The 41,761-nt window shown below is 60.2% G+C and carries 37 protein-coding genes and 4 pseudogenes (1 of these 41 running past the window's edge); 27 read left to right on the top strand and 14 right to left on the bottom strand.

Annotated features, from left to right (window positions below; all coding sequences use genetic code 11):
- The 3 genes and pseudogenes from C9E81_RS04660 to C9E81_RS23250 form a co-directional block, all read left to right on the top strand.
- Nucleotides 1-127: pseudogene (locus tag C9E81_RS04660) on the top strand (IS5/IS1182 family transposase); the annotation flags it as partial.
- Nucleotides 128-402: 275 nt separating this feature from the next.
- Nucleotides 403-690: pseudogene (locus tag C9E81_RS23255) on the top strand (UPF0149 family protein); the annotation flags it as partial.
- A gap of 87 nt (nt 691-777) precedes the next feature.
- A complete protein-coding gene (locus tag C9E81_RS23250; RefSeq protein ID WP_243698510.1) occupies nt 778-891 on the top strand; it encodes an SEC-C metal-binding domain-containing protein in 114 nt (37 codons plus the stop codon).
- Nucleotides 892-1,000: 109 nt separating this feature from the next.
- Here the strand turns inward: C9E81_RS23250 and C9E81_RS04650 are convergent, their stop codons facing one another.
- The 3 genes from C9E81_RS04650 to C9E81_RS04640 all read right to left on the bottom strand — a co-directional run bounded on the left by C9E81_RS04650 (nt 1,001) and on the right by C9E81_RS04640 (nt 2,750).
- Complete coding sequence (locus C9E81_RS04650; protein WP_122111088.1) at nt 1,001-1,312, bottom strand: Atu4866 domain-containing protein; 312 nt, start codon at nt 1,310-1,312, stop codon at nt 1,001-1,003.
- A gap of 85 nt (nt 1,313-1,397) precedes the next feature.
- On the bottom strand, nt 1,398-1,922 hold the full coding sequence (locus C9E81_RS04645) for a nuclear transport factor 2 family protein (RefSeq protein ID WP_122111087.1): 525 nt from the start codon (nt 1,920-1,922) through the stop codon (nt 1,398-1,400).
- Between the two features lie 105 nt (nt 1,923-2,027).
- Complete coding sequence (locus C9E81_RS04640) at nt 2,028-2,750, bottom strand: SDR family oxidoreductase (RefSeq protein ID WP_122111086.1); 723 nt, start codon at nt 2,748-2,750, stop codon at nt 2,028-2,030.
- Nucleotides 2,751-2,848: 98 nt separating this feature from the next.
- On the opposite strand from C9E81_RS04640, the gene C9E81_RS04635 reads away from it, so the two are divergent.
- A complete protein-coding gene (locus C9E81_RS04635) occupies nt 2,849-3,742 on the top strand; it encodes a LysR family transcriptional regulator (protein ID WP_122111085.1) in 894 nt (297 codons plus the stop codon).
- A gap of 230 nt (nt 3,743-3,972) precedes the next feature.
- Here C9E81_RS04635 and C9E81_RS04630 read toward each other — a convergent pair.
- Nucleotides 3,973-4,775, bottom strand: a pseudogene (locus C9E81_RS04630) (FecCD family ABC transporter permease).
- A gap of 437 nt (nt 4,776-5,212) precedes the next feature.
- Here C9E81_RS04630 and C9E81_RS04625 point away from each other — a divergent pair.
- The 6 genes from C9E81_RS04625 to C9E81_RS04600 all read left to right on the top strand — a co-directional run bounded on the left by C9E81_RS04625 (nt 5,213) and on the right by C9E81_RS04600 (nt 14,529).
- Nucleotides 5,213-5,782: a TetR/AcrR family transcriptional regulator gene (locus C9E81_RS04625; RefSeq protein WP_122111084.1), complete on the top strand. Its 570-nt coding sequence runs from the start codon at nt 5,213-5,215 to the stop codon at nt 5,780-5,782.
- A 96-nt stretch (nt 5,783-5,878) separates the two neighbouring features.
- Nucleotides 5,879-7,063 carry an efflux RND transporter periplasmic adaptor subunit gene (locus C9E81_RS04620; RefSeq protein WP_122111083.1) on the top strand — a complete coding sequence of 395 codons (1,185 nt, stop codon included), beginning with the start codon at nt 5,879-5,881 and terminating at the stop codon, nt 7,061-7,063.
- A 6-nt stretch (nt 7,064-7,069) separates the two neighbouring features.
- Nucleotides 7,070-10,186, top strand: coding sequence for an efflux RND transporter permease subunit (locus C9E81_RS04615; protein WP_122111082.1), 3,117 nt, complete (start codon nt 7,070-7,072; stop codon nt 10,184-10,186).
- A 99-nt stretch (nt 10,187-10,285) separates the two neighbouring features.
- Nucleotides 10,286-11,671 carry an efflux transporter outer membrane subunit gene (locus tag C9E81_RS04610; RefSeq protein WP_122111179.1) on the top strand — a complete coding sequence of 462 codons (1,386 nt, stop codon included), beginning with the start codon at nt 10,286-10,288 and terminating at the stop codon, nt 11,669-11,671.
- 161 nt (nt 11,672-11,832) lie between these two features.
- Nucleotides 11,833-13,119: an O-acetylhomoserine aminocarboxypropyltransferase/cysteine synthase family protein gene (locus tag C9E81_RS04605; protein WP_122111081.1), complete on the top strand. Its 1,287-nt coding sequence runs from the start codon at nt 11,833-11,835 to the stop codon at nt 13,117-13,119.
- Between the two features lie 108 nt (nt 13,120-13,227).
- Nucleotides 13,228-14,529, top strand: a complete 1,302-nt coding sequence (locus C9E81_RS04600) for an NAD(P)/FAD-dependent oxidoreductase (protein WP_122111080.1) — start codon at nt 13,228-13,230, stop codon at nt 14,527-14,529.
- A 233-nt stretch (nt 14,530-14,762) separates the two neighbouring features.
- Here C9E81_RS04600 and C9E81_RS04595 read toward each other — a convergent pair whose 3' ends face one another.
- Nucleotides 14,763-15,497 (bottom strand): alpha/beta fold hydrolase, encoded by a 735-nt coding sequence (locus C9E81_RS04595; protein ID WP_208021091.1) that lies wholly within the window; start codon nt 15,495-15,497, stop codon nt 14,763-14,765.
- Between the two features lie 632 nt (nt 15,498-16,129).
- Between C9E81_RS04595 and C9E81_RS23525 the strand changes: the two are divergent.
- A pseudogene (locus C9E81_RS23525) lies at nt 16,130-16,516 on the top strand (helix-turn-helix domain-containing protein); the annotation flags it as partial.
- A gap of 18 nt (nt 16,517-16,534) precedes the next feature.
- Complete coding sequence (locus tag C9E81_RS23640; protein ID WP_425010603.1) at nt 16,535-16,936, top strand: helix-turn-helix domain-containing protein; 402 nt, start codon at nt 16,535-16,537, stop codon at nt 16,934-16,936.
- On the opposite strand, the gene C9E81_RS04585 is transcribed toward C9E81_RS23640, so the two are convergent.
- On the bottom strand, nt 16,915-17,742 hold the full coding sequence (locus tag C9E81_RS04585; protein ID WP_243698491.1) for a pyridoxamine 5'-phosphate oxidase family protein: 828 nt from the start codon (nt 17,740-17,742) through the stop codon (nt 16,915-16,917). The genes C9E81_RS23640 and C9E81_RS04585 overlap by 22 nt on opposite strands.
- Between C9E81_RS04585 and pdxR the strand changes: the two genes are divergently transcribed.
- The gene (gene pdxR, locus C9E81_RS04580) at nt 17,653-19,101 is read left to right on the top strand and encodes a MocR-like pyridoxine biosynthesis transcription factor PdxR (protein WP_122111178.1); all 1,449 of its coding nucleotides are present in this window, start codon (nt 17,653-17,655) and stop codon (nt 19,099-19,101) included. The two genes, C9E81_RS04585 and pdxR, sit on opposite strands and share 90 nt — an antisense overlap.
- Nucleotides 19,102-19,379: 278 nt before the next feature.
- Here pdxR and C9E81_RS04575 read toward each other — a convergent pair whose 3' ends face one another.
- A complete protein-coding gene (locus C9E81_RS04575) occupies nt 19,380-20,276 on the bottom strand; it encodes a LysR family transcriptional regulator (RefSeq protein WP_122111077.1) in 897 nt (298 codons plus the stop codon).
- Nucleotides 20,277-20,522: 246 nt separating this feature from the next.
- Here C9E81_RS04575 and C9E81_RS04570 point away from each other — a divergent pair, with 246 nt between their 5' ends.
- The 3 genes from C9E81_RS04570 to C9E81_RS04560 all read left to right on the top strand — a co-directional run bounded on the left by C9E81_RS04570 (nt 20,523) and on the right by C9E81_RS04560 (nt 22,970).
- The gene (locus C9E81_RS04570; protein ID WP_122111076.1) at nt 20,523-21,116 is read left to right on the top strand and encodes an NADPH-dependent FMN reductase; all 594 of its coding nucleotides are present in this window, start codon (nt 20,523-20,525) and stop codon (nt 21,114-21,116) included.
- Between the two features lie 57 nt (nt 21,117-21,173).
- Complete coding sequence (locus C9E81_RS04565) at nt 21,174-22,370, top strand: MFS transporter (RefSeq protein ID WP_122111075.1); 1,197 nt, start codon at nt 21,174-21,176, stop codon at nt 22,368-22,370.
- A gap of 183 nt (nt 22,371-22,553) precedes the next feature.
- Nucleotides 22,554-22,970, top strand: a complete 417-nt coding sequence (locus tag C9E81_RS04560; RefSeq protein ID WP_243698490.1) for a site-specific integrase — start codon at nt 22,554-22,556, stop codon at nt 22,968-22,970.
- 57 nt (nt 22,971-23,027) lie between these two features.
- Here C9E81_RS04560 and C9E81_RS04555 read toward each other — a convergent pair whose 3' ends face one another.
- From C9E81_RS04555 to C9E81_RS04545, 3 genes are all read right to left on the bottom strand, one after another.
- The gene (locus C9E81_RS04555; RefSeq protein ID WP_122111074.1) at nt 23,028-23,486 is read right to left on the bottom strand and encodes a hypothetical protein; all 459 of its coding nucleotides are present in this window, start codon (nt 23,484-23,486) and stop codon (nt 23,028-23,030) included.
- A 3-nt stretch (nt 23,487-23,489) separates the two neighbouring features.
- Nucleotides 23,490-23,855, bottom strand: a complete 366-nt coding sequence (locus C9E81_RS04550) for a DUF6152 family protein (RefSeq protein WP_122111073.1) — start codon at nt 23,853-23,855, stop codon at nt 23,490-23,492.
- Between the two features lie 425 nt (nt 23,856-24,280).
- On the bottom strand, nt 24,281-25,261 hold the full coding sequence (locus C9E81_RS04545) for a nucleoside recognition protein (protein WP_122111072.1): 981 nt from the start codon (nt 25,259-25,261) through the stop codon (nt 24,281-24,283).
- Between the two features lie 120 nt (nt 25,262-25,381).
- Between C9E81_RS04545 and C9E81_RS04540 the strand changes: the two genes are divergently transcribed.
- A complete protein-coding gene (locus C9E81_RS04540) occupies nt 25,382-25,837 on the top strand; it encodes an Lrp/AsnC family transcriptional regulator (protein WP_122111071.1) in 456 nt (151 codons plus the stop codon).
- 44 nt (nt 25,838-25,881) lie between these two features.
- Here the strand turns inward: C9E81_RS04540 and C9E81_RS04535 are convergent, their stop codons facing one another.
- Nucleotides 25,882-26,775, bottom strand: coding sequence for a LysR family transcriptional regulator (locus C9E81_RS04535; RefSeq protein ID WP_122111070.1), 894 nt, complete (start codon nt 26,773-26,775; stop codon nt 25,882-25,884).
- A 349-nt stretch (nt 26,776-27,124) separates the two neighbouring features.
- Between C9E81_RS04535 and C9E81_RS04530 the strand changes: the two genes are divergently transcribed.
- The 10 genes from C9E81_RS04530 to C9E81_RS23635 all read left to right on the top strand — a co-directional run bounded on the left by C9E81_RS04530 (nt 27,125) and on the right by C9E81_RS23635 (nt 39,372).
- On the top strand, nt 27,125-27,544 hold the full coding sequence (locus C9E81_RS04530; RefSeq protein ID WP_122111069.1) for a GFA family protein: 420 nt from the start codon (nt 27,125-27,127) through the stop codon (nt 27,542-27,544).
- 162 nt (nt 27,545-27,706) lie between these two features.
- Complete coding sequence (locus C9E81_RS04525) at nt 27,707-28,867, top strand: proline racemase family protein (RefSeq protein WP_166461810.1); 1,161 nt, start codon at nt 27,707-27,709, stop codon at nt 28,865-28,867.
- Nucleotides 28,864-29,868, top strand: a complete 1,005-nt coding sequence (locus tag C9E81_RS04520) for a zinc-dependent alcohol dehydrogenase family protein (protein ID WP_122111067.1) — start codon at nt 28,864-28,866, stop codon at nt 29,866-29,868. The genes C9E81_RS04525 and C9E81_RS04520 overlap by 4 nt, the downstream gene beginning before the upstream one ends.
- A 63-nt stretch (nt 29,869-29,931) precedes the next feature.
- Nucleotides 29,932-30,789: a hypothetical protein gene (locus tag C9E81_RS04515; RefSeq protein ID WP_147457557.1), complete on the top strand. Its 858-nt coding sequence runs from the start codon at nt 29,932-29,934 to the stop codon at nt 30,787-30,789.
- Between the two features lie 677 nt (nt 30,790-31,466).
- Nucleotides 31,467-32,810, top strand: coding sequence for an NAD(P)-binding domain-containing protein (locus C9E81_RS04510; protein WP_208021088.1), 1,344 nt, complete (start codon nt 31,467-31,469; stop codon nt 32,808-32,810).
- Nucleotides 32,811-32,871: 61 nt separating this feature from the next.
- On the top strand, nt 32,872-35,238 hold the full coding sequence (locus tag C9E81_RS04505; RefSeq protein ID WP_122111064.1) for a trimethylamine N-oxide demethylase: 2,367 nt from the start codon (nt 32,872-32,874) through the stop codon (nt 35,236-35,238).
- Nucleotides 35,239-35,415: 177 nt separating this feature from the next.
- A complete protein-coding gene (locus C9E81_RS04500; protein WP_122111063.1) occupies nt 35,416-37,050 on the top strand; it encodes a sodium:solute symporter family transporter in 1,635 nt (544 codons plus the stop codon).
- 17 nt (nt 37,051-37,067) lie between these two features.
- Complete coding sequence (locus C9E81_RS23240; protein ID WP_243698489.1) at nt 37,068-37,199, top strand: putative transporter small subunit; 132 nt, start codon at nt 37,068-37,070, stop codon at nt 37,197-37,199.
- Between the two features lie 155 nt (nt 37,200-37,354).
- Nucleotides 37,355-38,752: an ammonium transporter family protein gene (locus C9E81_RS04495; protein ID WP_122111062.1), complete on the top strand. Its 1,398-nt coding sequence runs from the start codon at nt 37,355-37,357 to the stop codon at nt 38,750-38,752.
- A 431-nt stretch (nt 38,753-39,183) separates the two neighbouring features.
- Nucleotides 39,184-39,372 (top strand): hypothetical protein, encoded by a 189-nt coding sequence (locus C9E81_RS23635; protein ID WP_122111061.1) that lies wholly within the window; start codon nt 39,184-39,186, stop codon nt 39,370-39,372.
- Nucleotides 39,373-39,602: 230 nt separating this feature from the next.
- On the opposite strand, the gene C9E81_RS04485 is transcribed toward C9E81_RS23635, so the two are convergent.
- From C9E81_RS04485 to C9E81_RS04475, 3 genes are all read right to left on the bottom strand, one after another.
- The gene (locus C9E81_RS04485; protein WP_122111060.1) at nt 39,603-40,079 is read right to left on the bottom strand and encodes a hypothetical protein; all 477 of its coding nucleotides are present in this window, start codon (nt 40,077-40,079) and stop codon (nt 39,603-39,605) included.
- A 2-nt stretch (nt 40,080-40,081) separates the two neighbouring features.
- The gene (locus C9E81_RS04480) at nt 40,082-40,906 is read right to left on the bottom strand and encodes a DUF3100 domain-containing protein (RefSeq protein WP_122111059.1); all 825 of its coding nucleotides are present in this window, start codon (nt 40,904-40,906) and stop codon (nt 40,082-40,084) included.
- Nucleotides 40,907-40,990: 84 nt separating this feature from the next.
- Nucleotides 40,991-41,761: the final stretch of an aldehyde dehydrogenase family protein gene (locus C9E81_RS04475; RefSeq protein ID WP_208021087.1), read on the bottom strand. Its footprint extends 780 nt past the window's final position; only the last 771 of its 1,551 coding nucleotides appear in the window; its start codon lies beyond the right edge, outside the window; its stop codon occupies nt 40,991-40,993.

Raw genomic sequence — 41,761 nt, 5'->3', positions numbered from 1 at the left:
AAAACGTCTGGGCCAGAGCCTTATGGCGCGGGACTTCGACCGGCAGGTCGCGGAGATACAAATCCGCTGCGCCGTCATGAACCGTTACACAGCTCTCGGCACGCCCATGACAATGGCCGTAGGATAAGTCTGTCCAAGAAAAGGGGAACTATACCCAAAGCTCCTTTTGCGCAACAAAGCCTACTTGATCTGCTGAAAGCCTGAAGCGTTGGGGAAGACACATCATGAGCTGTTCGGACCAGAACCTCGATCTCCTTGACAAGCTCCTGTCGGCCCTGCCGCAGAAAAACTTTCCCATGACGTTGAGCGAATTCAATGGTTATGTGACCAGAATCCTAACCTGTCCCTCCCTCCGAATGGCTTCCACATGTCTGGGGCGAGACCGGTGAGGCCGATTTCCCGGATTTGACGACGGCTGAAGAAACGATTTCGGCGGTGATGGCGCATTACAATTCAGTCGCATCGGAGATAACGAAGACCCGATGGATCGAACCTGTCTATGAGGTGGAGCCGAACAGCGACGAAATGCTCTGGGAGCCATGGGGCGATGGCTTCATCCGCGCTCCACGTTTGCGTCCCGAAGCCTGGCAGACCGTGCTCGAACAGGCAGATGACAAGGCGCGGTCATCGCTGATTTTCCTGTTTGCCCTGCAGGGCATCAACGAGGGGATCAGCAAATTTACCGATGAAGAGATCGATGAGATCGACCTCCAGGCACCTGATCTGATTCCCAACTGCGTTGTCGCGATCCTGCTCGTATCGGGACCCGAGCTTGCAATGGGTGCCGGAAACGTTTCCCGTGGCCCGGTCCGGAGCAAACGCCCTGGCCGGAACGGTCCCTGTCCCTGCGGTTCAGGACGAAAATACAAGCAATGCTGCGGGGAGAACTGATAAGCGCGGGCGATTATCAAGCTGCAAGCATCACATTTTACGTCGTGGCCTTCCAGAATTTCCGGGAATGCATTGGCGCAGGTCGGGCAGCATCCACATAGCTGCGATATCACTGCCTGTAGAGGATCATACCGGCGTGATGGAGGACGTCATCGATGAAGTCGCCATCGGCGGTGAAGCCGGTGTCGTCCCAGTATTCGATATGCGTGCCGGTCACTTCGTAGCGGCCCTCGTAGGCGCGCTCATGTGTCCCGCGCGCTTCCACATAGCGGCCGTTGGGAAGGATCTCGTGGCGGATGTATCCGTCCTCGGTCACCCAGAGACCGACATAGGGATGGTTCGCCTGCATTTCCGTTTCCTCGGCTGTTACGGGTTGGGTCAGAAACGTTGCGGCAACCAGGGCTGAAAATATGCGCTGCACGGTCGAATTCCCCGTTCAATGTCTCGATGTCGTCAGTGGAGAAACGGCCGCCCGATGCGGCCGTCCCCGGTGAGGCCCCGATGCCCTACTGCTGACGCGGTTCGTTGTTGTCGACGACTTCCTGGTAGGCGACGAGATCGAGGAAGGCCTCGGCCTCGACGACCGATCCGTCCTCCATCCGGAAGATCCACACGAACTGGTTGTGGTAGGGCGCACCCGAGGTTGTGGTGGCCGAGGCGTCGAAGCGGATGATGACCCTGTCCTCGACGGCCCAGACATGGTGGACCTCCGGCGTCAGCGGGGACGCCAAGCGGCTGACGAGCGGGACCGATCCGCGCTGCACGAAGTCCTCAACGCCGTCGTAGGTACCGGCGACCGGGCCGGAACCGTGGATGGTCCAGCGGACGTCCGGAGAGAGCAGATCGAAGACATTGCCGCTTCCGGCTGCCCATTGCTCGAACGCCTCGCGAACGATGGTTCCGTTGCGGACCTCGGCTTGCGAGGCGGTGGTGCTGGCCTGCGCCGGCGCAACAGCTACGACGAATGCCAGGGCAATCAGCAGATTGCGGACGGCGGCTGGTCTGTTTCCAATCCTCGAGGCAAATATCATGAGCTTACTCCATTCTTGAAGGGTTGCGGGTATGACCGGGACACGATTGTGCCCCTCCAGCCAGAGCGGCCGCCAAAAGGCCGCTTTGCATCTGCCTGGCCGGTATCAATTTGCCGATGCGGTCGGCCGGATGGTGATCTCGGTCGTATCGACGCCGACCGGCGCGTCGATCACATGCCGCACCGCACGTGCTATGTCGGCAGGCTGAAGCGCGACCACGCGATAGGTGTCCATCACCGCCATGGTCTCCTCATGGGTGATGGTCGAGGCGAGTTCGCTTTCCACGACACCCGGATTGACACAGGTGACGCGGATCTTCGTGCTTTCCTGCCGCAGCCCCTCCGAGATCGCCCGGACCGCGAATTTCGTGGCGCAATAGACCGCCGCTGTCGGCACGACCTGTAGTGCGCCGATGGAACCGATATTGATGATCTGGCCGTTGCCCTGCGCTTCCATGATCGGCAGCACCGCGCCAATGCCCCAGAGCACGCCCTTGATGTTGACGTCCACCATACGCTCCCATTCGTCCTGCTTGCCGGCAGAAAGCGGCGAGAGCGGCATCACGCCGGCATTGTTGACCAGAACGTCGATGCGCCCCCATTTTTCCATGGCGGCCTGGGCAAAGGCGGTCATGGACGAGCGGTCGGTGACGTCCAGCGATCGTGCCTCGGCGGTGCCGCCCGCGTCCCGGATGTCCGCCGCGATGGCCTCGATACGGTTAAGCCGGCGAGCGCCCAGAAACAGTTTCGCGCCGCTATTGCCCAGTTCCCTGGCAATTCCTTCACCGATGCCGCTGGAGGCGCCGGTAATCATGATGACCTTGTCCATGGTGTTCTCCCTTTCTCGGATTCAAGGGCAAGATGGACGCTGGCGGCTGGTAGTGGTATCCGTCACCTGCTTGACTGGATGGTTAGCAATACTGGACAATGAAGATCGACCTGAACCTCCTACCGCTCTTTCTCGCGGTCGCGGAGGAGCATAATTTCCGGGCCGCCGCTGATCGGCTGGGCGTGACACGCTCGGCCATCAGCCAGGGGATTCGTCGACTTGAGGATGCCTTCGGCACGGCTCTGGTGCTGCGAACGACGCGTTCCGTACGACTGACGGAAGCGGGAGAGCGCCTGCGCGACGCCCTGTCTCATCCGCTCGCCGATATCGAAACCGCCTTTGAGAGCGTATCGGCCGAGAATATGCCACGCGGGCTCCTCAGGATCGCCGTGACCTCGATCGCGGAACAGTTCCTTTCGGGACCGCTTATCGCTTCCTTTGCCCAGGCCAATCCATATGTGACGATCGATGTCACGGTCACGGACGAGGAATTCGATATCGTCGCCGCCGGGTTTGACGCGGGCGTCAGGTTGGGCGAGGTGATCGAGCAGGACATGATCGCCATCCCTGTAACCGGTGATCAGCGCGAGATGGTCGTCGCAAGTCCGAGCTATCTTGCTACCCACGGAGCACCGACGCATCCGCGCGAGTTGGTCCGGCACCGTTGCATCGGCTGGCGCCCGGCACCTGGCGTGGCGCCTTACCGCTGGGAGTTCGAGGAGAATGGCATTCCCTTCGACGTAGCTGTTGAGCCCCAAATTACCACCAACGATCTGCGCCTGATGCTACGCACGGCACTCGCCGGGGGCGGCCTCACCTTTGCGCCGGAAGAGACGTTCCGACCGTTCGTGGAGGCAGGCGAACTGGTGCCTCTGCTCGGCGACTTCCTGCCGCCATTCCCCGGGTTTTTCCTGTACTTCCCGCAGCGCCGCAACATGGCCCCCAAGCTGCGGGCATTGATCGAGCACATAAGACGCTCGAAACCCCATTGAACGATTCATGGCGCTCAGTTGGGGTTCGAGCTCACTTCTTTGTTTGAGGCATGGTAGCGTTACGCCCCATGGGGAACCCTGCGGGCAGATACCGCTCCTGAGGCAATAAGCCGATCCCAGCCAAGCAGTTCACGCTGGTTGATGAAGTTGACATACCTGATCCCGAAGCTGACCAAACTTTCAGGTGTTGGCCTTCCCTGAAAAAAGCTTGCATTCTTCATCGGTGATCGTCAGATCCGCTTCTCGCCAGATGACGGCTTCGATTGGCCTGCCCCCTGAAAAGTGGTCCTCCCTGAAGTAGGCTTTTGAGCCAGATGGAGGATGAAAGAATGGGCGGGGCCGACCAGGAAGCGGGTGGCATGTGGCACGACCAGGCCAACAAACCCGACTGCGCTGACAAGGCTGACAATCCCCGCCGTCAGCAGCGCCGTGAGGGCGAAAAGCTCCGTGCGAATGCGCATGATGCCGATGCCGAGAGAGGCGGCCGCGTCCTCGCCGAAGGCGAAGGCGTCGAGTGCGCGCGCCCGGTAAAGGCAGATCGCCAGACCTGTCGCAAGAACCGGCATGGCAAGCGTGACATCGGGCCAGCGCATGCCGCCAAGGCTGCCCAGGAGCCAGAACATGATGCCGCGCGTTTGCTCCGCATTGGCCGAGGTCACCACGATAAAGGAGGTCGCGGCATTGAAGAGCTGTGACCCGGCGATACCCGCGAGGATGATCCGCTCGGTGCCGCCGCCAGAGCCATGCGCCAGAAACGCCACGAAGCCGAAGGCGAGGCCGGCGCCAAGAAACGCGCCTCCCGACAGGGTAACGGCTCCGGCACCGATCCCGAGTATCATCACGAGGACGGCCCGGTCGATGCGCCCGCGGAAATCCCGAGCAGATAAGGCTCCGCCAGCGGGTTGCGTAGTAATGCCTGCAAGACCGTACCGCAAACCGCCAGCGCGGCACCTGCCGAAGTGGCCATTGCCGCGCAGCTCAGACGGTAATGCCAGACGATCCCTTCACGGATCGGATCGACGGCAAGATCCATTCCGAAGATCCGGTTGCCCAGCACCTTGAGGATTTCGGTCAGCCATACTCGCGCCCAAGGATTGAGCAAGAAGGTGGTATTGACCTGCCAAGTCGTACGCAACGTCTTTGGACCGGCACGGACATTTCTAAGCATTACGGTAGGAGTGGTTTCCGCGCTCCCTGACGGCATAGCAATGTACCAAGCTTGCAGTGATAAAAGTCGGTGCAGTGGTGACTTGAGAGGTTTCCGACGGAGTGGCTGACCTACCCCAACAATGGGGTGGTTCCAATCTTTAACGCGTGACGGGTCTTAATACTACAGCAGATTTGGCCGACCAGGGCACAATCTGAGATACGGGTGGAAGTAATCAAATCGTCAGTGACCGTGTTTTACCCGAGGCACTTGACGCTGGCCGCAAATTTATTTACGAACGGTCGTACTGAAAAGGAAAAGCCATGGGCCGCAAGCGCAGCATTGATCGTGAATGCCTGATGCAGGCCGTCGAATGTGTTGCGCGCCGTCATGGCATAGGTGGGCTCAGCATCGATGCCGTTGCGAAAGAGGCCCGCATCAGCAAGTCCAGCGTCATATACGATTGCGAAAGCAAAGCCGGGCTTCTGGCCGCCTTCACGCGCTATCAGCTCGAACAGCATCGCGACAAGTTCGAAGAGGCTCTTACCCGGCATGAGGGCAAGCCCAATGCCTGCCTGCGCGCAATGATCGATGAATTCCGTACCGCGCCGACCGACGAAGATATTGCCATGGCGCTTCTGATAAGTGCGGGCATGGGTGAGAGCGCCGAATGCCACGAGATCATGCGCCAGGAACTTCGCGGCGATGCGGAGCGCGTGGCAGCCGACGCGGCGGAGCCGCGCAAGATGCTGCGGGCGCTTCTGACGCTGCACGGCATGGCTTTCATGGAATATTTCGGCTTCCATCGTTTCGACGACGCGACCCGAAATGAAATCCTCGATGACCTGATGGCCATCGCGGACAGCGACAAAGGTGCGCCAGCCGAAAAATAGCTATCTTCCTCCTCCACGTCATCTTCTTCTCCGAAGACCGATCCGAAAGTTAGACCATTGCATTATTTCCGAACGCCTGGCAGACTTGCCTGCCTGATGGCCGGCTTCGTATTGCTCGCTGGCCCCGTCCTTTCACAGCAACTGCCTCCTGCCGAAGTCAGCGTCCAGACGCTTCGGCCAGAGCCATTGCCCGTCATCAATGAATTGCCCGGCCGGGTCGCCGCGACGCGCACCGCCGAGGTGCGCCCGCGTATCGGCGGTATCGTCGTGAGCCGGGTTTTCGAACAGGGTAGCGCGGTAAAAGCGGGCGACATCCTGTACAAGATCGACCCGGCGCCCTATGCCGTTCGCGTTGCCAGCGCCGAGGCGACATTGGCCCGTGCGGAAGCCAGCCGCAAGAATGCCGAGGACCAGCTTCGCCGTACCGAGCAATTGCGCGAACGCCGTGTGACTGCCGGGGTCGAACTGGACAACGCTACGACGGTTCTGGCGCAGGCCGAGGCGGATGTGGCGATCGCCCGGGCCTCGCTGCAAGAGGCGGAGCTGAACTTCGGTTATACCGATGTTACCGCGCCGATCGACGGCGTGGTGGGGCGGGCCCTTGTGACCGAAGGCGCGCTGGTGAATGCCGAAACCGATGTCATGGCGACGATTCAACAGCTTGATCCCGTCTATGTGGATGTCACGCAATCGTCCTCGGACCTGTTCGCGCTGCGCCGCGCGCGCGATGCGGGCACGTTGATGATGGAGACCTCGGAAGAGGCACAGGTGCAGTTGATCTTCGATGACGGCACGGAATATGCCCATCCTGGCAAGCTTCTGTTTTCAGAGGCGAGTGTTGACAGTACGACGGGGCAGATCACGTTGCGGGCGGAATTTCCCAACCCGGATGGCGATCTGTTGCCGGGCCTTTATGTCCGTGCCCGTATCGAGCAGGCCGTGCGCGAGAACGCATTGGCCGTGCCGCAGATGGCCGTGCAGCGCGATCAGTCGGGACAATCCTATGTCTATGTGCTGAAGGATGCCGATACCGTCGAGCGCCGCGATATCCGGCTTGGCCAGACCGTCGGCAACCGCTGGCTGATCGAGGACGGGTTGGCCGCGGGCGACAAGGTTGTCGTGGAGGGCGCGCAGAAGCTTTATCCCGACGCCAAGGTCGTCCCCGAGCCCGTGGACCTCGCCCAATCCGCCGAGATGCATGAAACCGCATCCGGTGACCGGCCCGCGATCGAGGTCGCGGAGCGCGGCGCCGCTGCCTCTACGGCTCCGACCAGGAAATAACACCGGATGGCACAATTCTTCATCCTCCGCCCGGTCCTGGCCTGGGTGATTGCAATCTTCATCGTTATCGCGGGGCTGATCGCGCTGCCGCAACTGCCGATAGCGCAATATCCGCAGGTGGCGCCGCCGCAGATCCAGATTTCCACGGTCTATACCGGCGCGACGCCGACCGAGATGTATCAGTCCGTCGCCCAACCCATCGAAGAGGAACTCAACGGTATCCAGGGTATCCAGTATTTCGAATCGACATCGGATGTATCAGGTGCGATTTCGATCACCGCGACCTTCGCGCCGGGCACCGATGTGGGGACCGCGCAGGTCGATATCCAGAACGCGGTAAGCAGGGTCGAACCTGTCCTGCCGCAAACGGTGGTGGATCAGGGCGTCACGGTTGAAGAGGCCGGTGCCGGGTTCCTGATGATGGTGTCGCTGACCTCGACCGATGGAACGATGGATGCGGTCGCGCTTGGCGATTATATCAACCGCAATGTCGTGGGCGAGATTCGCCGGATCGATGGCGTGGGCCGTGCGCAGGTCTTCGCGTCGCAAGAGGCGATGCGGATCTGGCTCGATCCCGACAAGCTGACCGGTCTGAACATGTCGCCTGCTGATGTGCAGACGGCCATCCGGGCGCAGAACGCGCAGGTGGCCGCAGGGCAGATCGGCGCCGATCCAAATCCCGTCAACCAGGAACTGACCGCGACGGTGCTGGTCAAGGGGCAGCTGACCGAGGCCGAGGAATTCGGAAATATCGTCCTGCGCGCCAATACCGATGGCTCGACGGTGCGGCTCCGCGATGTCGCGCGGATCGAGATCGGCGCGGATACCTATAACTTCGCCTCGCGATTGAACGGCCAGCCCACGGCGGCGATCGGGATTCAGCTTTCCAGCAGCGGCAATGCATTGGCTACCTCGCACTCGGTGCAAACCGCGATGGAAGAGCTGTCGCAATTCTTTCCCGAGGGGATCGAATATTCGATCCCCTACGATACGGCCCCCTTCGTCGAGAAATCGATCGAGAAGGTCATTCACACGCTGGTCGAGGCGGTGGTTCTTGTTTTCATCGTGATGTTCCTGTTCCTGCAAAACTTCCGTTACACGGTGATCCCGACCATCGTGGTGCCGATCGCCTTGGCGGGCACGCTTGGGGTGATGTTGGCCGCAGGTTTTTCGATCAATGTGCTGACGATGTTCGCCATGGTTCTGGCGATCGGTATCCTGGTGGATGACGCCATTGTGGTGATCGAAAATGTCGAACGTATCATGGCGCGCGAGGGTCTTCCGCCAAAGGAGGCGACGCAAAAGGCGATGGGCGAGATCTCGGGCGCGATCGTCGGTATCACGCTGGTCCTGGCGGCGGTCTTTGTCCCGATGGCGTTCTTTCCGGGCTCCACGGGAATCATCTATCGCCAGTTCGCCCTGACGATGGTGGTCTCGATTCTGTTCTCGGCCTTTCTCGCATTGACGCTGACGCCCGCCTTATGCGCGACATTTCTCAAGCCGATCAAAGGACATCACGAGAAGAAGGGCTTTTTCGGCTGGTTCAATCGCAAGTTCGACGCCGCAACCCGGGGTTACGGGCGCACCGTATCGGTCCTGACGCGGCGCACCGGGCTGGTGATGCTGATCTATCTCGGTGTCGTGGCATTGACGGGGCTGGGCTTCACCTCGCTGCCCACGGCATTCCTGCCGGATGAAGACCAGGGTTTCGTCATCGCGGATATCCAGACCCCGCCAACCGCCAGTTCACAGCGTACCGATGCCGCGATCCGCACGATCGAGGAGTATTACGGCCAGAACCCGGCGGTCGAGAATGTCGTGGGCATTCGCGGCTTCTCATTCTCGGGGCAGGGGCCGAATGCGGGGCTTGCCTTCATCACCTTTACTGACTGGGCCGAGCGCGATCAGTCCGCCAGTCAGATCGCGGACGCGGCCAATATGGCGCTGTTCCAGACCAAGGACGCGCAGATCTATTCGCTTTCGCCACCGGCGATCCCGGGTTTCGGTACCTCGGGCGGCTTCACCTTCCGTCTGCAGGACCGGGGTGGGGCCGGACAGGAGGCGCTTGATGCCGCCGCCCGGCAGCTTATGGACGAGGCGCAGGCGGGTGGGGTCGTCACCGGCCTGCGGGTCGAGGGGATGCCCGCCGCGGCTCAGGTCGCGATCAATATCGACCGCGACAAGGCCCAGACTTTCGGTGTCGCCTTCAGCGATATCAACCAGACGATCTCGGCTAATCTCGGCTCCAGCTACGTGAATGATTTCCCGAACCAGGGAAAGATGCAGCGCGTGATCGTGCAGGCACAGGAGGAAAGCCGGATGCAGGCCGAGAGCATCCTTGACCTGACGGTGCGCAATTCGAATGGCGGCATGGTGCCCTTTTCGTCCTTTGCGACGCTGGACTGGGATCAGGGGGCCAGCCAGGTGGTCGGCTATAACGGATATCCCGCCGTGCGCATCGCCGGTAGCGCGGCAGAGGGTTTTTCCTCGGGGGCCGCCGTCGCCGAGATGGAGCGGCTGGCCGCTCAATTACCGCAGGGTTTCGCCTATGAATGGACGGGCCAGACACTGGAAGAGATCAATTCGGGCAATACCTCGACCTTGCTCTTCGCGATGTCGATCCTGTTCGTCTTCCTGCTGCTTTCGGGTCTTTACGAAAGCTGGGCGATCCCGCTTTCGGTGATGCTGGTGGTGCCGCTTGGGGTGATCGGCTGCATCGCGGCGGTGATGCTGCGCGACATGCCGAACGATGTCTATTTCAAGGTCGGCCTTATCGCGATCATCGGGCTTTCGGCCAAGAACGCCATCCTGATCGTGGAATTCGCCAAGGATCTGCGCGGACAGGGCATGACCCTGATCGAAGCGGCGGTCGAGGCCGCGAAGCTGCGGTTCCGTCCGATCCTGATGACCTCGATGGCGTTCACGCTTGGCGTGGTTCCCCTGGCTATCGCCACCGGCGCGTCCGCCGCCAGTCAGAACGCGATCGGCACCGGCGTCATTGGCGGCATGGTCGCGGCGACCATTTTGGGGGTGTTCTTCGTCCCCGTTTTCTTCGTCTTCGTGCTTGGATTGTTCAGCCGCACCAGAAAACGTGCCGCGGACACCGGAACCATGACGGCCTGACATGGCCTGTCGCCCGCGGGCAGGGGATGCTCCGGCCCTTGCCCGCGTCTTATCCATCCATGCCCCGGTATCGGGGTTCAGAAAGTCCAGTTGATTCAGATGTCCCAATCTTCAATCCTGTCCCGCCGTATCGTTCTGAGCGGCCTTGCCTCGTCACTTGCGCTGGCGGCATGCAGCCCCGCCGCCTATCGCGCGCCCGAAGCCGACCTGCCCGAGCGGTTCGCAGCCGACAGCCCCGCCCGCCGCGCGGGAACCAATGCCTGGTGGTCGGCATTCCGCGACAGTCAGCTTGACGGACTGGTCGCCGCCGGACTGGCGCGCAATCTTGATGTGCGGACCGCCGTTTCGGTCATCCGCGAAGCGCAGGCGAATGCGCGGCTGGTCGGTTCGAACGATCTGCCAAACGCCGATATCACCGGGGCTGCCTCGCGCGGCGACAGCGAAGGCTCCGGGACGGTGATCGAGCAAAGCTCGGCGACACTGGGGGTTTCCTGGCTCATCGATATTTTCGGGGCGAACCGGGCGGCGCGGCAGGGGGCCTCGGCCCAGCTTGACGCAGCCTATCTTTCGGCCGAGGTCGCACGGCTGACCGTGGCCAGCGCGGTCGCGCAAGCCTATGTGGATGCGCGCTATTACCAGGAAGCCGCGGCCCTGACCCGGCAAAGCCTGGAAAGCCGCAAGCGGACGCTGACCCTGACCCGCGAGCAGGATCTGCTTGGCAGCGTCTCGCGTATCGAGGTCCTGCAGGCCGAGCAGCTCGTGACACAGGCCGAGGCCGCGCTGCCCGCGCTGGAAGCGGGCTATGATCAGTCGGTCAACAGGCTGGCCACGCTGACCGCAAGCCGCAGCGCCGATGTGGCGGCGCGCCTGCGGAAGGGCGGGGGCCAGCCGCGCGCCCGCTATCGCGCCAGCGTCGGCGTTCCCGCCGATGTCGTCCGGGTCCGCCCGGATGTCCGCGTGGCCGAGCGTAACCTGGCGGCCGCCGTCGCGGCGGTGGGCGAGGCGCGGGCGGCCTTCTATCCCCGGCTCACGCTGACGGGCAATGTGACACCGGTCGACCTGGGCCGGGCGGGCAGTATGAAGACCTGGGGTTTCGGCCCGCAAATCTCCGTGCCGCTGTTCAATGCCGCCAATCAGGCCCAGCTTTCGGCTGCACAGGCCCGGGCCGAGCAGGCGCGGTTGGCATGGCAATCCGCAGTTCTGAACGCTGTGGAAGAGGTCGAGAACGCCCTTGCCGGCTATAATCGCGACGCCCGCGCGGTCGATGCGCAATCGCGCCTGGTCGAGAATGCGCGCGAAGCGGTTGATCTGGCCCAGACCTCCTATGAACTGGGCGATGCGGATTTCTTCCCGGTTCTCGATGCCGAACGCACACTTCTCGAGGCGCGTCAGAGCCTTGCCAATGCCGTTCGCGAGCAGGCGTTGAATTTCGTGGCGCTCAGCGCGGCATCCTCGGGTGGGGTGGGGCTTCCAGCGGGCGAGTGATCGGCGGGTGGCTCGATATGGAGCTACGCACTCACCGTTGTCTAGGGTTTGGATCCATATGGAGCATGTGGATTTCTTGGCCCGGAATGTGCCACCTATTCCGGATTGCTGTTCCTGCCGGGTCAGACATAGGCTGTGGTAGTATCGACCAGGAGAATACTATGGCACAGGATCAATCACTTGATACGCTGACAGTCCATGCGGGCACCGAGCCGGATCCGGTCACCGGTGCTCGACAGACGCCGATCTATCAGACCACGTCCTACCAGTTCCGCGACGTGGATCACGCCGCCCGGCTCTTCAATCTGGAAGAGGTCGGCTATATCTATTCGCGGCTGACCAACCCGACTGTAGCGGCATTGCAGAACCGGGTTGCGGCACTGGAGGGAGGCGCAGGCGCAGTCTGTTGCTCGTCGGGGCACGCGGCGCAGATCCTTGCGCTGTTTCCCCTGATGGGGCCGGGCAAGAACATCGTCGCTTCGACCCGGCTCTATGGTGGCACTGTCACGCAGTTCAGCCATGCCATCCGACGCTTTGGCTGGTCGGCAAAATTCGTCGATTTGGACGATACAGACGCCCTTCGCGCCGCCATCGACGATGACACCCGCGCCGTCTTCTGCGAATCGATCAGCAATCCGGGCGGTTATGTCACCGACATTCCAGAGGTTGCCAAGATTGCCGATGCGGCAGGCATTCCGCTGATCGTCGACAATACGCTGGCAACCCCCTACCTGTGCCGGCCGCTCGAGATGGGCGCGACCCTCGTCGTCCATTCGCTGACCAAGTTCATGACCGGAAATGGCACCGTGACCGGGGGTGCCGTGGTCGATAGCGGCAAGTTCGACTGGTCCGCAAATGGCAAGTTCCCCTCGTTGTCCGAACCCGAGCCTGCCTATCACGGCTTGAAATTTCACGAGACCTTCGGCGCCTTGGCCTTTACCTTCCATGGCATCGCCATTGGACTTCGCGATCTGGGCATGACGATGAACCCGCAGGGCGCGCATTACACGCTGATGGGGATCGAGACGCTGGCGCTGCGCATGCCCCGGCATGTCGAAAACGCCGAGAAGGTTGCGCAATGGCTGGAGGGTGACCCGCGCGTGACTTCAGTTACCTATGCCGGGCTTGCATCCTCACCGTGGAACGGAACCGCGAAGCGACTGTATCCCAAAGGCGCGGGATCGTTGTTCAATTTCTCGATCAAGGGCGGTTACGAGGCGGCGGTCAAGCTGGTCGATGCCCTTGAGCTGTTCAGCCATGTCGCCAATCTGGGCGATGCGCGGTCGCTGGTAATTCATCCGGCCTCTACCACCCACCGGCAGTTGACCGAGGATCAGCAGCGTGCCGCTGGGGCGGCGCCGGAACTCGTGCGCCTGTCCATCGGGATTGAGAATCCCGACGACCTGATCGCCGATCTGGATCGGGCCTTGGCCAAGGCGACAGGGTAGCGGGGGCCGGAATGGAGACCGACAGGTTCCCGGAGCCGCCACTGGTCTTGGATCACCCTTGAAACACCACACGGATAGAACGGTCATGATGTACAGGGGATATCCGCTATGAAGCATCGCATCGTCATTGTCGGAGCGGGGTTCGCCGGGCTGACGGTTGCGCACGGCCTGAGGGGTGTCGATTGCGACATTACAGTGATCGACCAGCGCAATCATCATCTGTTTCAGCCGCTGCTCTACCAGGTTGCGACAAGCATGCTTGCCACCTCCGACATCGCCTGGCCGATCCGGTCGTTGCTACGGGATCGAAAGGACGTGACGACCTTGCTGGGAAAGGTGGATGGTGTTGATCGTGATGCCCGCGAAGTAATTCTGCCTCACGGTATCCGGGTTCCCTATGACAGTCTGGTTATCGCAACCGGTGTGCGTCACGCATATTTCGGCAAGGATCACTGGGAGGAGAATGCACCGGGATTGAAGACATTGGAGGACGCGACAACCGTCCGGCGCAGGCTCCTTCTGGCGTTCGAGCGCGCGGAAATGAGCGAAGATGAAGCGGAACGCGACGCACAGTTGACCTTTGCGGTTATCGGAGCGGGGCCGACGGGTGTCGAGCTGGTCGGGATTATCGCCGAATTGGCCCATCGCATCCTTCCCGGTGAATTCCGCCGTAGCGACACGCGCCGTGCGAAAGTGATGTTGATTGAAGCGGGGCCACGCATTCTCCCGGCCTTCGGCGAGAAGTTGTCGGCTTACGCATCGAATGCCCTCACGCGGAGGGGCGTCGAAGTCAAGACGGGCACGCCTGTCACTGAATGCACAAGCGACGGAATCGTCCTTGGGGATGCATTCTTACCGGCGCGTACGGTGATCTGGGCAGCCGGTGTCCAGGCGTCGCCGGCCAAGGACTGGTTGCATGCGAAGGCAGATCATGCTGGCCGTGTGATCGTGAATGACGACCTGACACTGCCTGGTGACCCCTCGATTTTCGTGCTGGGTGATACTGCGCATGTCGAAAGCGACGGTCAGCTGGTTCCCGGCGTGGCTCCCGCAGCCAAACAACAAGGCCGCCATGCCGCCCGTACAATCCGTGCGCGACTGACAGGCGCGAAGCCACCCGGCCGTTTTAGGTATCGCAACATGGGTAACCTTGCCACCGTCGGACGGAATGCAGCAGTGATCGAATACGGTCGCTTTCAGATGAAAGGTTTGCTTGCGTGGTGGGTTTGGGGAATTGCTCATATCTATTTTCTGATCGGAGCGCGGTCGCGTTTGTTCGTGTCCCTGAATTGGCTCTGGAGTTTCTTGTCGCGACAAAATTCCGCACGGCTGATCACCCAAAAGGAAAACAAACCTTCATCCGGCCAATCCAAAGAAGCCGACGGCGTCGCGAGACGAGACCGAAGTTGAGCGATATTCATGCGTATGCAGAAGTTATGGGGCGGGTATAACTAGAATCATATCCGCTTGAAACAGGGCAACCCATCCTGCTGTATGCAGGTTCAAGGGTTGTGCCGGATATCCTGGTACAGAGTGTGGATCGGATTTCAAGGTGGAACCCAGCAGGACGACTGGTCAGGTGCCTGCGATCGGATACGGCCGCTTCCTGCCCCAGGACAAGGCCGAGATCGCCGCGAGAATCCTCAATCAGGTCTGGGCGGCCGCATAAGAGTGACGAGTGAACTGCCAAGCTCGATCGGGAAGATCGGATCGGCCGGGCCGTGAATGACAAGAAGCGGCATTTCCAGGTCAGCGAGCTTACCGGTCCAGTCCGCTCCAGCCCCGAGGGCAAAGTGATTGGTGGCACTGATGAAGTTTCTAGCACGCTTGACATCGTGCTCAACAAGATCGCGCGCACGCGCCTCGTCGTAGGGATGCGCGGTCCCGGCGATCATCCTGGTGTCCTTGACAATGAAATCAATCACCTGGGAGTGATCGCTCCAATCGATGATTTCCCCTTCCGCAGCATGTTCCATATAGGCGCTGCTGGCCTGGGGCAGCGCGGATGTGTCCATGCCCACGGGCGTGGTGGAGATGAGTGTCAATGTCCGGACACGCCCGAGATGTTTGATTGCGGCAATCTGGGCGATCATGCCGCCCATCGACATGCCGACCAGTTGAGCGCTGTCAATCTCATACCCGTCCAGAACACGCATGGTGTCCTCGGCCATGTCATCCATCGTATAGGGCGGGCTGCCCGGTTCGTAGAAGGTCGACAAGCCGGTGTCGCGGTTGTCATAGCGGATGACATGGAAATTCTGGGCTGCAAGCTGCCGGTAGAACGCCTCCGGCCACCACAGCATCGACGCCATGAAGCCCATGATCAGAAGAACAGGTTGATGGGATGGGTCGCCAAACGCCTCTGTGGCTATTTCCACATCGTCGCTCTTGATGACGCGTTCATTTATTTCGATGGTTCCTTCATTGGCAGAAGGCGGCGTGGGAAATGCCTAACCGGCGGAAGTCGCCATGCCCAGCATCGCGATGGATTGCAGCAGATCACAACGCGTTGGCGTCGCGACTGCGGTTTCGCTGTTTCGGTCAGTCATGACTTTTCCCTCATCCCGGTTGGCGTTGGATGGTTTCAGGGCGCCACGGATCAATCATCCACTCAGATCGATAATGGACAGAAACTGTCCAAATATGACAAACTGGTTCTATGCGCACAGATACGTCAGCCGCCCCGCCAATTGTCGATGTGAGTATTCTGGTCCAGCCCGAGACCGGACCAATGGCGCCCTACGGACTTTTCGAAGTTCTGCGGGCCGCAGGGGGAGCTGGAGCCCGGCCGGATATTGCCGCCCGGTTTGAGCCGAAAATCGTCGCTCGCGGCGCTGACCCGTTCGTATCCTCTGTCGGAATTCCCCTGACCCCCCATAGCTCGATCGCGAAAGTGGAGAAGGCCAGCCTGATCATCATTTGCGACGCGGAGCTACAGCCCGGAGAGTCCCCGGAAGGCCGGTGGGATCCCGAGACCGCTTGGCTGCGCGGCTAATTCGAGGCCGGCGCGGTTCTCTGCTCGACCTGCAGCGGCGCGCTGGTCCTGGCGGAGGCGGGTCTGCTCGATGGCCGGGAAGCGACCTCGCACTGGGCGACCGCTGCGATCTTTCGGGATCGCTATCCCGCGATCCGGTTTCGCCCCGAACGCATCCTGTGTGACGGTGACCATGACGGCAGGTTGATTACGTCCGGCGGGGCATCCTCGTGGCAGGATCTGGCGCTCTACCTTGTCGGCCGGTTCTGCGGTGCGCTTGAGGCTGCCCGCATTGCGCGACTGTTCGTCATCGGAGAGCGCGGCATGGGTCAGCTTCCGTTCTCGGCGATGGCGACACCGCGCCAGCATGAGGATCATGCGATCCACAAAGCCCAGCTGTGGATCTCTGAAAACTACGCTTAGCCGAATCCCGTGGCGCAGATGGCCAGGCAATCAGGCCTTCATGACCGCACCTTCAAGCGCCGGTTTCGCCAGGCTACAGGTTACTCGCCCATCGATTATGTCCATGCCTTACGTGTCGAAGAGGCGAAACATTTGTTGGAGACAACAAGGATATCGGTAGAGGCCATGGCAACCAAGATCGGCTATGCCGACCCGGCCCATTTCAGCCGGTTATTCTGCCGGCTGGCAGGCATCACACCCGCGAAATGGCGGCGTTGCTACGGCACAGACGCGGTTCCGCATCACCGGATCGTCACCGCGGGGCAGCTGGTTCAGGCTACGAGCCGACTCATGCCTAAGCGCTCTGGACGGCTCATACCGGCCTTTCACCGCTCGTCATCATGCTCCGATGCGGCCTGTCACTCCTGCTTTTTGCCGTAAGCGCTACCGAGTTTGAATTCCCGAACGTGTTCTGGCATGGCAACGCCGTCCAGGTTGCGCGGATCGGGAATTGGGGCGCCAATTTCGGTTTGGACGGGAATCACGCCAGCCCAGATGGGTAGGGCATAGTCCGCTTCCTCGTCATTTGGTCCGCCGCTGCGGATCTTGGCGCTACCCTCTTCGATTTTCAGGCCCAGCAGGGTGGTCGCCTTGAGATCCTGCGCCGTATCCGGGCGCAGGTCCGCATAACGACCGGGGAAAAGGCCGTTCACGAAGCGGGTAAGCTTGGCCAGTTTCTCGACCGGGTCTTCGACCTTAAAGGCCGTGCCGAACAACGTCACCGAACGCGAATTGACCGAATGATGAAAGCCCGAGCGCGCCAGCACGAATCCATCGAGGATCGAAACGCTGAGGCAGACCTCGGCGTCCCGCCCCGCACGCAGTGCCTGGCTTGCCGATGAGCCATGCCAATAGGCGTGATTGCCCTCGCGCCATTGCAGTGTCGGTGTCACATAGGGTTTGCCCTCCATCACATAGCCGACCGAACACAGCGGTTGCGCATCCAGAATGGCGTTGATGGTCTCGCGATCGAAATGCCCGCGCGGATGCGAGCGGCGCAGACGGGAACGGTTGGTGATGGGAAGGCTGTCAGTCATCGGATGGCCCTGTTCACTGGATTGATGACCGATGGCTATTGCCATATTGGATTTAAAGATATGTCCAATACCGATAAAAATCACCAGTCCAATCTTGATGCCGCGCTTCTGGCATTGACACTGGATCGGATCGCGGAGCACCCGCTGCATCTGCAGCTTTCCGAAAGTTTGCGCGCCCTGGTCCTGACCGGGCACTATGGTGGACAGCGCCTCCCGGCCAGCCGCGTGTTCGCAGGGGAACTCGGCGTTTCGCGGATGACAGTGATTTCTGCCTATGACCAGTTGATCGCCGAAGGCTACCTCATCGCGCGGCGCGGGGACGGCACCTATATCGCCAAGCATCTGCCGCATCTGGTCGCGCCTGTATCCCGGCCTGCCCCGTCCACGCAAATGACCCGCCCTTTTCTGCCGTTTCACCCCGGCATTCCCGATCAGACCGCCTTCCCGCACCGGCCTTGGGCAAGGCATCTTGAACGCGCCTGGCGGGCGCCCGAAGCGCGCCTTCTCGCGCAGGCTGACCCCTTTGGCTGGCTGGTGCTGCGCGCGGCCATTGCCGCGCATCTGGCGGCCTGGCGCGGGCTCGATTGCGTGCCCGAGCAGGTGGTGATCACCGCTGGTGCCTGGGATGGCTTTGACATTTTGAGTGGTGCGGGCCTGCTGCGCGGGCAACGGTTGGCCATGGAGGATCCGGGATGGCCAACCCTGTATCGCCTGATCGAGCATGCCGGGCTCAGGCCGGTTCCACTGCGCATCGACACCAACGGGTTCGTATCGACGCGCATCCCCGAAAGAGTAGCCAATGCAGTCGTCACCCCGTCGCGGCATTACCCGACCGGTATCGCCATGCCGCTGGCGCGGCGGCTGGAGCTGCTGCATTGGGCAAAGACGCAAGACGGCCTGATCATCGAGGACGATTACGACAGCGAGTTCCGCTATCAGGGCCAGCCCCTGCCCTCGTTGGCCGGGCTGGATGGTTTGCGGCGGGTGGTCTATATGGGCAGCTTTTCGAAACTGCTCAGTCCCAGCCTGCGAATCGGTTACCTGGTCCTGCCCGAGGCGCATCTGAACCCCGTGCGCGCATATCTGTCAGCGATCGGTGCACGGGCCTCGCTGTTGCCGCAACCGGCGCTGGCCAGCTTCATGGAAAGCGGTGAATTCGCTACTCACCTGCGCCGCATGCGCCGGATCTATGCTCGCAGGCAGGCATGGTTGCTGCAAGAACTCACGCCTGTCTCCGACCTGTTGGACCTGCGCCCGGACGCCACCGGCATGCATCTGTGCCTGTCGTTGCACCCAAAGCTGCGCGCGGCGACTACCGATCAAGAACTTGCGGCACAGGGCGCGACCCACGGCCTGAGCCTGCGTGCTCTGTCCACGCAGGCAAAACTGCCCGATCCGCCACAGGGCTTGTTGCTCGGATACGCTGGTTTCACGGAGGAACAACTCGCCCAAGCAGCAAGCGCCTTGGTCAGATTGCTGCGATACAGCGCGAGACACCCCGGGGAATAGGTAGGAAGCGGCAATCCTTGTGCAGACTTCCGTGGAAATTCAGGGACGGAGCTCAGCCTTGGCGTCGGGTTCGGCCCAGAGCGGCCCTCTGATATCCCTCTGAATGCTGCAATGCGGCCCCGTCGTTGCTGCCATTCGCTGCGGATAGGCTGCATTCATTCTTTAATCCTGGATTGCTTCAGCCCGTTAAGGGGGCCATGAAGCGTCCGTTGTCTTGCAGAAAACCTTCGTTCGAGCATGGCTTTCAAACTGACTACGTTGCTCGACGACCGGACATTCTACACGGCCCGGTCATCAGTGTTGCACACCATATGTCTCAGCATTTCCGCCAATCGACGCACACCGGGGCTCGCGCCAACCGCATCACGGAAAACCAGAAAAAGCTCGGCCGACCTGCGCGCACGTTCCGCAATCGGCAGTTCCTTCAATGTGCCGGCCCTGAGATCCGCCCCGATGAGTGTCTCTGCATACCAGCTGAAGCCCAGGCCGCGCCGTGCGGCGTCGATCGATGTCGATGTTTGGGAAAAGATGATCCTGTTCTGGGAGACCTGCCAGGCGCCGTGGTCGACCCGGCGTTCGCCGCTATCGCGAATGATGAGATGATGGTGATCCCGCAAGTCGTTCAGCGAGACCAGATCGCAGCGATGGAGGGGGTGTGAAGGTGCGGCAACCGGCAGGAACTGGACACGCATGATGGGCTCGCCCAGGAACCCGTTCGGGACTTCGGGTGCGATTGCGAGATCAACCTGCCCATCTTCAAGCAACTCCATGGAGCCGGCGACGACGGTTTCATAGATCTCGAGACGAGTCGTTGGACGCTCAGCGACGAAACTCTTGATGGCATCGAGGAGGATAGTTGGCGGGAACATGATGTCCACTGCCAGGCGCAATTCGGCCTCATGACCGACGGCCATCTCGGCAGCGGCTTTTTCGATACGCTCTGCCTCGGACAGAAGGTATTTGGCGCGAAGATAGAGCGCCTTTCCCTCGGCGGTCAGGACAGCCTTCCGCCCCTGGATCCGGAAGAGTTCGACGCCCGTCCGTTCCTCGATTTGTCCCACGGCGTAGCTGACAGAGGACTGGCTCTTGCCGAGTGTGTCGGCGGCAAGAGCATAACTTCCGGCATCGACGACGCCAACCAGGGCGCGCCACTGTTCCAAAGAGATTAAACCCATCTAATCATCCGATGATAAAGGCCGAATCTTTGCGCTTTTTTATCTAACTGAGGAATGTATCTTGTCCTCGATCCCAGTGAAAGGGCCTGTGACACATGCAGATACCGACGCCGATCTAGGCCCGCGCCCCCGACGCGTATCGCCGCAAATATTCCCGGGGATTACCCCTAACGCATCGGACAGACGCCGCTATGCGACTGCTTCCGCTCGTCTTCAGCAACCAATGTCAAAAGGAGAACAGAGACCATGTCAGACAAGCAAATCCACCTCGCCATCCTCGTCGGCAGCAATCGCGAAGGCCGTTTTGCGCCGGTCATCGCGCGTTGGTTCACGCAACAGGTTCAGTCGAACGCCGGTTTCTCGGCGGATGTCATCGATCTGGCAGAGATCGACCTGCCTGCGGCCATATCGGATACGCCAAGCGCCGAGACATTGTCGTTCTGTGAGCGGCTGGCAGCCGCGGATGCCTTTGTCATGGTGGTGCCCGAATACAATCACAGCTTTCCAGCGGTTCTCAAACACGCCATCGATTTCGGCTACCAGGAATGGCAGGCCAAACCGGTCGGTTTCGTCTCCTATGGCGGGTTTGCCGCCGGCCTGCGGGCGGTCGAGCACCTGCGCGGCGTCATGGCGGAGTTGCACGCCATGACCATGCGGGACACTGTCAGCTTCCAGAACCCGTGGGATGCGTTCGACGACGATGGGCGCCCCGCTAACCCCGAGGGTTGTGCGGCAGCTGCGGCCGTGATGCTCCGCCAGTTGAAATGGTGGGCAACTGCGCTGCGCCGCGCTCGCATGGCCGAGTCTTATGCCGAAATGCTGGCCGTCGATGCCGCATGATGTCGGCCCTGGTCAATCTTCCAACCAGCACAACTATCCTGGACGGAGACGGTCATCATGTCCTTAGCGGATAGCCTTACAGACCACGGAGGCAGGAAGGCGGGTTGGTCTGCGATCCTCATCATCGCGGGCGCAGGTACGGTTTCAGCCTTTCAAGTCGGAAAGGTGCCCATGGCGTTGAGCACCATTCAGGACGATCTCGGCCTCAGCCTTGCCTTGGCATCCTGGCTCATTTCAGCCTTCGCCGTAGTCGGTGCCGGTTTCGGCACGCCCATCGGGCTGGCGGTGGATCGGGTCGGGGCCAGGCGTATGGTCGTGGGCGGGCTTCTGTTGCAGGCGCTCGGTTCCGGTCTCGGCGGTATGGCCGGGGGCACAGGCCCGCTTATCCTGTCGCGTGTCGTTGAGGGGCTTGGCTTCGTCTCCGTGCTGGTGGCAGCACCCACGATCATCTTCGCGACTGTTTCGGCAGAGCTACGGGATCGCGCGATCGCGGTCTGGGCAACTGTCATGCCGGTCGGGATGACGGCGGTGATGCTTTCGGCACCACTGTTCGCCTATCTCGAATGGCGCGGGTTCTGGATGCTCAACGCGGCAATCCTGCTTGCCTACGGCCTCATTTTTGCCGCTTCGATTCCTGCGAGAAAAGCGCATGGGCACGATCAGAATATTACGGAGCAACTGACGCGTGTCGTCGCCGCGCCTGGCCCCTGGGCTTTGGCGGCCTTGTTCGCAGCCTTCTCTGCTGCCTTTTTTGCCATCTTTGGCTTCTTGCCGACGCTTCTTGCGGAACAGTTCGGGTTGAGCCAAAACTTGGCGAGCGCGGTTGCCGCGATCTCCGTAGCGGCAAGCGGGCTGGGCAATCTCGTCTCCGGTGTTCTCCTGTCTGCGGGGCGGCGTCCGGCTCATATCCTGACCGCGGGCTTCCTTGCCATGACAGTCTTTGGCTTTGGTGTCCTGGCAGCCGGTCTGACCTGGCCGTTCGTCGCCGGCTTCGCGGTGCTCTTCTCCTTCATGGCTGGGCTGATCCCGGTCGTGCTGATGGGATGTGTGCCAAAGCTCGCGCCACGGCCCGATCTGGTCGGCGCGACGATGGGCTTCGCGATCCAGGGCAACAATGTGGGGATGTTGGCGGGTCCGGCCACGGCTGGCGGGCTGGCGGCAGGCTTTGGCTGGGGCAGCGTTGCGATTGCTGTGGCTGCGGTTTCGATTGCTGCCATTGCACTTGCATGGACGATACTGACAGACAAGGCCTGAGTCAGTGTGCAACTGATACCCTTCATCGTCGGTTGGGCTCGCCATCGACAGCAAGCTTCGCGGCCGTGACCTCGTGAAGCTCGGGATCAGTGATGTCTACGCGGCCAGTCAGGTAAAGGAGCGGGCCTCGATTATCCAGAGCGAAACGCGCAAACCAGTACGCTTCGAGATTACCGAGGGCACATGAAAATCGATCGCGGCGGGCTGACGGATCCGATGATGATCGGTTCCGAACATCTCTCGTCCGGATGCTTCCATGAAGGGCTGCACATTTCGATCCGGCTGTATGCTCGGTTGGTCCGGGACTGGGTCTCGTCCATTGGTCTGGAGCCGGCACCCTTTTTGACGTGTTCCATGCGTCGCAACAAGATCACTCATATCTACCGCAAGACGGGTGATCCCTGTACCTTACAGATTTTGCTCGGCCACACAAAGGTGGACAGTACCGTGAGATATCTCGGCGTCGAATTGGAGGACGCACTCGTGATTGCGGAATCTGCTGGAAGCAGAGACGCAGGCTGTCCCCATTTCGGTCATCTATTCCACGTTAAGGTGCTTCATCGCAGCATTTTCAGTCATGGAAAACCATACGGAGGATAAGGCTTAATCCGCTTGGTGAGGTCTCATGCCGCTGTCCTTCGTCTGGTGAACGGCTGCCTAGTCGATGAAGGCCAGCATCCGGCCACAGATCAACACTGCAAGCCACATCAGGAGCGAGAGCAGTCCGACACGCCAAAGCCCGATGTTTGGGCGTGTGAAACTATTGGTGGAATGAAACCACACCGCATGGCCTGCACCGCAGGCGATCAAAGTCAGTTTAAGCAAGAATACCCGCATCTGCAGGTAATCGGCGGGCCCGGCCAGAAACAAAAGCAGCCCGGTCATCATGGCCAGTATCAATCCGGTGGCGGCAACCGGCACCAGCACCTGCGCCAGATCGGGCACGGGAACGGTCGGCCACAGCCCGATCAGCCTCAGATCGAGGCTGGCGATCGCGCCAACCAGCAGCGCGATGCCCAGCACGTGCCCGCCGCTGACGGCGGCATAAACCCAACGGCCAGTGCGCATCATCTGCGCGGGACCGCTGACCGCGAGCATATCAATCAGTGGTTCCACGTCCTATCTGCGGTCGGGATAGAGTTCGTGCAGATTGCCGTCGAACCAGATACGCTCGGCCTTGAGCAGCCGCTCTTCCGCATCTGCCGCGGGCTCGCCCTCAATGACGATCTCCCGGCCTTCGGCGAAATCGGCATCGGTCAGACCAGCGCGTTCATTGCGCCAAGGCTGGCCGACCTCGACCTGCCAGAGTTCACCCTCGACATCAACCTGCAACACGCCATGCGGATTGCCAAGGCGGGCGGATTGGATGATGCCGGTCAGTCGGATGTTTTCGCCGCTGGTCCAACGCCAGCCATGATGGGCCAGCGCGGGTGTGGCAAGTCCTGAAATGAGGATTGAGAGGGTCAGTCTGCGGCGCGTCAGCATGGGCTTCTCCTTTCCCTGCGGTAAGGATAGATCACGCTGGCCCGACGCCGCAAGTCACGGCTCGCGGCACGGGACATTGACCCCGCATCTGCAGCATAACCTATGGTAAACAGACAGAGCGATTGTCGGGAGCACTGATAACCGCACAATATTTGGGCCGATTATCGACCGTCCGCACATTACGTAAAAAGGAAAGGAAACGGCCCTTTGCAACCATCCATTCCTTGTGCGGATGCTGCGGCGTAGCCTCCACATTCCGGTCATTCGCCAATTGCGCAGCAATCATATTGGTGGCAGTTTCACCCGCGTGAATTCTCGGGGCGTTGCGTTGGCCGTTGTTACAGGTTCTTTTCAGCGGCTGTCAGCGATAGGGCAAGCGACTTCGTCAAACACGGATGCAACCGTTCGATATCCGACGTTTCACTCTACAACCCCGCCACTCTATGGCGTTTCCCGTGCCGGAACATCCATGTAAAAAAGGTTTCATCCGAAACCGACCTTATGAGATACGCAATCAGGGCAGTTGCCGCGATCGCGAAGACAAGCCGCCCCACGAGCACGCCAAGAACATCCGCACCCAAGGCCATCACGAGCAAGGTATCCTCGATGATGCTATGCGCAAAGCCCATGAAGACGCAGGAAATGAAGATCTGGCGGGGCGACAGGTTGCCCGCCCGCGCTTCGCGGATCAGCAAGCCACCACCATAGGAGATGCCCAGGAACAAACCGACGGTTGTGAATTGCCCAGTTTCGCCCCTGATACCGGCGAGGCGCAACGCCGGAGCGAGAAGCTTCATCAACAGCGCCATGAGGCCTGTCAGTTTCAGCACCTCCAGCCCCCAGGAAAGAGCAAGAAGAATGACCAGCATGTAAATGAGTGTCTCAACCAGCCCGGTCAGAAAGCTCATCCAGTCGGTGGCATCAGCCACCGGTATCCAGATCGGGTTCAGGATTTCCGCCTGCCAGCCTGTTGCGGCAAACAGATGGTGGAGGATCATCGCGTAGAGGATTGCACCGGCAATGCGGATTGTCGTGGTGACCGCGAAGCCCGGCCCGGCCTTCTGGATGATCTTCTGCTCGATTGGCAGACCATGCGCGATAAGGACAAGTGAAGAAAATACGGTGATGTCGGCTATGCTCATCGACTCGGCGGGCACTAGGGCGAAGATCATCGCGATCGCCCCCCATATCCCCACAAGCATTCCTGTCAGCCAGGCAAGGCTCAGTTCCGGCGGCAACCCGAACAGCCCCATGACCGGCGCAAGAGCGGGGGCGACGAGATCGATCAAGCCGGCACGCGACATCACCTCGGTTACGATTGTGACCGGTACCATGATGCGCGCCAATTCCCAGTAAATTCGCAGTGTTTCTCCGGTTGTGCTGATGACGAATCTCGACGCGGACATCATGGCCTCCTCGTATTATTGCCGTCATTTCCTAAACCGGTCTCATTCGCATTTGCGGTCAAAGATTGCGCATCCGTGCAATTTTATTGCACGCTGAGCCCCATGAATTCGGAGATTCGGATGGATCGGATCGACAGGAAGCTGCTGAACCTGCTGCAGCGTGATGCGTCGCGCACGAATGCCCATATGGCTGAAGAGGTCGGCCTGTCCCCGTCAAGTTGCCTGCGGCGGATACGGCGGTTGCGTCAGGTGGGTGTCATTGACCGGATTGTCGCGATCCTGAACCCTGCCAAGGCCGGGCGCAGGCTGAGAGCCGTGGTGACCGTGGAACTGAAACTCCACGGCGAACCGAATACGCGGCAGTTTCTCGAACTGGCGGCCAGGGAAGAGGCGGTCACCCAGGCGCATGCGGTGACAGGAGAGGTCGATGCGATCCTGATGCTGCGCCTGCGCGACATGGAGGAATATGATGCGCTTTGCCATCGGCTGTTCCAGGGCCGGACCAACGTTGCGCGCTACTGGACAATGATGGTGATCCGTACCGCCAAGGACGAGACCGCGATCCCGCTGGAATGATGGCTGGCCTGATGGGACCGTATTCGGGAAAGAACACCTTCGCCCTACCGCCCGAGCTTTCCGGTAAGTCCGGCGGCAATGAAATCCGCGGCAATTCTGACACGCTTGGGAGGAGATGCGTCGGGGCGCACAAGATAGGTATCGATTGTCAGTGCCGGCTGATCGACCATGACGGGGATCAACGCGCCGCTTTCAAAATGCGGCGCGAGCAGCCATTCCGGCTGCCAGATGATCCCCAAACCGTTGATCGCCGCGTCGCACAAGGTCCCGATATCCGTCGCCATGAAGCTGGCAGGCGGCTCGATTTGGACCATGCCGTCCTCAGTCGGGAAGAGCCATTGCCGAGGCCGGCCATTCCGGGAATAGCTGACGGTGTTGTGATTACGTAATTCCTCGAGATTCTCGGGCAAGCCCCATTTCTCCGCATAGGATGGCGCGGCCCCGAGCACCAGGGTCTGGCGCGCCACGCTTCGAGCGATCAGGGTTTCGCCACCGGCCAACGGTCCGTTCCGGACTGCCAGGTCCAGGCCAGATTTCACCAGGTCCTCCGGCCGGTCCGAAAGGCGCAGGTCAACCCTGAGCCGGGGATGTTTTTGCAATAGCCGGTGGATGATCGGTGCAACGAATTGCCGGCCGATACCGATCGGGGCAGAGATACTGACCGGACCGGCCGGTTCCAGATTGCGGCAGGCCAGGTCGTCAAGCGCCGTCATTCCGTCCAGGATCGCGGCGGCCTGTTCGATGACCTCGCGCCCTTCCTCGGTCAGACTCTGCTGCCGCGTGGTCCGCAGCAGCAATGACGCACCGAACCAGGATTCGAGCGATCTGACATGATTGCCAACCGCCGCAGGGGACAATCCGAGCTCGCGCGCGGCGGCGGCGAAGCTGCCCAGTTCAACGACGCGGGTGAAAACGCGCAAGGACTTCAGATGATTCATTAAACAGAAACTCTAACGAATGATGTTACCTATCCCACTATAGTTCGGATCAAACGCATATGTCACTGTTTCTCCAACGGGTTGGAAGAGTTTCGAAATTACCCGGACTGGCTGCAGGGACGATCCGTCGCCTTGTTCGAGAGATGATCGGTTCGATGGATGGGGCATTGGAAACAAGTCGAAATCGCGCCGGATCGCGACACCATTGTTACTCACGCTCATCGGGCGAGACCCGTAGCCTATCCGGGAGTGACCAAGCGTGGTGCTTTCAGCATGACGTCCCTCCACGAAACCGGCCAATGCTTGGATTTCCGAGCGAAACGCCAATTAGACCTATGGGAGCGAAACGATGGACCAGAAAACCTACACAGGCGGCTGTGCATGCGGCGCCATCCGATATCAGGCGACGGGGACCCCGGTCGCCGAACTTCACTGCCAGTGCCGGCATTGCCAGATGCGCAGCGGCACGGGCCATTCATCCTATGCCGTCTTTGCCGGAGCGGATGCAGTCACGGTGACCGGTGATCCACAGATATGGCGCATTGCCGGTGACAGCGGCAATGAAAAGCTCCACGCGTTCTGCGGAACCTGCGGCACGCCGACCCATGTCACATTCGCGGCCAATCCGGACATCACGGCAATCCATCCCGGCAGTCTTGATGAGCCGTCACGGTTCAAGCCGACACTCATGACCTATGGTATCCGGGGTCTCGATTGGGACCGCTACGATCCGGAGCTGACCATCCTCGAGAAGGGGCCGCCAGCCTGATCCCCGTGTTTCGGTCGGCGAAACTCGGCATACGGCGATGCCGGCGATCTCTTCGATAACCGGGCGACATCGTTATCGGAGGTCTGGCGCGAAGAGCGAGTTCGAGATCTGCTGCTCGCTGTTTTCACAGCGGAGTTCAGCAATAACCGCGGGAAGATGAATATGAACGATCCTGCCAAACACCATGTTCTCGACGGCATCGATGCGGAAGCCGGCGGTGATGTCGGTCGCGTCATACTCGGTGGTGTGGAAAACATTCCGGACGGCAGCGTGGCGGATCGCGCGCGCTTCCTGCGGCACCATGCTGATGGGCTCCGCCGTCTTCTTATTCGCAAGCCCTATGGCGATCCCTCTCATTGCATCAACTTGATCGTGCCGTCATCTGATCCAGACGCGGATGCGGGACTTATCATCATGGGCACGATGGGCTATCCGGATTTCTCGGGCTCGAATGCCATGTGCACGATCGCCGCCCTGTCCGAGGCCGAACGACAGGTATTCGGGGATGAAGAACGAATATTCGTGCTTGAAACACCGGGCGGGATTACCCGCATGCAAGCAAGCTACCGCGCGGGTGGACTGGAAGCCGTCGCCTATGATGCGCTCCCCGGATTCGTGGCTGTCGGGGAGAAACTCGCGGATGTCGAGGGATGGGGAACAGTGCGCTACAGCCTCGTCTATGGCGGCACGTTCTATGCCATCGTTTCCGGCGCGGATGCCGGCCTCGATCCGCAGCGAACCCCCATCCCGGAACTGACAGAATTCTTCCGGGCCTTTCTGCCGGTTGCCGCGCGCCAGGAACTTCATCATCCGGTACATGGCGCCATGCCGCCACTTTCGCTGGCGCTGCTCGCCGGTCCGGTGGAACGAGGCGTTTCGGACGAGCCAAGTGCATCTGTTGCGGTATACATGGATCCGGGCGTTATCTGCCAGGGGCCTACCGGCACGGGCACAACGGCGCTTCTCTCTTGGCTGCAGCACTGTGGAGAGATCGAATACGGCACAACCATCCGCACGATCTCACCCTTCGGCAACGCATTTACCGGTACTCTGAACGATGCGGTGCCTGTTGGTGAACGCATGGGGGTCAGGACGCGCATTTCCGGCAAACCGCGGCTTCTGGCGCGCTGCCAATTGTTCATTGCGCTCGATGATCCGCTCATCATGGGTGGCGAGGTCCAAAATATCCTGAACCGCGAGGATGACAGGTTTGGCACAGCGAGTTCCGGGAAGTCCGAAGAGGAAATATCCGACACGCATGTGCCGCAAGGACCGGCTCATGGTGCTGACGCAATCCCTCGGACCAGAAAGATACAATCATGAGACTTGTCCGGCTCAAGGCACAGGCAGCTTCCGGCAATCTCAAGCTGGTCGAGGCGGAACCTCGTTCACCGGGGCCAGGAGAAGTCCTGGTCAGAATCCGGGCCTGTTCGCTGAACGCCCATGACAGCATGGTCATAGGCGGCCTGATCCCGACGGCTGATGGACGTATTCCCCTCAGCGACGGGGCTGGCGAAGTGATGGCGATCGGGGAAAGTGTGGATGCCTTCAAGATCGGCGATGCCGTTGTCAGCACCTTCTTTCCAGCCTGGTTTGCAGGCAATCCCACGAAGGCTGTCAAACGGGATATTCCCGGTGAAACCATCGATGGATATGCCAGTGAATTTGCCTGCCGACCGGCACATCATTTCACGAAGGCCCCGGCACATTCTTCGTATCTGGAATCGGCAACACTTCCCTGCGCCGGTGTCACCGCCTGGTCAGGATTGATGACGCATGGTCAGGTCAAGCCTGGCGAGACCGTTCTGGTTCTCGGCTCGGGCGGCGTGTCCCTGTTTGCACTGCAATTTGCGAAAATGGTCGGGGCTCGCTTGATCGCTACATCGTCTTCGGAAGACAAACTGGCGCAGCTTCAACGGCTCGGTGCCGACGAGGTCATAAACTACAAGGAATGCCCCGCTTGGGGCCGGAAAGCGAAGGAACTCACGGATGGCCGCGGCGTCGATCACGTAGTCGAGGTTGGAGGACCAGGTACGATCATGCAGTCGATCGAGGCCTGCCGGATGGGCGGGCATATCGCGGTGATCGGGGTGCTGACCGGCTTTTCCGGCGACATTTCAATCCCCGCGATATTCTCGAACCAGATTCGTATCACCGGAATACAGGTCGGCAGCCGCGCGGAACAGGCGAGCATGATCCGTGCGATAAACGCAAACGCGCTGAAGCCAGTCATTGGCCAAGTCTATCCTTTTGAGGAAATCAATGACGCATTCGCCGATTTCGATGCCGGCAAGTCTTTCGGCAAGGCCTGCATGGAATTCTGATGAAATAGCGCCTGCCCATAAACCGAACCATTTCTGGAGAATGCAATCGAAAGGACCGGAACGATGAAGAATTCGACATTCGAGACTGCTCGGCGTGTAAGCCACTGTGATATAGCTGCTGGCGGACGCGCTGGCCCAGACAATGGTGCGCACGAATCCAAGATCACGCTAAGCCCAACCTTGCTCTCCTTGTTCCTAGCATTCGGGCTCGCTTTTTCCTCGGCCGTTCTGGCGCAGGACGTCGGAACGGAACTTGACCGGATGCCGGCGGATCTCGAAACGCGATTTGCCTTGAGCGCCCTGCCGAAGGCGCTCAGGGACGACGCCACGGTTCACCTTCTCGACCCGGAAAAGGGTTATGAACTGTCACGCGAAGGAACAAGCGGCATCACCTGCATCGTACAGCGCACGGCCTGGGAATTGGCTGATTATCGCAACGACATCTTCATCCCTCTCTGCTACGACGCGGCGGGTACCGGCACCTTTCTGAAGGTGATCATGGAGGTGGCCCGACTGCGGGCGGAAGGTCTTGGGCCGGAGGAGCTGTACGCCGAAATCGAAAGCGGCTTCCAGGACAGGAGATATCAGGTCCCGAAGAAGGCCGGTATGTCCTACATGATCGCGCCTCTTCACCGCACGGTCGCGCCGCCTGATATGGAGGTGCATACGGTGTCCATGCCGCATTACATGCCCTATGCACCATTCGTCACCAATGAAGATATTGGCGCCGCTCCCAGTCTCGAGGATCCGTCCAGCCTTTATCACCCGTTCATCGACCGGCAGGGAATCGATGAACAAAGCTACCTCATCCATCTGGTCGGACAGAAAGAGCGGGATCAAATCCTTGCGGATGAACAGGAGCTTCTCATGGATCTCTGCGCCTATCGCGATGTTCTTTGCGATCCCCAGACGATCGACTGAACTGGTCAGCGCAAACCTGTATGGCACCTCAACGTTTGAGGATGACCGCCGAAAGCTGAAAAACCGAACGAAGGAGGAGCGACCCTATCGCACGTGGAAACCTATAGTCCTGTATTCCCGGTTAATGATGATGGGCCCGAAGCCACCGTCCCCGCTGCGACAACAATCCGCAAGGATCCCGTAATCAATGCGGAGACCCGCTATGGAGATTAATCAATCGACTTTCGGGCAGAAAGGTTGCTGAACCAGTAACGCAGAACGCGACTGTCAACGCTGTAGATCAGCAGACGATCGCGAAAATCAAGGCAGACCTCGTGAGAGTCGCATCGCTCGCTCCCTAGGCACGCGGCTGCGCCTTTGAGGGGTTTCTGAAGGACCTGTTTGACGTCTTCGTCCTGGCCGCTCGAGAACCCTTTCGGCTGCGGGGCGAATCATCTCCCATACAAAACCTGACGCCAGGGCGAGACAAGGAGCCATTGTTGGTGAGTCTTCGGATCAGCTTGCTCTGGCTCGGTTATCGCATGATTCGATTGCAGAAAATGCGCAGGGAAATGGCAAGCGACATTCCTGAGACGAAAAAATATTGCCCTAAGGGCATTTCGGTGCTCTTATGGGTTCAAACCGAATGAACCAGTTTCAAATATTGGTCGGACCATCAATAGGGAGAAGCAAAGATCATGACCAAGCGGATTGCCGTCATCGGTGCGGGGCCCTCGGGGCTGGCGCAATTGCGGGCCTTCCAGTCGGCCGCCAGGCAGGGCGCCGAGATCCCCGAGATCGTCTGTTTCGAGAAGCAATCGAATTGGGGCGGGCTCTGGAACTACACCTGGCGCACCGGCGTCGACGAGAACGGCGATCCGGTCCACGGATCGATGTATCGCTATCTGTGGAGCAATGGCCCGAAAGAGGGGCTGGAATTCGCCGATTATTCCTTCGAGGAGCATTTCGGCAAGCAGATCGCCTCGTATCCGCCACGCGCGGTGCTGTTCGACTATATCGAGGGCCGGGTGCTGAAGGCTGGGGTGCGCGACTGGATCCGCTTCAGAAGCGTTATTCGTTGGGTCGATTATGATTCCGGAACCGGGCAGTTCACCGTTACCGTCCATGACATGGCAAAGGACCATGTCTACAAGGAGCAGTTCGATCACGTGATCTGCGCCTCGGGGCATTTCTCGAGTCCGAACGTGCCGGAATATCCTGGCTTCGCACAGTTCAACGGCCGGATCGTCCACGCCCATGACTTCCGGGACGCCCGCGAATTCGCCGGCAAGGATGTGCTGCTGCTCGGCTCGTCCTATTCAGCCGAGGATATCGGCTCGCAATGCTGGAAATATGGCGCGAAGTCTGTGACCACGTCCTATCGCAGCGCGCCGATGGGCTTCAAATGGCCGGATAACTGGCAGGAATTGCCCGCGCTGGAAAGCGTCGAGGGCCGGACCGCCTATTTCATCGATGGCACCAGCAAGGAGGTCGATGCGATCATCCTGTGCACCGGCTATCGGCATTATTTCCCGTTCCTGCCTGACGATCTGCGGCTGAAGACCGCCAACCGGCTGGCTGCCGCCGATCTGTATAAGGGCGTCGTCTATGTCCACAATCCGAAGATGTTCTACCTGGGCATGCAGGACCAGTGGTTCACCTTCAACATGTTCGATGCCCAGGCATGGTGGGTGCGCGACGTGATCCTTGGCCGCATCGATCTGCCCGGGGACAAGCAGGAGATGCTGGCCGATGTGGAGGAGCGTATCGCGCGTGAGGACGCGTCGGATGATGCGAAATACGCGATCCAGTACCAAGGCGATTACGTCAAGGAACTGATCGCCGAGACGAATTATCCCAGTTTCGACGTCGATGGCGCCTGTCAGGCTTTCTTCGAATGGAAGAAGCACAAGGCCGAAAACATCATGACCTTCCGTGATCATAGTTATCGCTCGGTCATTACAGGCACGATGGCACCTGTCCACCATACGCCGTGGAAGGATGCGCTGGATGATTCCAAGGAAGTCTACCTGCAGAACTGACGATGAATAGCCGGAGGCGCCATCCGGTGCCTCGGAACCTTCTCTCAAGGTGAGGCGAAAGATGTTGTCACTACCGCCAGACAGTCTGCTTCGGCCGGGACCGCCGATCGCAACGCGCCCGCGCCGGGCCGCGGGCTATAACCTTTCGCCGGCGACCGAGCGTTATGCGGTTCCCGGCGACGGAGGCGTCCTCGTTCAGATTGCTACCGGCGACCGGATTGAGATCCTGAATGACGAGGGCGGACAGCGTGCTGAAGTGCTCGCCGCGCATCGCGATGGCCGGGTGGATAGTCGGATGCTGGGGGTCAAGGCGGATCAGCCGGCAAGGGGATTACAGGCATTGCTTTCCTCGGGTCAGCCCGGTCTGGCGCGTTTGCGAAAGGGGCTGGCCACGCGCGGGATCACCGTCGAGCGCTCGATCAGGCTGTTCGGCACAGACACCGCCCCGGGTGAGAAGGCCGATTTCACTGTTTCGGACGATGGTTGGCTGGTCGTCGCGACCCCGGGCAAGCCGATGGATTTCGAGCTTCAGGACACGACGACACCGCTGACCCTGCGCATCACCCGCGCGGCACCACGCCAGAGCGCCGGTTTTGCCCTACCCGATCCCCTGGCCGATCCGATCCTCGACCTGCGGGTGAAGTCATCAACCGCCGAAGCCTACCTGGTTCGCAAGGGCGAGTTCATCCAGATCATCGACGTCGATGGCCGCCAATGCACGGATTTCCAGTGTTTCGACGCCCGCAAGCTGGATCGTGGCATTGCCCATCCGCTGGATGTGACGACGACCCGCACCTATCAGAACCACGCCTATCCCATGCCGGGGCTGCATGCGAAATATTTCGATCAGGATCTGACGCCACTGGTCGAGGTGATCCAGGATACCTGCGGACGGCATGATGCCTTCGCCATGGCCTGCTCGGCCAAGTATTACGATGATATCGGCTATCCGGGCCATGTAAATTGCACCGACAATTTCAACGCGGCTCTGGCGCCCTATGGCGTGCCTGAACGGCCGGGCTGGATGGCGGCGAATTTCTTCTTCAATACCAGCATCGACGCGCATGGCGTCATGTATGTGGACGAGCCGTGGTCACGTCCCGGCGATTACGTGCTGCTCAGGGCGCTGACGGATATCGTCTGCGTATCCTCGGCCTGCCCGGATGACACCTCTCCGGCCAATGGCTGGATGCCGACCGATATTCACATGCGCAGCTACGCCGCGACCGAGCGCCTTCAGCGCGCAGTCGCATGGCGAGCCACCCCAGATTCGGAGCCGACCATGACGCGCGAGACTGCCTTTCATCAGAAATTCGCCGAGATGACCCGCGATTTCGTCGAGTATCGCGGCTTTTGGCTGCCGAATTCCTTTCCCGAATGCGACCCTGTCGAAAGCTATTGGGCCTGTCGCGAGGGCGTCGTTGCCATGGACCTGTCGGCGCTGCGCAAATTCGAGGTCACGGGCCCGGATGCCGAAAACCTCCTGAACTGGGTTCTGACCCGCGATGTCAGCAAGCTGGGGCATGGGCAGGTCGTCTATACGGCGATGTGTTATCCGCATGGCGGCATGATCGATGACGGCACGCTGTTCCGGTTGGGCGAACAGAATTTCCGCTGGATCGGGGGATCGGATGAGGGCGGCGTCTGGATGCGCGAAGAGGCCGCCCGGCTGGGGCTGAACGTAATGATCCGTTCGTCTACCGACCAGATGCATAACCTGGCGGTCCAGGGGCCGAAATCGCGCGAATTGCTGTCAGAAATCATCTGGACTCCCCCACATCAGCCCGCTCTGCCCGAGCTTGGCTGGTTCCGCTTTACCGTTGGCCGGATCGGTGGAGAGCTGGGCGTGCCGGTCGTCGTCTCGCGCACCGGCTATACGGGTGAGTTGGGTTACGAGGTATTCTGCCATCCGAAAGACGGCGAGGCTGTGTTCGACGCTGTCTGGCAGGCCGGGCAACCCCTGGGGATCAAACCGATGGGGCTGGCCGGGCTGGATCTGGTGCGGATCGAATCCGGGCTGATCTTTGCCGGCTATGATTTCAGCGACCAGACCGATCCGTTCGAAGCGGGGATCGGCTTTACCGTGCCGCTGAAATCCAAGATCACCGATTTCGTCGGGCGCGATGCGCTGATCCGGCGCAAGGAACATCCTTCACGCAAATTCGTGGGCCTCGAGATCGACGGGCAGGAGCCGGTGGCGCATGGCGACTGTATCCGCATCGGGCGCGCACAGGTCGGCGAGATCTGCTCGGCCATGCGGGTGCCGCGCACGGGGCAGATGATCGCGCTGGCTCGCGTGGATATCGCTCATGCAGAACCGGGAACCGCCGTCGAAGTGGGCCGGCTGGATGGGCATCAAAAACGCATCGCGGCGAAGGTTTCCACCTTCCCGCATTACGACCCCGAAAAGAGGCGTCCCCGGTCGTGACCTCGACCATTACATTTCCGGCCTTTGCCAAGAGTGCCGCGCCCCGGATCGGAGCGATGGGGCGGATACTGTCCCGAACCCCTGCAAGCAGAGGGCCAGACAACCGGCATCCGCACGCAGCAAGAGGCATTCTTTCCAATCGCCGTCATCCCGCAACCTGAATATAGGATTTGATGAATGCAGCCACTGGACCTTGGAACCCCCCTGACGCTGGTGCTTTTATTCGTCTTCTTTGGGGGGACATTCCTTATATCGCTATCCATTGGCAAGAAGCGCGAGAATGCCGACAGCTACATGACTGCGGGCAACAATGTCGGTTTCGGCATTTCGGCTGCTTCGATGACGGCCACCTGGATCTGGGCGGCGTCTCTCTATGCCTCGGCGACCTCGGGTTATACCTACGGGCTGTCCGGCCCGATCCATTACGGGCTTTGGGGCGCTTTGATGATCCTGTTCATCTACCCCTTCGGCAAGCGCATCAGGTCACTGGCGCCTAGGGCTCATACGCTGGCGGAAATCCTGCATGCCCGGCATGGCCAGTCAAGCCAGCTGCTGCTTGCCGGATCGAACCTGCTTGGAAGCCTTCTCAGCCTGACATCGAATTTCATTGCCGGGGGTGCGTTGATCTCGATGATGTCGCCGCTGTCGTTTTCGACCGGGATCCTGCTGATTGCAGGGGGCGTCCTGATCTATACGCTCTGGTCCGGTATCCGCGCCTCGATGCTGACCGATTTTATCCAGGTCTGCGCGATGCTGGGCGCGGTCATTATCGTAGTGCCCGCGAGCTTCTTTGCGGCGGGCGGAAGCTCGATCTTTGCCGACGGAGCACAGAACCTGACCGCTCAGCAGCGAAGCTTTTTCTCTTCCGAGGCGTTTTTCAACCAGGGCGCACCCTTCATCGCCGCGGTGCTGGCCTACGCGATAGGCAACCAGACGATCGCGCAGCGCCTTTTCGCGGTGCGCGAAGACATGATCAAGCAAACCTTCGTCACGGCAACCGTAGGTTACGGCGCCACGGTGATCGGTGTAGGGATGCTTGGGGTGCTGGCCCTGTATCTCGGCATAGAACCTGCGGACGGTGACGCCAACAATCTGATCCCGCAACTCGCGGCGGGCTATCTGCCCCTCGCCTTTCTATGCCTCTTCTTCATCATGATCATCGGTTCGCTCGCCTCGACTGCGGACTCGGATCTGGCGGCCATGTCGTCAATCGTGATGACCGATATCTACGGCCGCAACATCGCGGGAAAAACAGGCGCGAAACCGCAACTCATGCTGCTGATCGGTCGCATCACCATGATCGCCGCGACCGGAATGGCAATGTTTTTCGCCAGCAGCCGCTTTGATATCCTCGACCTGCTCGTGTTGGTCGGTGCAATCTGGGGGGCATTAGTCTTTCCTGTCATCGCAAGCTTCTACTGGAACAAGGTCAACAATTCCGGATTCACTGTCTCAGTGCTTGCGGCACTGGCCGTGTTCACCCTGGTGCGGACAGGCTGGCTGCCGCTGGAAGGCACGGTCGCGATTATCACCGACCTGCTGTCGGTCGTCGGTATAGGCGTCATCGCCGGGCTGATGATCTTCGGGTTCTTCGGCCTGAAAGCCGGAGTAGCAGCGGCCCTCGCGATGATGCTCGTCACCCTGCCTTTCGCAGTTGGCTTTCTGCACCAGTATCCGGTGCTGACGGCATCACTTCTGGCCTATGGGGTGTCCGCGATCCTGTGTGTGGCGCTTTCATGGTTCAACAAGGATGAGTTCGACTTCGACCGGATCGCGCATCACGCCGGCCAATTCGACACGCCAAACACCTGATTGGAAGGAAACTGCACATGACCGAAATCCTCCTGAGCGCATATGTCCTTATCTGGCCTCTGATCGTCGCCGGGGTGCTGCTCGTACTCGTTCGCGCCTTTCTGCGGGAAATCAGGGAAGCGCGGAAAGATGGAAGGCCGATGATTTGATTCACGGTCATCGAGGTATTCTTCCTCGTTTGCCGGAACGGATCGAAGCCACGCGCAAGGCGTAGGGAATAAAGAGAAATTTTCGTGATGTCCCACACGAACAAACTGATGGAAAGCCTGAGAAACAAAGGGACTGAACACAGGGAGCAACAATAATGGAAGCTAGCACAACCCTGCTCTATTCAGAGCAAGTCACGCTGAATTCTCTTGTGCAGAACCTTATCTACGGTTCTGGCGCAGTCGGAGCGATCCTTGTCGTCGTCGGCCTTCTGATGATCGATGCCGGCACGACCCGCAGCGAAAACCTGTACAATTCCACCATCGAAAAGCTGGTAGGGTTCTTTCTGGGTTTCACAACCTATTTCGTGATCGGTTTCGGCTTCTGGGCCGGGCAATATTACATCATGGCGGGCGGGACGCTTGGCGATGCTATCAATGACTGGTGGCTGGGGGGCGCACTGGCAAACAGTCTGGCGCAGCATACCGATCCGGCGGTATTCCCGGGATTGAACACATTCCAGATATTCGTGTTCTTCCTTGCCTGCTTTGCAGGGATCGTCAATGTCCTGCTGCATTTCTCGGTATCCGAGCGAATGACGGCATCCGCCTATTACATCACGGCTGTCGTGGCGACGGTCGTATCCTCGGTGCTGAGCTGGATCACCTGGGGGTCGGTGGGACCGTTGACCAATGCGGGGTTCCACGACTTCTTCGGGGTCGGTTTCGTCTATCTGTTCCCTGCGGGATTGGCGATGGCACTGGTGCCGAAGCTGGGGCAACGACCTGGTATGTTCGAGCCCCATCCCAAGGTGCCGTCATATAACGCACCCAGCATCGGCCTTGCCGCGACCGGGCTGTTGACGATCTTCGCCGGCTTGCCGATGGTGATCCTGTCCTGCCTGTTCTTCTTCGATCCCGAGGCATTGGCCGTCAGCGTGACCATGGCGGATACCAGCGTCGGCATCGCCTTCAACAATTACGGGCTTGCATGGGCGGGGGGCGCGATCACTGGGGCGATTATCTCTTATCGGACAAGATCCTATGTCTATTTCCTGTTCGGACCGCTGGCGGGGTATGTGGCTTGCGCTTCCGGCTTCGATGTCTATCTGCCATGGCAGGCGTTTCTTGTCGCGCTGTTCGCGCCGGTCACATCATGGGCGGTATACGAGTTCACGCTGAGGCGCGGTATTGATGAGCACAAGCTTTTCCCACTTTTCCTCGGCGCAGGTGTATATGGCTTGATCATGGTCGGTCTGGTGAAGGCCGGAACGCCTCGTGGTGGCTATTTTGGCATCGAGGAAGGCGCCTTTGCGTTCCAGCATGGTCAGATCAGCATCCTTATGCAGCTTGCCGGGATCGCAATATGCATCGGAGCCGGTGTCCTGACGGGCGGCATTCTCGCCTTCCTGCTTGAACGGACCGTCGGGTTGCGCGTGCCGGTTGAAGATCAGGCGTCAGGGCTGGACAAGCTTTTCTGGGGGCTGAAAGCCGATGAGAAGAATGTCGAGCCGCAAGCGGTCGGCATATCCTCGGAGCTTGGCAATAGCGCCTGAACGGCGCCTTTCACATTGACGGGTAGCAGGTTCATGCCTGCTGCCCATTCATTAGCGACCCAATCACTGCTGGGCATCAGTTCAGTGGCGAGTCAAGGAACGAACTTATCGGCGGTCAAATCGCCGGCTTCGAACGGCCGGCATCTAATCGACGAGAAATAACTCGCTGCAGGTTGTGGCCATCACTGGCACGGTTCATCGAGGAATAGCCAGATATATTGACGCAGCGTTCATTGGTCCCAGCCTTGTACCGGTCGATACAAAACGTTTGGCACGAACTGCACAGGTTATTTCAATCGTAGACAGCTATGGCTATCGCCCGCTGGTCCGGCAGGTCTGTTTCACCCGGCAGCAGGTGAACAGGCCAACGAGGCCGAAATAGTGTCCTTGACGGCCAATCCTTCACGCTCGCGGATTTTTACCTCGCACCAATGATCGCGTATTTTGTCCGGGCCAAGGAGGGGGCAGACGCATTGGGAGGTTATTCTGCGCTTGCAGCCTGGTGGTCGGCAAATCTCAGCGAGAAAGCCGTCAACTTACCGATCCCGGACTTCCGTCGGGCTAATACTCTTGAGCCTGAACCGAAAGCTGCTGTTCACTTACAGTGCAGCATCCGATAGTCTGGGCTCGGAACTTTCTTGCAACGCGAACCGCCGAAGTTGTCTTTGGCAGCGGCTGCACAAATGCGGTATCTGGGAAGGTCCAGAGAGAGCGCAGACAAACTCGCCAATCACCCAATGCCTGCCGCCAGGGCGAAACCCTGTCCAGCACCGGTGCAGGCAAAGGGGCTGGTATGTGAACCGCTATTTGTTGCCCGACTTTTTATACTGGTTCCGAGTTGCGAGCCTGCTTACAGGAACAGCTCCGCCACGAATGCCGAGCCGACATAGGTGCCGGTCATCACCAGTACCGCGACGATGAAGATCTTCCATCCCGAGGCTCTGGCGATCTCGATCTCGCGCCGGGCGATGGCGATTCCCGCATAGGCGAGGCAGGGCGTGGCCAGCGTCAGGAAGTTCACATGCGCCACTCTTTCCAGCAGCCAGCCGCTTCCCGGCGTCCATGGCAGCGTCACCACGATCCCGATCAGCGAGATCCATGCGACCGAGGGCAGGTTGATCGGCACAAGGCGCGTCAGGACCAGCCCGGCCATCGCGATCAGATACAGGATGATCAATCCAACCAGCCCTTGCATCACGGTTGCATCCGTTGCCACCGTATTGCCCGCCAGGGCGATTACGCAAACGGCAATAAGCAGAAGCGCATGCTGGAAAAGATCTGGCCGGGTTTCGGCCTCGTGGTCGACGGGGATATCCGCGTTGCTCATGATCACTCTCCGGTATTGGCGGCTGCGGGCTGCTTGCGGCCCAGCAGGTCATACAATTTCTCGGTCACCGGCAAGGCGACGAAGATGCACAGATACAATCCGGTAGCATAGGTCAGTACGTTGCTGGCCCCGGCCAGGGCGAGGATTTGCCCTTCCATTTCCGGAACGGCATGGGCAAGCGCGCCCGAACAGGCCGCCATCATCGAGCCCGAGCCGATCCCGCAGGCCATCGCCAGGGCCTCGATGCTGAAAATACCAGCGGTTGCCAGCAGCGAGGCGAGGATTGCGAAGATGAAGGTGCCGAACAATGTGCCGATCACGTAAACGCCCATGACGCCGGCGCCTTCCGGGCTTTTCAGCCCGTACTTGTCGGCGATGATGGCGATATTGGGTTCGCGCGCCACCGAGAAACAGGCACCGATCGCCTCGCGTCCCATGCCCAGCAGCAGTACCGCAACCGGGAAGGCCAGCACGATGGTGCCCAGGTTGCCCAGCTCCTGCAGGATCAGGGCCGGGCCGGCGGCGATGATCTGCTCCATCGAGGGGCCGATGATCGTGCCGAACTTGGCGATGAAGGGCATGATGGCGATCACGATCAGCGGCGAGGCCGCCTTGACCTCGCGCTGCCCCAGCCATGCGCCCGCCTTGCGCATCACATTGGGATTGATCGCCAGCCCCATGACAAAGGCGTAAAGCAGCGGCAGCAGCAGGATCGAGCCGATGCCGATGGGAACCGCGATGACGCCGATGGCCTCGGCGATGATGGTGATGACCAGCACGCTTGCATGCAGGCGCCAGTCCAGAAGAATATCCTTCGTGTTTTCCATGAGTGCCCTCTCTGTTGTTATCGGCCCGGTTTCGTCACTGGGCCGTTTATGGAAGCTTCCGGGTCTTGTCAGCCCGGTTCCGGCTCACCGGTCTGGAGCGTATCCAAAGCCGATGGCCGGATCGGCTGCGGTTTCGACCCAGACCGATTTCGTGGTGGTATAGGCCGCCAGCGCCTCGCGTCCCGACGAACGGCCATAGCCAGACTGGCCAAAGCCGCCGAAAGGCGACATGACATTGATCGTCTTGTAGCTGTTGATCCAGAAGGTTCCGGCCCGGACCCTTGCCGCCATGCGGTGCGCGCGCCCGACATCGCGCGTCCAGACCGCGCCCGCCAATCCATAGGGTGTGGCATTGGCCAGAGCCACGGCCTCATCCTCGTCCTCGAAGCTCAACACCGACAGCACCGGGCCGAACACTTCCTCGCGGGCGATCTCCATTCCGGGGGTTACGCTGTCCAGCACCGTGGGGGCATAGAAATACCCGCCGCTTTTGGTCAATGCCTGCGGTTTCGCCCCGCCGGTGACGATCTGAGCGCCTTCACCCGAGGCGGTGCGGACCATCGCATCCACCTTGTCCCATTGCCGCGCATTGTTCACTGGGCCGATCTGCGTTGCCGGGTCCAGTGGCATGCCGACGGGAATGCGTGCGGCGGCCCCAGCCAGTTTCTCGACCATCTCGGCATGGATCGAGCGATGCACCAGCAGCCGCGAACCCGCAACGCAGCTTTGCCCGCAAGCGGCAAAGATCGCTGCCTGAGCGCCCACCACCGCGCGGTCGATATCGGCATCGGCAAAGACGATATTCGCGGATTTCCCGCCCAGTTCCAGCACCGACGGAATCAGCCGGCGTGCGGC

The sequence above is a fragment of the Paracoccus alkanivorans genome, from assembly GCF_003697785.1.
In the GTDB taxonomy this organism is placed as follows: domain Bacteria; phylum Pseudomonadota; class Alphaproteobacteria; order Rhodobacterales; family Rhodobacteraceae; genus Paracoccus; species Paracoccus alkanivorans.
Note: the sequence above shows the minus strand (reverse complement) of the source record. Positions and strands in the feature narration are given on the sequence as shown.

What these genes read in the sequence shown, in the direction of transcription:
- C9E81_RS04480 (WP_122111059.1), bottom strand. Translation starts at nt 40,906, where the DNA reads ATGGAAAACACGAAGGATATTCTTCTGGACTGGCGCCTGCATGCAAGC.
- C9E81_RS04500 (WP_122111063.1), top strand. Translation starts at nt 35,416, where the DNA reads ATGCAGCCACTGGACCTTGGAACCCCCCTGACGCTGGTGCTTTTATTC.
- C9E81_RS04560 (WP_243698490.1), top strand. Translation starts at nt 22,554, where the DNA reads ATGAAAATCGATCGCGGCGGGCTGACGGATCCGATGATGATCGGTTCC.
- C9E81_RS04565 (WP_122111075.1), top strand. Translation starts at nt 21,174, where the DNA reads ATGTCCTTAGCGGATAGCCTTACAGACCACGGAGGCAGGAAGGCGGGT.
- C9E81_RS04505 (WP_122111064.1), top strand. Translation starts at nt 32,872, where the DNA reads ATGTTGTCACTACCGCCAGACAGTCTGCTTCGGCCGGGACCGCCGATC.
- C9E81_RS04535 (WP_122111070.1), bottom strand. Translation starts at nt 26,775, where the DNA reads ATGAATCATCTGAAGTCCTTGCGCGTTTTCACCCGCGTCGTTGAACTG.
- C9E81_RS04495 (WP_122111062.1), top strand. Translation starts at nt 37,355, where the DNA reads ATGGAAGCTAGCACAACCCTGCTCTATTCAGAGCAAGTCACGCTGAAT.
- C9E81_RS23240 (WP_243698489.1), top strand. Translation starts at nt 37,068, where the DNA reads ATGACCGAAATCCTCCTGAGCGCATATGTCCTTATCTGGCCTCTGATC.
- C9E81_RS04610 (WP_122111179.1), top strand. Translation starts at nt 10,286, where the DNA reads ATGTCCCAATCTTCAATCCTGTCCCGCCGTATCGTTCTGAGCGGCCTT.
- C9E81_RS04625 (WP_122111084.1), top strand. Translation starts at nt 5,213, where the DNA reads ATGGGCCGCAAGCGCAGCATTGATCGTGAATGCCTGATGCAGGCCGTC.
- C9E81_RS04510 (WP_208021088.1), top strand. Translation starts at nt 31,467, where the DNA reads ATGACCAAGCGGATTGCCGTCATCGGTGCGGGGCCCTCGGGGCTGGCG.
- C9E81_RS04540 (WP_122111071.1), top strand. Translation starts at nt 25,382, where the DNA reads ATGGATCGGATCGACAGGAAGCTGCTGAACCTGCTGCAGCGTGATGCG.
- C9E81_RS04605 (WP_122111081.1), top strand. Translation starts at nt 11,833, where the DNA reads ATGGCACAGGATCAATCACTTGATACGCTGACAGTCCATGCGGGCACC.
- C9E81_RS04545 (WP_122111072.1), bottom strand. Translation starts at nt 25,261, where the DNA reads ATGTCCGCGTCGAGATTCGTCATCAGCACAACCGGAGAAACACTGCGA.
- C9E81_RS04525 (WP_166461810.1), top strand. Translation starts at nt 27,707, where the DNA reads ATGAACGATCCTGCCAAACACCATGTTCTCGACGGCATCGATGCGGAA.
- C9E81_RS23640 (WP_425010603.1), top strand. Translation starts at nt 16,535, where the DNA reads ATGGCCAGGCAATCAGGCCTTCATGACCGCACCTTCAAGCGCCGGTTT.
- C9E81_RS04635 (WP_122111085.1), top strand. Translation starts at nt 2,849, where the DNA reads ATGAAGATCGACCTGAACCTCCTACCGCTCTTTCTCGCGGTCGCGGAG.
- C9E81_RS04620 (WP_122111083.1), top strand. Translation starts at nt 5,879, where the DNA reads ATGGCCGGCTTCGTATTGCTCGCTGGCCCCGTCCTTTCACAGCAACTG.
- C9E81_RS04645 (WP_122111087.1), bottom strand. Translation starts at nt 1,922, where the DNA reads ATGATATTTGCCTCGAGGATTGGAAACAGACCAGCCGCCGTCCGCAAT.
- C9E81_RS04575 (WP_122111077.1), bottom strand. Translation starts at nt 20,276, where the DNA reads ATGGGTTTAATCTCTTTGGAACAGTGGCGCGCCCTGGTTGGCGTCGTC.
- C9E81_RS04520 (WP_122111067.1), top strand. Translation starts at nt 28,864, where the DNA reads ATGAGACTTGTCCGGCTCAAGGCACAGGCAGCTTCCGGCAATCTCAAG.
- C9E81_RS04515 (WP_147457557.1), top strand. Translation starts at nt 29,932, where the DNA reads ATGAAGAATTCGACATTCGAGACTGCTCGGCGTGTAAGCCACTGTGAT.
- pdxR (WP_122111178.1), top strand. Translation starts at nt 17,653, where the DNA reads ATGTCCAATACCGATAAAAATCACCAGTCCAATCTTGATGCCGCGCTT.
- C9E81_RS04600 (WP_122111080.1), top strand. Translation starts at nt 13,228, where the DNA reads ATGAAGCATCGCATCGTCATTGTCGGAGCGGGGTTCGCCGGGCTGACG.
- C9E81_RS04570 (WP_122111076.1), top strand. Translation starts at nt 20,523, where the DNA reads ATGTCAGACAAGCAAATCCACCTCGCCATCCTCGTCGGCAGCAATCGC.
- C9E81_RS23250 (WP_243698510.1), top strand. Translation starts at nt 778, where the DNA reads ATGGGTGCCGGAAACGTTTCCCGTGGCCCGGTCCGGAGCAAACGCCCT.
- C9E81_RS04615 (WP_122111082.1), top strand. Translation starts at nt 7,070, where the DNA reads ATGGCACAATTCTTCATCCTCCGCCCGGTCCTGGCCTGGGTGATTGCA.
- C9E81_RS04640 (WP_122111086.1), bottom strand. Translation starts at nt 2,750, where the DNA reads ATGGACAAGGTCATCATGATTACCGGCGCCTCCAGCGGCATCGGTGAA.
- C9E81_RS04485 (WP_122111060.1), bottom strand. Translation starts at nt 40,079, where the DNA reads ATGAGCAACGCGGATATCCCCGTCGACCACGAGGCCGAAACCCGGCCA.
- C9E81_RS23635 (WP_122111061.1), top strand. Translation starts at nt 39,184, where the DNA reads ATGATCGCGTATTTTGTCCGGGCCAAGGAGGGGGCAGACGCATTGGGA.
- C9E81_RS04530 (WP_122111069.1), top strand. Translation starts at nt 27,125, where the DNA reads ATGGACCAGAAAACCTACACAGGCGGCTGTGCATGCGGCGCCATCCGA.
- C9E81_RS04550 (WP_122111073.1), bottom strand. Translation starts at nt 23,855, where the DNA reads ATGCTGACGCGCCGCAGACTGACCCTCTCAATCCTCATTTCAGGACTT.
- C9E81_RS04585 (WP_243698491.1), bottom strand. Translation starts at nt 17,742, where the DNA reads ATGCAGCGGGTGCTCCGCGATCCGATCCAGTGTCAATGCCAGAAGCGC.